The organism is Aurantimonas marina, from assembly GCF_017183135.1.
GTDB classification, from domain to species: domain Bacteria; phylum Pseudomonadota; class Alphaproteobacteria; order Rhizobiales; family Rhizobiaceae; genus Aurantimonas; species Aurantimonas marina.
The window spans coordinates 1-57671 of the sequence record NZ_JADDXW010000001.1; the positions used below are offsets into that span (position 1 = coordinate 1).

Genomic DNA, 57671 nt, shown 5'->3' on the forward strand with positions numbered 1-57671 from the left:
GTCCATTCGGACTCCGACTTCAGTACGCGATCTCGGTCCTCCTGCTCGATAAGGCAAGTCGGAGTCTCATCGTCGGCATTGCCGGTGACATCGGTATCGTTGATTGTCCGGCTGACCTTTTCGGTGAAGCTTTCGCTCACAACACCCAACTCCGAACGGCTCCCCAATTCCATTGAATCTTATCACAGTTATTGAATTTTATCACGTTTGCATTCCCTTTTTGCACCCAGGCGACCTAAGTCTTTCCGAGCTAAAAACTCGGGTCGTTAGCCGTCCCGTCAAATCGCCGCGGCGGCAGCGGCAGCAGGAGGGAACCCGACCGGCGGAGCGGCGTTTCCAAATTCCGAATATCCGGACGATCTCACCTCCGTTTCATGAACAAGCAGCTCGCCCGCCATGCCGAACGGTTCGGCCTCCGCCTCGTCGAGCCGGAGACCTTCGCGGTCGAACGGCGACGGAACGGCAAGGGGTTTCGCATCTGTTTCGCCACAGGGCAAAAGATCACCGACAAGACCCTCAAGCAGAGAGTGAAAGCGCTCGCGATACCGCCGGCCTGGACCGATGTGCGGATCTGTCTCGAGTCGAACGGCCATATCCAGGCGATCGGCCGAGACGAGAAGGGCCGGCTGCAATACCGTTATCACGACGAATGGGTAAAGGTGCGCGACGCGGTGAAGACCGAGCGGCTGTTACGTTTCGGCCGCGCCTTGCCGAAACTCCGGCGGACTGTCGACAAGGACCTGCGCCGCAACAAGGTTGATCAGCGCACGACGTCGGCCGTCGCGACGCGGCTGATCGACGTGACGGCCATGCGTCCCGGCCACGAAAAATATGCCGCTGACGGGGGGCGGGGTGTCGCCTCGTTACGCAAGAAAAACCTTCGGATCGTCAAGAAGGTCGCGGTGCTGAAATTCGTTGGAAAGTCGAACAAGCCGCACCGCATCGAGATCGGTGACGCGCCGCTGGTGCGCTCACTGAAACGAGTGCGAAAGGGCAAGGGGCAGCGGCTTTTTCGGTTTCCGGGCCAGAAGAAGAAGCAGCGCGAGCTGACCGCGAACCTGCTGAACGACTATCTCCACGAGGCGAGCGGCGTCTCGATTTCCGCCAAGGACTTCCGCACCTTTCACGGCTCGGCCGAGGCGCTGCGTTTTCTGGTCGAAGAGGCGGGCCCCACCGCAGACACGCCGGCCAAGCGCAAGCGGGCGGTGGCAGCCGCGATGAAGTCGGTATCGGGGCTGCTGCGCAATACGCCGGCAGTGTCCCGCGCATCCTACGTGCATCCAGCGATCGTCAGCGCATTCGAGCAGCAGTGGCTTACGCAGGACATTTTGAAGGGCCGCAAGCGCGACGGGCTGACTTGCATCGAAACCGGGCTGATGCGATTCCTGGAAAACACCACGGCCTAGAACAATGGATGCGTCAACCGGCCAGCATCCGCGCTGCGGCATCCGCTCCGCTCCTGCCCGGTTCCATCTTCCCGGACAGCAGACGATCGAGCGCGCGTTTCGTTTCCTCCTTGAACGAGGCCGTCTCCTCGAGGATCTGCCGCGTGCGCAGGAAATCGAGTACCCGGTAGGCCAGAACAGGCGGCCGCAGCAGCAGATCGGGTGGGCACATCCGCAATTTGGATTCTGTGATCGACTGCATCATCAGCTGCGAGGCACCGAACATCGCCTCCATCTGCGTCGGCATAGTGTCGCCGCTGCCCACCGGACCGCCATTGACGTCGACCGCGACGACAATGGCGGCCTTGCCCCGCACCCGGTCGAAAGGCAGCGGATTGAAGATGCCGCCGTCGATCAGCACCTTGCCGTCCCTACGAACCGGACGGAACACGGCGGGGATCGCCGCCGAGGCCGCCAAAGCACTGATCAGGCTGCCACTGTGGAGTTCGCACTCGGTGCGGGCATAAAAGTCTGTCGTCATCACACCGAGGGGTATTTGCAGGCGCTCGAAGGTCGGTGGCAGATCGGCAGGCAGGAAGACGGACAACACGCGCTCGGCATCGAAGGGACCGAAGCGTAGCGCTCCGTCGATCATGAAGTCCTGGAAGGGCGTGGGCCGGGTACGCCACAGCCGGGACAACACCAGCCGCTTGCGGGCAAAGCTTTCGAGAGCGAAGGCGCGCAGCTCGGCGCCGCTCATGCCGGCGGCATAACCCGCACCCATGATCGCGCCGATCGAGGAACCGACGATCCGCTTCGGCCGCACGCCGAGTTCATCGAGCGCCTCGATTACATGGATATGGGCGATGCCACGGGCACCGCCTCCCCCAAGCGCCAGCGCGAAGTCGCTCACGCCGTCAGGCCCCGGCTGGACCGACGGTGATGACCGTGGGCTCAACCGAGAGCAGCTTGCGCGCAATCTGTTTCACCTCTTCCATCGTCACGGCGTCGATAATCGCCTCGCGGCGATCGATATAGTCATTGCCGAGATCGTCGAGCTGAATTCCCACGAGCGTCGAGGCGATTGCCAGCGACGAGTCGAGATTGCGGATGGCGTACGAGCCCTTGACATAGGCCTTTGCCTTGGCGAGTTCCTCCTTGCTCGGACCTTCCTCGGACATGCGCTTCAGCTCGTCACGGATGATCTCGATGCTTTCGGCCGCCTTGTCGGAGCGGGTCGCAGTGCTCGCGCCAAGCACCGCGGCATGATCGTAGCTGGCCAACCAGGAGCCAGCGCCATAGGCAAGACCACGCTTCTCGCGAATCTCCGTATAAAGACGCGAGGTGAACGAGCCGCCACCGAGGATGTGATTCATCAGATAGGCCGCGAAGAACTCCTCGTCGTCCCGCATGACGCCGGGAAGCGCGAACTGGATCGCCGTTTGCGGTACATCGAGCTCGACAGCGACGGTCTTGCCGGTCACCGGTTCGGTCTGTGCAATCGGCTTCAGGGTGGCCGTTTTCGGCAAGGCGCCGAAGACCTCGTCGAGGCGTTTGCCGAGCTGTTCGGGACTGATCGCGCCGACGACCCCGACATAAAGGTTGTCCCTGGCGAAATTCTTGTTGCGGAAGGCCCTCAGATCATCCGCCGTCACGGTGTCGAGGCTTTCAACCGTGCCCTCCGTCGGGCGTGAATAGGGGTGCCCGGCGAAGACGGTCTCGCGGAATGCCTTGCCCGCAAGCTCGCCCGGATCATTCTGGTCGGCAACGATACTGGCTTTGATCTGGCCGCGGATGCGCGCCACCGGCTCCTCGTCGAAACGCGGATCGTTGACCGACAGCTTCAGGAGATCGAAGGCATCGTCCTCAAACTCCACGATGGTGCGGAAGTTGCCGGAGAAATTGTCGAGGCTGGCGTCATAGCTCAGCGAGACACCGAGATCGTCGAGACGTGCCTGAAATGCACGACTGTCGATCTCGCCGGCGCCCTCGTCGAGAAGGCCTGACATCAAATTGGCGGTGCCTTCGTTTCCCTCTGGATCTTGGGTCGAGCCGGCGCCCTTGAAGGCAAATTTCATGGCAATCAAGGGATTGGTATAGTCCTCGACGAGCAGGGCCTTGATACCGCCGGGGCTCGTCACTTCCTGGATTTCGACGGCACCGACCGGGCCGAGCGAGGCAAACGAAAGCCCCAGCGACAGGGTCAGGGCGGCGATGGCGCCGGATAATGGCTTGGCGAATGGCTTCAACGGTTTTTTCCTTCCGCGATGCGACAAATCAGGAGCGGGTCTCGGCGCCTGGCTCCGGCAGGAGGTAGCCGGTCACCGAGCGCTTCGGCTGGAGATATTTGCGTGCCGCCGCAGTGACGTCCTCGACGGTGACCGCCTCGATCCGCTCGGGCCAGCCCTCGACATCGGCAATGGTACGGCCGGTCGAGAGCGCCGCCGCGTATCGCCGCGCCATCGAGGTCTGGCTGTCGCGCTGGTAGATGACGTCCTTGCGGACCCGGTTCCTGGCGCGCTCCAGCTCCTCTTCGGTGATGCCCTTTTCGACGATGCGGTCGATTTCGGCGTCGATCGCCGTCTCGATCGCGTCAAGGGTCGCCTCGCCGCGCGGCATGCCGTAGACGACGAATTGCCCCTCTTCCAGCGCCGTTCCGGCGTAATGGGCACCGGCGCTGGCCGCGATCGCCTTGTCGACGACGAGGCTGCGGTACAGCCGGCTAGTGGTGCCGCCGCCGAGGACGTCGGCCAAGACATCGAGCGCTTCGGCCTCACCCGGCTGGGCGGTCGTATCGGAGGGCGCGAGATAGGTCCGTTGCATCGACGGCTGGGTGACGCGCGCGTCGGTCAGCGTCACCGTCCGCGCGGCTAGCGGCTCGGGCTCGACCGGCCGGACGCGCTCTCCCGGCTCGGCGCGGCGCGCGACCTTGCCATAGGTCTTTTCGGCCAGCCGACGGACTTCGGCCTCTGTCACGTCGCCGGCGATCAGCAGGATCGCATTGTTGGGCGTATAATATTTGTCGTAGAAGGCGATAGCGCCGTCCCGCGACAGCGCCTCGATCTCCGAGCGCCAGCCGATCACCGGATCGCCATAGGGGCTGTTCTGAAACAGCGCCGCCTGGACGGCTTCGGAGAGCTGCGAGCCGGGATCGTTGTCGACGCGCGACCGGCGCTCTTCCAGAATAACGTCGCGCTCGGGGGCCACCGTTTCCTCGGAAAGGACGAGGTTCTCCATCCGGTCCGCCTCGAAGGTCATGACCATTTCCAGCGCATCCGCCGGAACCTGCTGATAATAGCCGGTATAGTCCGAGGTGGTGAAGGCGTTCTCCTGGCCGCCGATCTCGGCGACGGCCCGCGAGAAGGTTCCTTCCGGGTTGGTCTTGGTGCCCTTGAACATCAAATGCTCGAAGAAGTGGGCGATGCCGCTTTCGCCGGGCGCCTCGTCCGCCGCGCCGACCTTGTAGTAGAGCATCTGGGTCACGACCGGGGCGCGATGGTCGGGCAGGACCACGACCTGCAGCCCGTTGTCGAGCATGAAGGTCGAAAGCGCGGCGGCCTTCTCCGTCGTGGCCTGCTGCGTCGCGGCCTCGGCCTTCGGTGCGGCCACCGTCTCGGCACGGGCCGCGAGCGGCAAAGCGAATGCGACGGCGAGAGCCGAAAGGCCGATCTGGCGCGGGAAAAGCTTCATCGTTCGGTCTGGTCCTCGTTCGACGGGGCTGGTCAGGAAAGCCCGGACTATGACGGATCGCAGGAATTGGGGCCAATTACGGTTTAGTTAGGTCGCCGGGTTCAAGGATCACAGCTGCGGCGTGGCCAGAAAGCGCAAGACCGTGTCGCCCATGGCGCGTTGCTCTTCCAGCATGAAACCCTCCGGCGTCTCGAACGGGGCCGAGACCGCATCCTCGACCACGGCGAGCGCGCCCTGCTTCAGCCAGCCGCCGTCGCGGGCGGAGACCAGCGCCGCCTCGCCGAGCCGCTTGCCGTAGGGCGGGTCGGCGAACAGGCAGGAGAACGGCTCCATCGTTCCGACGCCGCCGAGCCGCGTCGCGTCGCGCCGGAAGATCTTCGACCGCCCCTGCAGCCCGAAGGCCTCGACATTCTCGCGCACGAGCCCCCGGCCCTCGACGCCCTCCTCGACGAAGAGGCAAAAGCGGGCGCCGCGCGACAAGGCTTCCAGCCCCAGCGCCCCGGTGCCCGCGAACAGATCGAGCACCCGCGCCCCGTCGAGCGTGAAGCCGCGCCGGTGGGCCAGCATGTTGAACAGGGTCTCGCGGTTGCGATCCGTGGTCGGGCGGGTCGCGTCGGTTTTCGGCGTCGCCAGGCGGCGGCCGCGAAATTCACCGCCGACGATGCGCATCGCGGCTCAGCCCTTGCGCGGTGGTCGCGGGCCGCGCGGCCTGTCGCCGCCCTCCCGCCCGGTCGAACCGGCGCCGGCCGACGGCCTGCCCGCGCCTCCCGGCCCCCGGCGCTGCGGCCGATCCTGGGCCGCCAGCCCCTTCTTCGTGCCCTGCGGCCGGGCGCCCGGCGCCATCCAGACATTGGCCGAACGCTTGCCCTCCCCGAACGGCTTCTTGCTCGCCGGCTTGTCGCCGTCGGCAGACGCCGCGCCGCGGTCGCCATAGGGCTTCTTCGGACCGTCAAAGCGCTTGCCGGCATCGCCTCGCTCCGGCCTGTCCGGCCGGTCGCCGCGCTGCGGTCGCGGCGCGCGTGTATCCAGGCGGCCGAGGACATCCTCGCGCTTGGCCTCGCGGGTGCGCTTCTTGTTCGGCGCCGTCTCGCTCGCCGAAATCCAGTCGCCGCGCTTGACGGGCCGCAAATCCTCGGTCGGCTGCTCTGCCTCGACCGGCTTGTTGGAGAAGGGCTTGGCGACCGGCGCGTCGAAATCGGCGCCGGCCTCCTCGATCAGGCGATCGCCGAGCTGGTCGCGCAGCGTCCGGCCCTTGATTTCCTGCACCGAGCCCTCGGGGAGATCACCCAGCTGGAAGGGGCCGAAGGAGAGCCGGATCAGGCGATTCACGTCCAGGCCGAGATGGGCGAGGACGCGCTTGACCTCGCGGTTCTTGCCTTCACGCAGGCCCAGCGTCAGCCAGACATTGGAGCCCTGCTCGCGGTCGAGAGTGGCCTCGATCGCGCCATAGAAGACGCCGTCGATGGCGATGCCCTGACGCAACTCGTCGAGACGCGCCTGGTCGATCGCGCCATGGGCGCGCACCCGGTAGCGGCGCAACCAGCCGGTTGCCGGCAGTTCGAGGATTCGCGCCAGACCTCCGTCATTGGTCAGGAGCAGCAGGCCCTCGGTGGTGATATCGAGCCGGCCGACGGTGAGGACGCGCGGCATATCCTTCGGCAACCGCTCGAAAACAGTCGGACGCCCTTCCGGATCGCGGTTCGTCGTCACCGTTCCGGCCGGCTTGTGGAACAGCCACAACCGCGTGCGCTCGATCGCCGGCAGCGGTGCGCCGTCGATCTCGATCCGGTCGGCTGCGGTCACGTCCAGCGCCGGCGTGTCGAGCAGCTTGCCATTCACCCGCACCCGACCGTCGGCGATCATGCCCTCGGCGTCGCGGCGCGAGGCAATCCCCGCCCGCGCCAGCCGCCGGGCGATCCGCATCTTGCCCGGCATCGCGGCGTCCGCGTCGGCTCGTGCCGGCCGATCCGTCCGCGGCGGCCGCCCGCCTTTGTCCGCGTGCCTTGGCTGGCGCTCGGCGCTTTTGGAATCGTGATCGAGCCGCCCATAGCTGCGAGGCTTCGAGGCCATGCCTTCGCCGCTTCCGCTCCGAGGCCCGCCATGGGAGACCATCCCCCGGCTGCGCGGCGTGAATGGCTTATCTGACGAGGGACGCTCGCCGCGTGGCTGGCCGGCGTCCGGCCGATCCCCGGTCGGGGCCTCAACGCGCGACCGGAAGGGGCGTTTTTCACCGCCGCCGCCACCCTTGCCGCCGCGCGCACCGCTGCCACTACCCGGTTTGCGGCCGCGGCCTTTCCTGTCGTCGCCGTTCGTCGTATCGCTCATGCCATTGCCTTTGCTGCGGCGGACCCTGGCCTGGGGAACCCCTCAGATCGAGAAACGCGCCCTTGTCCGGCATGCCGGATCGGCTAAAAAACCGGTCTCAGGCGCGGCGAGGGGCTCGACGATGCGTCTAGCCGATCCGCGCACCGGCCGTGGATCGCTCTAACAGGTCGTTACCCCCGGAGCGAGAGGAACCCGGCCGTGGCCAATCAGAATTTCATGGACGTCGCGCTCAAGGAAGCCCGCGACGCGGCCGAACGCGGCGAGACGCCGGTCGGCGCAGTCGTCGTACGGGCCGGGAAAATCCTCGCCCGGGCGGGCAACGAAACGCGCGCGCGTAACGATCCGACCGCCCATGCCGAAATCCTCGTTATTCGAGAAACCGCGATGGCACTCGGCTCCGAACGGCTGCCGGACTGCGATCTCTATGTCACGCTCGAGCCCTGTGCCATGTGCGCGGCGGCAATCTCCTTCGCGCGCATCCGGCGGCTTTACTTCGGCGCCGGCGACCCGAAGGGCGGCGCCGTCGAGGCGGGGCCACGGTTCTTCAGCCAGCCGACCTGCCACCATGCACCGGACGTCTACGCGGGGATCGCGGAAAGCGCGAGCGCCTCGATCCTGCGCGAATTCTTTCGCGCCAGACGCTGAGACCGACAGGCCGCAAAACGTCAAGGCCAGATGCGGCTCCAGCGCTTCGCCCAGGCGATCAGAACGGCAACAGGTTGCGGATTTTCGAACCGAGGCCGCCGTCGCTGCCGCGCATTCGCCGCTCCTTGACACTCTCGTCCTCGCCGGGATCGCCGACCGGCGCCGTGGCCGCGGGCTTGCGATAGGCAACCGGCGGCTCGCTCAGATATCTGCGCTGGGTCGCGCTGCCCTGCTGACCTTCGCGAAGACGCTGGCGGACCAGTTCGCCGCGACCTCTCAGTTCTTCGGGGGAAAGCGTGGTGTCGCGGCTGTTACTGTCGAATTTGTGGCCACTACGAGTCGTGCGATCGAGATAGGCTTGGGTCACGCCTTCCTTTCGCGCCGTCGCGATATCGGCGGGCAGCGGCCCATCGCCCTGATAGGCGGCCGCCTGCAGACGCGCCGCGCGCTGCTCCGGCGATTCCGGCCAATTGGGATCGTCAGTCGTATTGCGGGCCGCCTGCGGCGGCGGCAAAATGCTGGTGTTCTCGGGCTTCACCAGTTCCGGGCGCGGCGCATAGGCGATCTCGGCGCCATTATCGCCGCCGCCCCCGAGTGAAACCATGTTGTTGAGGTCGTCGAACAGCGTCTCGCCCTGCGACTTGCCGGTGCCATAGGTCGGCCCCAGACAGCCGGAGAGGGCCAGCGTCACCGCGCCGAGGGCGATCGCGTGAAACGCGAGCCGAACTGTCTTCATCATACGATACGGCCCCCTAGCCGAATTTGCCGCCCTCACGTCAGCGGAGGGGCGGCGTCCGGCATTCGCCGGAAGCGGCCCGCGCATGCCACGAAATTCAGGCGAATTCCGGGCGTATTTTTAAGACTCTCTCCATCACCACGCAACCGCGGTTGGCGGTTTTACCCCGCAATCTTCGATGGAAGGGCCACCGCCGACGCGATTTATGAGCCTATAGCGAACCTTCAGCCTCCTGGAGGACGCGCGCCGTCGTCACGCCCAATTCCCGCAAAGCCGCAGCGTCCCGCGCCGATACGTAAGGGAAATCGGCATCCGAGCCGACATCATCGGTGATCTTCCAGGATCGGGCGCATTTCGTCCCCTGCGCCTTGCGGAAGACGACGGCGATGCCGGGCGTGTCGACCAAGCGAAATGCCTCGACCGGAGCCGGCTCGGCGGAAATGTCGAGGCCGCTGGTGATGGCGATCTCGGCGAAGTCGACGGACGCGGCCAAAGCGCGCAGATCAGCGTCTTCGAGATAAACGACCGGCGCGGCCTCCAGCGACGAGCCGATGGTCTTCGCCCGCCGCTGTTCCTCCAGCGCGCCCATGACGACGCGCCGGACCCGGCGCAACTTCTGCCAGCGGGCGGCGAGCGCGTCGTCGCGCCAAGCCGGATCGACATCGCGGAAGGATTCCAGATGCACCGACCGCGCCTCCGTATAGCGCGACAGCCACGCCTCCTCCATGGTGAAGGGCAGCATCGGCGCGAGCCAGGTCACGAGATGGTCGAACAGCGTGCGCACGACCTGCAGCGCAGCCTTGCGGCGGACCGCCGACGGCGGATCGCAATACAGCGAATCCTTGCGGATGTCGAAGTAGAAGGCCGACAGCTCGACCACGACGAAATCGAGCAGTGCGCGGCTGATCCGCTTGAAGTCGAAGGAATCGTAGCCCTTGCGGACCACCTCATCGAGCTCGGCGAGCCGGTGCAGCATCAGCCGCTCCAACTCCGGCATCTCGGCCAGCGGCACCGTCTCGCCCGTGTCGTGGGCGAGCGTTCCGAGCATCCACCGGAGCGTGTTGCGCAGCTTGCGATAGCTGTCGATGTTGGTCTGCAGGATCGTCTTGCCGATCCGCTGGTCCTCCGTGTAATCGGTCGTGACGACCCACAAGCGCAGAATATCGGCGCCGGACTGCTTGATGATGTCCTGCGGAAAGGTCTGGTTGCCGAGAGACTTCGACATCTTCCGCCCCTCCTCGTCCATGGTAAAGCCATGGGTCACCACCGCGTTATAAGGCGCCCGGCCGCGCGTGGCGCAGGATTCCAGCAGCGAGGAGTGGAACCAGCCGCGATGCTGGTCGGAGCCTTCGAGATAAAGATCGGCCGGCCATTTCAGGTCGGGCCGCTTTTCCAGGCAGAAGGCATGGGTCGAGCCGGAATCGAACCAGACGTCGAGAATGTCGCGGACCATGGTCCATTTCGCCGGATCGTGCTCGTTGCCGAGAAAACGCTCCTTGGCGCCATCGGCGAACCAGGCGTCGGCGCCCTCTTCCGCGAAGGCTTCCAGGATGCGAGCGTTGACCGCTTCGTCCTTGAGGATCGCGCCATTCTCGTCGGCGAAGACGCAGATCGGCACCCCCCAGGCCCTTTGCCGGGAGAGCACCCAGTCCGGCCGGTCGGCGATCATGCCGCGCAGCCGGTTCTGGCCGGAGGCCGGAACGAAGCGGGTGGCGTCGATGGCGGTGAGCGCACGGGACCGCAGAGTGTCCTCGCCGGAAACGCCGGCGGGGCGCCCATAGCCGCCGAGGTCCTTGTCCATATGGACGAACCATTGCGGGGTGTTCCTGAAGATCACCGGCTTCTTCGACCGCCAGCTATGCGGATACTGGTGCTTCAACCGGCCGCGCGCCAGCAGATTGTTCCGCTCGATCAGCGCGGCGATGACGCGCTTGTTGGCGTCGCCCTTCTTGCCCTTGTCGTCGATGACGCGCGCGGGACCGCCTTCGGCGTCCGGACCGAAGCCCGGCGCGTCGCGAGTGTAGAAACCGTCGTCATCGACGGTAAAGGGGATCGCCGTGTCGATGCCGCGCGCTTCGAGATCGCGCCGCGCCTCCATCCAGGCGTCGAAATCCTCGCGGCCGTGGCCGGGCGCGGTGTGGACGAAGCCGGTGCCGGCCTCGTCGGTGACGTGCTCGCCGGCGAGAAGGGGAACGGCGAAGCCATAGCCGCCGGCGAGGCCCTTGAGCGGGTGGTCGCAGGTCAGCACGGCGAGTTCGTCCGCCATGACGTCGGCAACGCGCCGGAATCCCTCCTCTGGAACGCGGCCCTTGGCGAAAACGTCGGCGGCGAGAGCGTCGGCGAGGACGAACTTTTCGCCCTGCATAGCCCAGCGCGGAGTGTCAGCGTCGTCCGGCGCGGTGACCTCGTAAAGGCCATAGGCAATGCGCGGTGAGAAGGCGATCGCCCGGTTGCCGGGAATCGTCCATGGCGTCGTTGTCCAGATGACCACAGAGGCACTCAGAAGCGCATTTCGTTTGGCGGCGGCCGAGTCAAATGCAGCGTCCATCGAGTTCGCAAAGCCGCTTGATTTATCGCTCTGGCCGATAGCCTCCCGCACCGGAAACTTCACCCAGACCGTATCCGACTCGTAATCGTCGTACTCGACCTCGGCCTCGGCCAGCGCGGTCTTTTCCACTACCGACCACATGATCGGCTTGGAGCCGCGATAAAGCTGGCCGGACATGGCGAATTTCAGCAGCTCGCCGGCGATCACCGACTCCGCCCCATAGGCCATGGTCAGATACGGGTCCTTGAAGTCGCCCTCGACGCCGAGGCGGCGGAATTCCTCGCTCTGGACGCTCACCCAATGGGCGGCGAAGTCGCGGCATTCCTTGCGGAACTCGTTGACCGGCACCTCGTCCTTGTTCTTGCCCTTTGCCCGGTACTGTTCCTCGATCTTCCACTCAATCGGCAGGCCGTGGCAATCCCAGCCGGGGACGTAATTGGAATCGTAGCCGCGCATCTGGAACGAGCGGGTGACGACGTCCTTGAGGATCTTGTTGAGCGCGTGGCCGATATGCAGATGCCCGTTGGCATAGGGCGGCCCGTCATGCAGGACGTATTTCGGCCGGCCCGCCGATTCCTTGCGCAAGGTGCCGTAGAGATCCATCGCGTCCCATTTGACGATCCATTCCGGCTCGGCCTTGGGCAGGCCGGCGCGCATCGGAAAGTCGGTCTCGGGCAGGAACAGCGTCTTGGAATAGTCGACGGTGCCGTCGGGGGTCTTGGTGTCGCTCATGATGTCAGCCATGTCGTCCGCCGCGAACAAAGCACGGCACAAAGGAAAAAAGCGGTGGTGGCGCGGCGGCCGGCAAACCCGGACCCTCCCCGGCAGAAGCCGGTCAGAAGGCCGGGCGGCTAATTCGTATGACGAAATGCGCGCGCGGACTGAGCATGGCCCGAGCCTTTAGCAAGTCCGGCCAGCGAAGGAAAGGCGCGCGATGGACACCCTCAAGCGCGGAGACTCGCGCTGGCTCCCAGGCCAAAAGACATAATTTGGACGCCGTACTCCGGCATCACTATCTACAAGCCAGATAGACAGAGGTCGCGATGCCCCATCTCTTTCGCTTTCTCGCCCGCAACGCGCTGATCGGCTTTTGTGCCGCCGCGTTCTTCGTCGCCGTGCTGGCGCTTGCCGATATCGGCGGTTTCGGGACGGTGATCGCCCGCTCGGATTCCGGCTCGCTGGCGATCGGGCTGGTTATCTATTTCCTCGGCCTCACCTTTTCGAGCGTTCAGATCGGCATGGTGATCATGCTCAACGGGCGCTTTCCCGACGATGACGAGGGTCCGAAGGGGGGCAAGCGCAAACGCTTGGCCGGGTGGCTCTCTCCCCCGGCCGCTCGCTCGCCGATCATGGTGCCGGCTCCGGCGCCGAGACCAAGGCGGCCGCTTCGCGGGTAGATCGACCGCAGACGCGCACATTGCAATGCGCTGTTCATCTCAAGCGACCGTCATCGCGAGGTCGAGCGCTCATCATGACCGCTCAACGTATTCAGATGAACGGGGGGATGGTCGGGAAAGGTGACGACCAGATCCAGTTCGCCGCCCATCGCTTCGATATAGCTGCGCAGTGTCGACAGAAGCACGTCCGAACGCTTTTCCAGGCGCGAGATATTATCCTGGGTGACGCCCAAGACCTCCGCAAGGCGGACCTGGGTCATTTCGCGTGCTTTGCGCAGCTCCTGAAGCGTCTTGTATTCGGCGATCAGGTTTTTCGAGCGGGCCTTTGCCTGCTTCCTTTGCTCGGCCGTCATGTGTCTTGCAAAGACATGCTTTGCCGAAACCGTCATGGCGAACCTCCTTTCAATTCATCGAGATGCTGATCAAAGCGCTTATCGGCTATCGTCAGGAGCTTCTTGTAAAAGCGCTTTTCGTTCGATCCGGACTTATCGCCGCCGACGAGCAGAATGGCTTTTCTTTCAGGGTCGAACGCATAGGCGACCCGCCACACACCGTTATCTGCCTTAAAACGAAGCTCCTTCATATTGGCGTGCTTCGATCCGTTCAGCGTATCGGCATGGGGACGACTCAGCGCCGGGCCAAACTCTTCCAGCAGGCCGACCACCGCCGCCAGTTCGATCTTTACCCCATCGGCGAATTCGCCAAACTCGTCCGCAAATTCACCGTGGAAGCTGACGGCCCAAACCATATCGTGGATTATGCACTCAAAGCCATATGCTTTCAAGCACATATATAGCCTGACCGGCCGTCCAACCCGCCAGCGGCGGTGGCGTCATCGGCGGCTTCGTCAGAAGGAAATTGCGTTATCCAGCGCCGACAGCGGCGCCACGCCCGCGAGCAAGGCCCGCGCCTCTGCAGTGTCGCGATCCATCCGGGCGACAAGCGCCTCGGCGCTCTCGAAACGCGCCTCGCCGCGCAAGAAGGCGAAGATCGAGACGTCGACTGCCTCGCCATAAAGATCGCCGGAAAAGTCGAACAGGAAGGTCTCGAACAGCGCCGCACCATTGTCGAAGGTTGGTCGGCGGCCGAAGCTGGCGACGCCGTCATGGAGCGTGCCGTCGGGCCGGCGCAGGCGCACGGCATAGATGCCGTGTTTCAGCATATCGTCCGGTTCAAGCAGCAGATTGGCGGTGGGATAGCCTAGCGTGCGGCCGAGCTTCTGGCCGTGGCGTATCTCGCCGCGGATCGTCCAGCGATAGCCGAACAGGCCGGCGGCCTCAGCGACGCTGCCGGCTTCGAGCAACGCGCGGATGCGGCTCGACGACACTGTCTCACCGCCCTCATCAGTGAAAGCCGGCACCAGCGTCACACCAAAGCCCTGGCGTGGGCCCGCCTCGGCAAGGGTTTGCGGGGTGCCGCCGCGTTTGGCGCCATAATGGAAGTCGAAACCCGCGACCACATGATGGGACTTCAGGCAATCGACGAGAACGGTTTCGACGAAGGCGTCCGGTTCCAGCGCGGCAAAGTCCCGGTCGAAAGGCTGCTCGACCACCGCGTCGAAGCCGAGCGCCCCGAGCAGCCGTGCTTTCATCGGCGCCGGCGTCAATCGTGCCACCGGCATGTCGGGACGGAAGACCGTGCGCGGATGCGGCTCGAAGGTGAGGCAGACGAGCGGCCGGCCCTCGGCCGCGGCCAATTCGCGCGCGACCGCGAGCACCGCCTGGTGGCCGCGATGCACGCCGTCGAAATTGCCGACCGCGACGATGCAGCCGGCAAGGCTCTCGGGGATGTCCGCAATGCCGCCAAGTCGCAGCGCGGCGCCTTTCATCATGCCAGCGCCGCCATGAAATAGCGGGCGTCGAGACCGCGTTCGCGCAAGACCCGCGCAACCGCCTCGGCGTCGGGGCTCGACCCGCCGAACTCGTCGCCGTGGACGCCGTCGGTGATCAGCAGCACGTCGATGCCGAAATCATTGGCGCCCTTGATGTCGGTCATCAGGCCGTCGCCGATGGCGAGAATGCGCGCGCGATCGGACATGCCCGCCACCCGGGTCGCCACGTCGTAGATCGGCCGATGTGGCTTGCCCGCGAGATGGACCGTCGCTCCGAGAGCGGCATAGTCGCGCGCCAGCGCGCCGGCACAGTAAATCAACCGGTCGCCGCGATGCACGACGATGTCGGGATTGGCGCAGATCATCGGCAGACTGCGGGAATGCAGGCGGGACAGCAGATCGCCATAGTCCGCGGGCGTCTCGGCCTCGTCATCGTAAAGACCGGTCGCCACAATCGCCGCCGCGTCCGTCGCGTCGACCCGCTCGACGCCCAGCCCGTCGAACAGCTCGATGTCCCGTGCCGGGCCGAGATGGAAGACCGGCCCGCCGGTTTCCGCGATCAGCGCGCGGGTGGCGTCGCCGGAGGTGACGACCGCATCATAGGCGTCGCGCGAAAACTCCAGCGCATCGAGTTGCCCGACGACGCTGGCCGAAGGGCGCGGCGAATTGGTCAACAGGACCACTTTGGCGCCCGCCGCGCGCGCGGCCTCCAAGGCGGCTTCGGCGGCCGGGTGCTTGCGCTCGCCATTGTGGACGACGCCCCACACATCGCAGAACAGCGCGTCGTAGCCGGTGGAAATTTCGGCCAGAGCCTTTATCTTGCGACTAATGCCGGAAAAACCGGAAGTGGTGCTATGCATCGACGGCCCGCTGTCTTTCAACTCATCGCCCGAGGCGATAGAGGGGGGCCGTCGACGGGTCAAGGCAATGGTCCGGTCAGGCCGGTGGCCCGTGGGAAAGAGTTTTATCCGGCCTGGCCAGACATAAAAAATCCAGTCGTTCCCCGTGCCCGACATCTTGACACCAGGCCGCGCGTCACCCTATCTGCCTCGTCGTTAGCACTCTCCATTGGTGAGTGCCAAATTCTTCGAGCCGGGTCCCGTTCTGGGTCCGGCCGTATTCGTTCAACGAAGGGTTCAACGAACATGGCAGCTGTGAATTTCCGTCCCCTGCACGATCGCGTCGTGGTACGCCGGGTGGAATCCGAAGCGAAGACCGCTGGCGGAATCATCATTCCGGACACGGCCAAGGAAAAGCCCCAGGAAGGCGAGATCATCGCCGTCGGCTCCGGCGCACGTGACGAGTCCGGCAAGGTGGTTCCGCTCGACGTCAAGGCCGGCGACCGCGTGCTGTTCGGCAAATGGTCGGGCACTGAGGTCAAGCTCAACGGCGAAGACCTCCTGATCATGAAGGAATCCGACATCATGGGCGTCGTCGCCTAAGGCCGGCTCTCCGCCCACGAGACGAATTTCCACGAAACTTCAAACGGCGCGGCCTTCGATGGCGCGCCCGGGAGAATTAAGACCATGGCAGCTAAAGAAGTAAAATTCGGCCGCGACGCACGTGAACGCATGCTGCGCGGCGTCGACATCCTCGCCGACGCGGTGAAGGTGACCCTCGGCCCGAAGGGCCGCAACGTCGTCATCGACAAGTCCTTCGGCGCGCCGCGCATCACCAAGGACGGCGTCACCGTCGCCAAGGAGATAGAGCTCGAGGACAAGTTCGAGAACATGGGCGCCCAGATGGTGCGCGAAGTGGCCTCGAAGACCAACGACAAGGCCGGCGACGGCACCACCACGGCGACCGTCCTCGCCCAGGCGATCGTTCGCGAGGGTGGCAAGTCGGTTGCCGCCGGCATGAACCCGATGGACGTCAAGCGCGGCATCGACATGGCCGTTATCAAGGTCGTCGAAGCCCTGCAGTCGTCGGCCCGCAAGATCGAGACCTCGGACGAAGTCGCCCAGGTCGGCACTATCTCGGCCAATGGCGAGAAGGAAATCGGCGAGATGATCGCCGCTGCCATGCAGAAGGTCGGCAACGAGGGTGTCATCACCGTCGAGGAAGCCAAGACCGCCGAGACCGAGCTCGAAGTCGTCGAGGGCATGCAGTTCGACCGCGGCTACCTGTCGCCTTACTTCGTGACCAACCCGGAGAAGATGGTCGCCGAGCTCGAGGATGCCTACATCCTCCTGCACGAGAAGAAGCTCTCCAACCTCCAGGCGCTGCTGCCGGTCCTCGAGTCCGTCGTGCAGTCCTCCAAGCCCTTGGTGATCATCGCCGAGGACGTCGAGGGCGAGGCGCTCGCCACGCTGGTCGTCAACAAGCTGCGTGGCGGCCTGAAGATCGCCGCCGTCAAGGCGCCGGGCTTCGGTGATCGCCGCAAGGCCATGCTCGAGGACATCGCCGTCCTCACCGGTGGCCAGGTCATCTCCGAGGACCTCGGCATCAAGCTCGAGAATGTCACGCTCGACATGCTCGGCCGCGCCAAGAAGGTCTCGATCACCAAGGAAAACACCACCATCGTCGATGGTGCCGGTGAGAAAGAGCAGATCCAGGCCCGTGTCGGCCAGATCAAGGGCCAGATCGAGGAGACCACCTCGGACTACGACAAGGAGAAGCTGCAGGAGCGTCTCGCCAAGCTCGCTGGCGGCGTCGCGGTCATCCGCGTCGGCGGTGCGACCGAGGTCGAGGTCAAGGAAAAGAAGGATCGCGTCGACGACGCGCTCAACGCGACCCGCGCGGCCGTCGAAGAGGGTATCGTCGCCGGTGGTGGCGTCGCTCTCCTGCGCGCCTCCAACGCCCTGACGATCAAGGGCGAGAACCAGGACCAGGAAGCCGGCATCACCATCGTGCGCCGCGCGCTCCAGGCCCCGCTTCGCCAGATCGTCACCAATGCCGGCGCCGAGGGTTCCATCATCGTCGGCAAGATCCTCGACAATTCGTCGGTGACCTACGGCTACAACGCCCAGTCGGGCGAGTATGGCGACATGGTCCAGATGGGCATCGTCGATCCGGTCAAGGTCGTTCGCTCCGCGCTCCAGGATGCGGCTTCGGTCGCCGGCCTGCTGGTCACCACCGAGGCGATGATCTCGGAGGCTCCCAAGAAGGACTCGGCCGGCGGCGGCATGCCTGGTGGTATGCCCGGCGGCATGGGCGGCATGGGCGGCATGGACTTCTAAGAAGCCGTCAGGGCTTCGCGGAAGACCATCAAGCCGCCCAGCACCGAAAAGCACTGTAACGATCTGGAAGGGGCTCGGCATCGCCGGGCCCCTTCCCTTTTGCGCGCCCGGCGAACGAATTCCCGCTCGGCCAAGGGAACGCGACCTAAAAAAATGCGTTTGTTCTCCGAAGCCCGGCGGTTCGCCGGACTATTTTTCTGAAAGGAATGGAATCATGGTCGACAAGAACGAGATCAAGGGTGGCGCCAAGGAAATGGGCGGCAACATTAAGGAAGCGGCTGGAAAGGCGGTTGGCAACGAGCGCATGGAAGCCGAGGGCACGGTCGATCAGGCCGAGGGCAAGACGCAGAAGAACTACGGCAAGGTCAAGGATGCTGCGCGCGACCAGATGAAGTGACCATTGGTCGCACCGGACCGACATCGAGGGCTGCTCCATGGCTGGAGCGGCCCTTTTGTTTCGGCCCCCTCGTCAGCGTCAGTGGGCAACGACTGCCTGCCATCACCGCCGTGATCGCTGTCAGTGGGTTCGCCCACCGGCTGTAGGCGAACACAGAGTTCGTTTTCCCGCCGGACAGCTGCACTTGTCTCGCGCAAGGCCACGGCTAAATTTTAGTGAATTCTAATTTTCGGTCGCATGGGATCTCCGGCCGCTCCCTTTCAGCCAACCGCAAGGAGGCTCGCTTGATCAATTTCACGCTTAACGGCGAAGAGAAGACGTTCGACGGTGATCCCGACACACCGCTGCTGTGGGTGATCCGCGACGCGGAAAAACTGACCGGCACGAAATATGGCTGCGGCATCGCCCAATGCGGCGCCTGTACCGTCCATCTCGACGGCATGACCCGTCGCTCCTGCATTACCCCCATCTCCACGGTCGACGGCTCCACCGTTACCACCATCGAGGGGGCCGAGGGTCGCGAGGCCGAGGCGGTCCAGGCTGCCTGGACGGCGATCGACGTGCCCCAATGCGGCTATTGCCAGTCCGGCCAGATCATGTCGGCTGTCTCACTGCTGCAGTTCAATCCCGAGCCGAGCGACGAGGACATCGACAACGCCATGGCCGGCAACATTTGCCGTTGCGCCACCTATGTCCGCATCCGTCAGGCGATTCACGACGCCGCCGCGAAGCTGGAGGGCTGACCCATGAACATCCAGAGCATCCAACCGACACGGCGCGGCTTCCTCGCTGGCGCCGGGCTGGTGATTGGCGTCACCCTCGCCATGCGCGGCAGAGCCGCCGCTTCCTTGCTACAAGGCGCGCCGGCCGGCGCGGCGGGATCGGTCCGGGAGCTCAATGCGTTCGTGCGCATCGCGCCGGACGGCGTTGTCACTGTGTTGTCGAAGCATATCGAGTTCGGACAGGGTCCCTATACGGGCCTGACCACCCTGGTGGCCGAGGAACTCGACGCCGATTGGAGCCAGATGCGCGTCGCCGCCGCTCCGGCCAATGACGAACTCTACGCCAATCTCGCCTTCGGCATTCAGGGCACCGGCGGCTCGACCGCGATTGCCAATTCCTACGAACAGATGCGCAAGGCCGGCGCCACCGCGCGGGCGATGCTGGTCGCCGCGGCGGCCGAGGAGTGGGACGTTCCGGCCGGAGAGATCACCGTCGCCAAGGGGCGCATCAGGCACGAAGCGTCGGGCAAGGAGGCGGGCTTCGGCGAGCTTGCCGAGAAGGCCGCCACCATGGAGGCGCCGGCCGAGCCGAAGCTGAAACACCCAAAGGATTTCGTGCTGATCGGCACCAACCGGCCAAAACTCGACACCCCCGAGAAGACGAACGGCAAGGCGGTCTTCACGCTCGACGTGCTGGCCGACGACATGCTGATCGCCGTGGTTGCTCACCCCGCGCATTTCGGCGCCACGGTGAAGAGTTTCGACGACACCGAGGCCCGCAAGGTTCCCGGCGTCGTCGACGTCAAGCAGATCACGCAAGGCGTCGCGGTGTTCGCGGAAAACACTTTTGCCGCTCTCAAGGCGCGCGATGCGCTGGAGATCGAGTGGAATCTCAGCGCGGCGGAAACGCGCTCCAGTGAGGCAATCTACGACGATTACCGCAAGCTGCTGTCAGGCGAGGGGCTCGAGGCGACCAACAATGGCGATACCGGAAGCGCCTTGTCCGCCGACGGCATCACCACATTGCGCTCGGAAATCACTTTCCCGTTCCTCGCCCACGCACCGATGGAGCCGCTCGACGCGGTGCTGATCCAGGCCGAGGACGGCTCGATCGACTGCTACAATGGCTCGCAGTTTCCAGGCCAGGACACGGCAGCGATCGCCGATGTTTGCGGCGTCGATCCGGCCAAGGTGCGGGTCAACACCCAGCTTGCCGGCGGCAGCTTCGGCCGGCGCGCGCAGTTCGGGTCTCCCTACATGCGGGAGGCGGCGGAAGCGTTCAAAGCCTCTGGCATGACGCGGCCGATCAAACACATGTGGACCCGCGAGGACGACATTCGCGGCGGCTTCTACCGGCCGATCTACGTGCATTCGCTGGAAGGCGCCATCGATCGGGACGGCAACATCGTCGCCTGGGACCAGCAGATCGTCGGCCAGTCGGTCATGAAGAAGACCGACCTCGACGAGAGCACCGTCGAGGGGGCCGCGGATATGCCCTACGGAATTTCCAATCTGCGGGTGCGGGCCTACAATGTCGAGCTTCCGGTACCGGTGCTGTGGTGGCGCTCGGTGGGCCACAGTCACACCGGCTTTGCCGTCGAGACATTCATCGACGAATTGCTGGAGAAGGCCGGCAAGGACCCCGTCGAGGGTCGCCTAACCCTGCTTGAGAACGATCCTCGTCGCGCCAATGTCCTGCGCAAGGCGGCGGAAATCTCCAATTGGGGATCATCGCCGGTGACCGAGGGTCGCCAGCGCGGCGTCGCCGTGCACAAATCCTTCAATACTTATGTCGCCGAGATCGCCGAAGTTTCGATCGGCGAGAGGGGCGAGCCACGGGTGCATAAGGTCTGGTGTGCCGTCGATTGCGGTGTCGCCGTCAACCCCAACATCATCCGCGCGCAGATGGAAGGCGGCATTGGCTATGGCCTCGGCGCAGTCCTCTTCGACCAGATCACCCTCGGCGAGGGCGGCGAGATCGTCCAGTCCAACTTTCACGACTACCGCTCGCTGCGCATCAACGAGATGCCCGAGGTCGAGGTCGCAATCATCGAATCCAGCGAGGCGCCGACCGGCGTCGGCGAACCGGGTACGCCGCCGATCGGACCGGCGGTCGCCAACGCCTGGCGCCGGCTGACAGGCCAGCCGGTGCGGCAACTGCCGATCGTTGAGGCGCAGACATCGTGAGCAACGGGATATTCAACGTGACCGCATCGAAAATTCTGGCAAACCGTCTGGCCGTCATGGCTCTGGCCGCGAGCCTCATCCTCGGGGCGGGACCCGGTCTGGCGCAGGAAAAGGTGACGGAGACGGCGGATGCCGCCTCCTCGGATGCCTTCGCCGATGCCGACACCGGGTCGCTGCGGCCTGTCGCCGACTTCGACTCCATCGCCGACGAAACCGAGCGCTCGATCGCCATCTTCGAGGAAACTGGCAAGGTGCTTCAGGATCCGCGCTGCGTGAATTGCCACCCGCGCGGCGACTCGCCGCTTCAGGGTGACGACATGGCGTTGCACGACCCCCCGGTGGTTCGGGGCGCCGCCAATTTCGGTGCGCCCGGCATGACCTGCAATACCTGCCATGGGCCGGAAAATGTCGATGTCGTCGCGCAGACGGACGATATCAGGTCGATCCCCGGCAATCCGAACTGGCATCTCGCGCCGGTTGAAATGGCCTGGGAAGGCAAGTCGCTCGGCGAGATCTGCGCACAGATCAAGGACGAGAACCGCAACGGCGGCAAGACCCTGGCCGAACTGGTCGAGCACATGGCGAAGGACGACCTCGTCGGATGGGGCTGGAAGCCCGGCAAGGGCCGCAAGCCGGCCCCCGGAACGCAGGAGCAGTTCGGCCAGCTCTACGAGGCCTGGGTCGCCACTGGGGCGCACTGCCCGGCCACGTAGCCACTCCAAGGCATGCTAGCCTATGGGCGGGTCCTTCGACCCGCCCATCTTCATTCGGCACCACCGCCGGTCGAGCCCCTGCTGTTATCTAAACCGATTTTACGCGACCCCCGCCCCTTCCGATCCACGCGTACGCCGGTTAAGCAAGCCGCAGCGACATGGCAGAGCGACGAGGGCATGAGATGAGCACCCGGACCGAAACCGATTCCATCGGCGCGATCGAGGTCGAGGCCGACCGTTATTGGGGCGCCCAGACCGAGCGCTCGCGCAACAATTTCAGGATCGGCGGCGACCGCCAGCCGATGCCGCTGATCGTTGCGCTGGCGACCGTCAAGAAGGCCGCCGCGCGGGTCAACACCTCGATGGGCCGGCTCGATGGCGAGATATCCGACGCGATCGAGAGCGCGGCCGACGAGATCATCGCCGGCCGGCTCGACGATCACTTCCCGCTCGTCGTCTGGCAGACCGGGTCCGGCACCCAGACCAACATGAACGTCAACGAGGTGATCTCCAACCGGGCGATCGAGATGCTCGGCGGCACGATGGGCTCGAAAAAGCCGGTCCATCCCAACGACCACGTCAACATGAGCCAATCGTCAAACGACGTGTTTCCGACCGCAATGCACGTCGCAACGGTCGTCGAGACGACGGAGCGCCTCATCCCCGCGCTTGACCGGCTCTACGTCTCGCTCGACAACAAGGCGAGGGAATACGCCTCCATCATCAAGATCGGCCGCACCCACACGCAAGACGCGACACCGGTGACGCTCGGCCAGGAGTTCTCCGGCTACGCCGCCGCGCTGGAACTGTCGAAGAAACGGATCGGCGATGCCCTCGACGGCGTCTACGCGCTGGCGCAGGGCGGCACGGCCGTCGGCACCGGCCTCAACGCGCCGGAGGGCTTCGACACGGCGATCGCCGCCGAGATCGCCACGCTCACCGGCGAGCCGTTCCGCACCGCGACAAACAAGTTCGAGGCGCTGGCTTCGCACGGCGCGCTGACCTTCTTCCACGGCGCGCTCAACTCGCTGGCCGCCGATCTGATGAAGATCGCCAACGACATCCGCTTCCTCGGCTCGGGACCGCGTTCAGGCTTGGGCGAACTCAATTTGCCGGCCAACGAGCCCGGCTCGTCGATCATGCCCGGCAAGGTCAATCCGACCCAGGCCGAGGCCATCACCATGGTGGCGACCGAGATCTTCGGTCACGAGACCACCGTAACCGTCGCCGCCAGTCAGGGACATTTCGAGCTCAACGTCTTCAAGCCGGTGATCGCGAACGCGGTTCTCTCCTCGATCCGGCTTTTGGCCGATTCGATGGAGAGCTTCGCCGAACACTGCGTCGACGGCATCGAGGCCAATGAGGACCGGATCAAGAGCCTGATGGAGCAATCACTGATGCTGGTGACGGCGCTGGCGCCGACCATTGGCTACGACAACGCGGCGAAGATCGCCAAGACGGCGCATCAGAACGGCACGACCTTGCGCCAGGAAGCGGTGGCGAGCGGCCTCGTCTCGGAGGCGGATTACGACCGCATTGTCGATCCGGCCGCCATGATCCGTCCCGGTTGAGGCGGCGGCGGATCGATTCGGGCGTCGTCGTCACCTACGCTTTTCAATTGTGTCGCTTTTAGTTGACGTTCCGTCGGTTACGGACCGGCTGTAATCAGCCCCGTCTTCGGTTACGCAGGGACATCGGAACACGGAGAGAGGCGCCTTCGCGTTCACCCATACGGAGCCCTTCGGCATGAATGCCAATCTTATCCTCGTCGGCCGGGTCCTGCTGTCGATCATCTTCATCGTCGCCGGCTTCGGCAAGCTGACCGGCGCAGCCGGATTTGCCGGCTATCTCGGCAGCCTCGGCTTTCCCGCGCCGCTGGTGATGGCCTATCTGACCGGCGCATTCGAGCTGTTCGGCGGCCTGGCGATTCTCGTCGGCTTCCAGACCCGCGTCATCGCGATCGCGCTGGCGGCGTTTTGCGTCGCGACGGGGCTCATCGCCCATCTCGCCGAGCCGAACGTCCTTATGAAGAACATCGCCCTCGCCGGCGGTTTCCTGGTGCTCGCCGGCTCCGGCGCAGGCGCCATGGCCATCGACAAGACCACGCGCCAGAGCCGCTACGCCTGAGAAGCGACAACCATCATGATTGCGGGCGGCCCGGCCCCACGCAGTCAACCTGCCGCACGCAACTCGCCCGCGGCTTCGGGCATGCGCGACCAGATCTTTACCCGGTTGCGACCGTCCTGCTTGGCGTCATAAAGGGCCCGATCGGCCCGCTTCAGCGCGTATTCGATCGCAAGATCGTCGTTGAAACAGGGAGCGACGCCGATGCTGATCGTAAACGGAATCGGACCATGCTCCCCCCAATCGTGCTGAAACCGGGCATTCGCGACGGCCTGGCGCAGTCGCTCGGCGATGACGATCGCCCGCCCCTCGTCAGCCTCGGGCAGCACCACGGCGAATTCCTCGCCGCCGAGCCGCGCGAAGATGTCGGACTGGCGCAGGATGCACGTGCCGGCTGATGCCATGGCCCGCAACACCATGTCGCCGGCCGGATGCCCCCTGGTGTCGTTAATCCGCTTGAAGCGGTCGAGATCGATCATGAGGACGCTGAGCGGCCGGTCATGGCGGCGGGCCAATGCCATCTGATCAGCGGCTTGCTCGTTGAAGGCCCGCCGGTTGGGCAGCCCGGTCAACTGATCGATCAATGCCTGACGCTTTAATTCCTCGATCAGCTTGGCGCGCTCGGAGATGTCGCGGATGAGGGCCGTGAACTCGGTCGCGCCCCCGACCGTGATCTTGGCGATCGAAACCTCGACGGGAAATTGCGTACCGTCCTTGGCCAGGCCGAAGATCTGGCCGTCGCGCTCGAACATCTGCCGCGAGGAAATCGGCGAATTGGAGAAAGTCTCCAAATGCTCGGCGTGGCGGTCATGATATTTTTCGGGGATGAGGGTGTTGAGCGGTCTACCCCTGATCTCCTCGGCGCTATAGCCAAACATCTCCTCGGCCGCAGCGTTGAACAAATGTATGTGCCGCTGCCGATCCACGGTAACGATACCGTCATAGGCCGACTGGATGACCGCGCTGAAGCGGGAGTTCGCCGTCTTCAGTTCGTTTTCCAGCTGGATCTTCTCGGTGATATCGAGGCAGGTGAGCAAAACGCCGCCCGGCTCGCGGGCACCGTTTAGGATCGGTTGCGCCGCCATGCGCCACCAAAACGTTCTGCCTTCAAGATCGATGACCTGCACGATCTCGACCGGTGTCACGGTCCGAACGCATTCCTCGATTTGCACAGCGATATTGCGCCGCGCGTAGCCCGGCAGCAAATCCCTGAGCCGTGCTCCTGCCCCGTCAGGCGCACGGATTCCCAACATGCGACGAAAATGGCAGTTGCAGGCCAGAACCCGATCCGGTTTTCCGCCGTCGAGATCGATCACGGCGATGCTGGCAGCGATCGCGTCGACGACTCCGGGCAGCTCGTCGAGTAGAATTTTCTTGATACTCACTGAGCTTCCCCCACACCAATGACGTCTGGTCTAGGGCAAAACCGTTAACGTGCCCTTGCCGGCACGCTCGGGTCGAAAGGCGGCATCACCGCCCCTTTCCGGCGTGAGCGCACGCGCACTGCGGCCCGTTCCAGCATGTATTTCTCCGCTTCGATCATGTGCGCGCGCATGATCATGCGGCACAGTTCTGGATCGCCCGCCTTGAGCGCCCGCAACAGGCGCACCTGGTAATGCAGGCCGGTCTCGCGCAGGCCGGGATTGGGTTCCTTGTAGATCGCCCGGCAGACCGTCATCTCCCGCAAGAGGCTCAACAAGAACCTGCCGATGAAGGCCAGCAGCGGGTTATCGGAATGGCGCGTCAGCTCCTCGTGGAAATCGAGCTCGGCGAGACGCTGGGCGTATTCCTCTTCCGCGGTCGTCGGTTCGTCCTCATAGAGCCGGATGGTAGACTGCATGGCCTCGAAGCCTTCCGGCGACAGTTTTCCGGCGACGCTCGCGGCAAGTTCCGGCTCGGCCCATTTGCGCAGCGCGTAGATATTCGCGATCGAGGGTTGCTCGAACAGGAACAGATTGTCCAGCAAGCGGATCGCCTGATCCGGACTGACGGCCGATACGAATGTGCCGCCGCCCGGTCCTGTCTTGCTGGTGATCAGCCCCTGAAATTCGAGGATTTGCAGCGCCTCCCGCAAGGTGCCGCGCGAGGCCTTGATGTTCTGGGACTGGAACCACTCCGACGCGATCGGATCGCCCGGCCGCAGGCCATGCGCGACGATCAGTTCGCGAAGCTGGTCGGCAATGATATCCGGCCGCTTGCGGCGTCTGCGGCCCTTGTCTGAAACGCGCCGAGCCGGGCCCATGGGGGATTTTTCGGGCATGGGATCAGCCCGGACCATTGGGATGGTAGCAGGCCACAAGATGGTCCGCGGCGCCGCCGGAAACCGGCTCGAGCGGCGGATGCCGTGACGCACAAAGTTTCGTCGCGTTCGGACAGCGGGCATAGAACGCGCATCCCGGCGGCGGATCGTAGGGATCGGGCAATTCGGTGTTGGCGTCTTCCGGGATCAGGTCATGGCGGCCGGGCGCGGGTGCCGAGTGCATCAACAGATCGGTGTAGGGATGGCGAGGCGCCGCGAAGACACTGCGCGCCGGGCCAAGCTCGGCGATCCGGCCGAAATACATCACCGCAACGCGGTCGCTGACGCTCTCGACCACCGACAGATCGTGGCTGATGAACACGTAGGTCAGGCCGAAGCGGTCCTTCAGATCGTCCAGGAGGTTGAGCACCTGCGCCTGGATCGAGACGTCGAGCGCGGAGACCGGCTCGTCGAGAACGATCAGTTCCGGTCCTGCGGCGAGTGCCCGGGCGATACCGATGCGCTGGGCCTGGCCGCCGGAAAACTCGTGCGGATAGCGCTCGAGGAATTCCGGCGCGAGATTGACGGCGGCCATCAGCTCTTCCAGCCGCGCCGCGCGCGCGTCCCCCGTCAGCCCGGCGAGATGTTTCAGCGGCGCCTCGAGAATCGTCCGGATGGTCTTGCGGGGGTTGAGTGAGGCGACCGGGTCCTGGAACACATACTGAACCTTGCGCGCCAGCGCCCGGCGGTCGCGTTTGGCCTCAGCGACGAGGTCGCGGCCGTCCAGCGTGATCCGCCCGGCGGTCGGCAGATCGAGCCCGACCATCAACCGCGCTAGGGTCGATTTGCCGCAGCCCGATTCCCCGACGATCCCGAGGGTCTCGCTCTTCTTCACGTCGAGCGACAGGCTCTGCACCGCGTGAACAGCGGACCTTTGGGTGCCGAACAGGGTTTGACCGCCGCCAAAGATTTTGCCGACGTCCGTGATCGCGAGGAGCGTCCGGTCAGACATCGGCTTCCCCCAGGGCCAAAGGATGCAGACAGCGCACTGCTCGCCCATCGTCCGCGCCGGTCATTGCGATATCGCCGCTTCGGCAGTCCGCCCGCGCCCGTGGACAGCGCGGCGCAAAGGCGCAACCGTCCGGCAGGCTGTCGACCAGCGGCGGACGGCCCGCGATGGCGTCGAGCCGACGCTCCGGTTCGCCGAGCACCGGCACGCACTGGATCAGCTTCGCCGTATAGGGATGAGCCGGCGCCGACAGGATGGCCTCGGTCGGGCCAGTTTCCACGATCCGGCCAGCATACATCACCGCGACCCGGTCGCAGATCGCCGACACGACGCCGAAATCATGCGTGATGAACAGGATCGCCGTGTCACGCTCGCGGCGCAGCCGGTTCATCAGTGCCAGGATCTGCGACTGCACGGTCACGTCGAGCGCGGTGGTCGGCTCGTCGGCGATCAGCACGCCGGCGTCGTTCGCGAGCGCCATGGCGATGCAGATACGCTGGCGCATGCCGCCGGAGAGTTCGTGCGGGTAGACGTTCAAGCGCGCGGCCGGGTTTGGAATCCGCACCAGATCGAGGAGGTCGATCGCCCGCTTTTTCGCTTGCGAACCGGTCATCGTGTGGTGCGCGCGGATCGCCTCGGTCAGCTGATCGCCGACGGTGAACAGCGGATGCAGCGTCGACAGCGGATCCTGGAAGACATAGGCGACGGCGGCGCCGCGCAGCTGGCGTATCCGCTCGTCGCTGACAGCAAAGAGGTCTTCCGTGCCGAGAAAGGCCACCCCGCCGGCGATCCGGCCCGGCGGCGTCGGGACGAGCCCCATGACCGACATGGCGGTGACGGATTTTCCCGAACCGGATTCGCCGACAAGGCCGAGGCACTCACCTTTTTTCAGCGACAGGTCGATGCCGCCGACAGCCTTGTAGACGGACCCGCCGACGTGGAATTCGGTGCGCAGATCCTGGATGTCGAGCACCGCGCGTTCCGCCGGAATCGGCGCTTCGGCGGGCCCATCGCGCATGATCGCGGTGCGTGCCACAGGGCGCGTCAACGCGCCGGATCGCAGTCGCGGGTCGAGGACATCGCGGATGCCGTCGCCGAGCAGATTGATGCTCATCACCAGCGCGAAGATCATCAGGCCCGGAATGACCGAGACGTGAGGCGAGGTGAACAGGATCTTGCGCCCCTCGCCCAGCATCGAGCCGAGGTCGGCCTGCGGCGGCTGCGCGCCGAGTCCGAGGAACGACAGGCCCGCCGTCTCCAGGATCATCCAGCCGACGGTGGTCGACATGGTGATGACGATGACCGGCAGGACGTTCGGCAGGATTTCCAGGAACAGGATCTGCGCCGGGGTCTTGCCCGACAGGCGCGCGGCATCGACGAATTCGCGGCGCGACAGCCCCAGCGTGATGCCGCGGATGTTGCGGGCGAAGAACGGGATATTGACCAGCGCGATGGCGTAGAGCGCGTTGATCAGCCCCGGCCCCAGCACCGCGACGATGGCCAGCGCCAGAAGAATGTAGGGGAACGCCATCACCATATCGATGCCGCGCATGACGAAACTGTCGGTGCGACCGCCCGCGTAACCCGCGACGAGGCCGAGCAGCGAGCCGAAGAAGGCGGCGATGAACGTGGCCGACAGACCGACCGCGAGGCTGACCCGCGTGCCCCAGATCAGCCGCGACAGGATATCGCGGCCGAGATGGTCGGTGCCGAGCGGGTGTCCGGCGCTGAACACCGGCATCAGGCGGTCGACCGGCGCGGTGACGTCGGGATCGGCCAGCGGCAGGATCGGCGCCGCCAGGGCGATCAGCGCGATCAGGACGAGGACGACGAGGCCCCCGGTGGCCAGCGTGTTGGCGAACAGCAGCGCGGCGCTGCCCGGCCGTCCGCGCCGGGCCCTGGGTTCGGGAGTGGCCAAGGTCGTGTCCGCCATCAGCGCAGCCTCGGGTCGAGCAGGGTCTGCACGACGTCGGCGATGAGGTTGAACAGGACATAGGCGGCCGCGACGACCAGGACGCCGCCCTGCACGAGCAGGAGATCGCGGGTCGAGATCGCCTTGACCAGCATCGAGCCGATGCCCGGCCACTGGAACACGGTCTCGATATAGACCGCGCCGCCGATGACGAAGCCGGCCTGGATGCCGATCACCGGAATCACGCTGACCAGGGCCGATTTGAAGGCGTGGCGGAAGATCACTCGGCGCTCGGTGAGGCCTTTGGCGCGGGCGGTGCGGATATAGTCCTGCCGCAGCACCTCCAGCATGGCTGTGCGCGTCAGCCGCGCGATCACGCCGGTCGCGACGACGGAGAGGGTGAAAGCCGGCAGGGCCAGATGATGCAGGAGGTCGAGGAGATCACCACCGCCATAGATCGCATACATGCCGCTGGCCGGAAACAGCCGCAGATTGACCGCGAAGCCGAGAATCAAGAGCAGGCCGAGCCAGAAGGACGGCGTCGATATGCCGATCAGCACCAGGAGGGTGACGATCTTGTCGGTCCAGCCATATTGCCGGACGGCCGACGCGATGCCGGCGAGAAGGCCGAAGATCGAGCACAGGATCAGCGACGTGCCGGCGAGGATCAATGTCGCCGAAAATCGCTCCAGCACCTCGTCGAGCACCGGCCGGTTCAAGGTGTAGGAGCGGCCGAGATCGCCCTGAAACAGATTGCCGATCCAGATGAAATATTGCTCAGGCAGGCTCTTGTCGAGGCCGAGATCCCGGTTGAGCCGCGCGACGTTTTCCGGCGTCGCGTAGGAGCCGAGGATCGCCGTCGCGGGGTCGCCGGGGATCATCGCCATGATCAGGAATACGATGATCGTCAGCCCGAACAGAACCGGGATCGCCGCAATCAGGCGTTTGGCGATGTAGGCGGCCACGGCGCACGTCCCGGTCGGATGCGAGAACGAGCGCCGGCGGCACGAGGCCGCCGGCGCGATGGACCGACGCTCAGGGCTTCTTGACGTCCTGCAGCATCAGGAAGAAGGACGGCTGCAGCTTGAAGTCCTCGACGGCGGCGGCGGTTACCGCGTTCTGCTTCCAGTTGGCGACGAATACCCAGGGCGCGTCCTCCTTCACGATCTGCTGCATCTCCTTGTAAAGCGTCGCGCGCTCGCCCTGGTCGGTGACCTGACGGGCTTTTTCCAGGAGTTCGTCCACCTTGGGGTTGGAGTAATAGCCGGAGTTGAACCCGCCCTTGTCGGGAAAGGCCTCGGTTCTGAGGGCAAGGAACGGCAGGGTGTCCGGATCATTGGTCATCCAGGCCATTTCGGCCATGTCCGCCTTGCCTTCCAGGCCCGGATTGACGTTGCCGAGGAAGGTGTTCCACTCGTAAGTCTCGATCTTGACGTTCATGCCGACGGCCTGAAGATCGGCCTGGATCGCCGTGCCCATGGCGACCGGATCGAGCATCCCGGAGCCGCCTTCGGTGACGTAGAAGGTAACCTCCTCGCCGTCGTATCCCGCTTCCTTGAGGAGATCCTTGGCCTTTTCCGGATCGTAGGAATAGGGCTCCAGCGTCTCGTCATAGGCCCATGCGAAGGCCGGCGGCGTCGGGCCAGCCGCGACATCGGCGGTTCCTTGCAGGATGTTGTCCACCAGCGCGGTCTTGTTGATCGCGTAGTTCGCCGCCTGGCGCGCCGCCTTGGACGAGAACGGAGCTTCCTTGGTGTTGAGGATCAGGAACCAGAGATGCGGCCCGGCCTGTTCGCGAACCGCGAAGTCGCCGGAGGATTTGAACTGCTGGAGACTGTCCGGCGGCACTTCCACCATGATGTCGAGGCCGCCCGACAGCATTTCGGCGATGCGGGTGTTGGCGTCGGTGATCGGCCGGAAGATGACCGCCTCGAGTTCCGGCGCGCCATCCCAATAGTCTTCGTTCCGGGTCGCCACCATTTTCGCGTTCGGCTCCCATTCGGCGAACTTGTAGGCGCCGGTGCCGGAGGGATTGCGGCCGAAATCCTTGCCGTATTTCTCCACCGCCGCGGGCGAGACGATCAGGCCGGTCGGATAGGCGAGGTTGGACAGGAACGGCGCGTAGGGCGCGTCGAGCTTGAACTCGACCGTGGTCGGATCGACCGCCGTCACTGCCTCGACGGCGGAGAAGAAGAAGGCGAGCGGAAAGGGTCCGGTGTCGGCGAACGGATGGTCTTCCTTCAACATCCGGTCGAAGTTGAACTTGACCGCTTCGGCGTTGAACGGCGTGCCGTCGTGGAATTTCACGCCCTCCCGCAGCTTGAAGGTGTAGGTCTTGCCGTCCTCGGAGATCGTCCAGCTCTCGGCCAGCGACGGCTCGACCTCCAGCGTGCCGTCCTTGTAGCGGACCAGCCCGTCATAGAGATTCACCAGGATGCGGAAATCGTTGACCGCCGTCACCGCCTGCGGGTCGAGCGATTTCGGCTCGGCGATCTGACCGACCACTAGAACATTGGGCGGCGTCTGGGCGACTGCCGCCGGGGCCAGTGCCATCAACGCCGTGGCGATCGCCGCGGTCAGCCATTTTCTCATAACCCGCTCCCCTGTGTGTCAATCCTCGATAATTAATCATGATAAATTGCATGAAGGCAACGTGTAATTCATAATCAATTATATGATGTCTCGGGCAATCTTGCCTCAAATCGCGACAACACTTTGATTGAGAGGCGGAATTCGGATGCCTTCGGCGACGGCGCAAATCGATCTCTCCCGTCTGCAATCGCTACTGGCCGGCGTGAACGGCTTCGGCCGGAACCCGCGGACCGGGGGCTTCAACCGGATCGGTTTCAGCGAGGCAGACATGGCCGTCCGCGACTGGTTCGCCGATAAGATGATCGCCGATGGTCTCGCGGTCCGCCGCGACGGCGCGGCGAATGTCTTCGGCCGGTTCGGCCCCGCCGACGGCCCCTCAATCATCACCGGATCGCATCTCGACACGGTGCCGGAGGGCGGCACCTTCGACGGCGCGCTCGGCGCCTGCGTCGCTCTGGAATGCGTGCGGGCGATGCGCGATGCCGGGCTGAGCCCGACGACGGCCATCGAAGTCGTCGCGACGGCGGAGGAGGAAGGTCGCTTTGGCGGCATGCTCGGTTCCCAGGCGATCGCTGGCCAGGTGACACAAGAATGGATCGATCAGGCACGCGACGCCGACGGCGTCACTTTGGTCGCGGCGATGCGTGCGCATGGCCTCGACCCCTACGAAATCCTGAACGCGGCGCGCGCGCCGAACTCCGTCCGGGCCTTCCTGGAACTGCATATCGAACAAGGTCCGGTACTCGAGGCAGCGGTGATCCCGATCGGCATCGCCCATTCCGTCTCGGGCGTCTGCAACCTTTTCGTGCGGCTCAACGGCACTGCCAATCACTCCGGCACAACACCGATGGACATGCGCGCCGACGCCTTCGCCGGCTTGGCTGAGGTGGCCGGCGCGATCCCGGCGGTTATCGCCGACATCGGCGGCGAGGAATCGCGAATTACCATCGGCAAGGTCGATCTCACTCCGAACGCCCCACATACGATTCCGGGCACAGCGGAGTTCTCCATCATCATTCGGGACATTTCGGAAGAAGTCATGCGGCGGTTGACGGGCCGGCTGCGCAGCCAGATCGCCGCCGTCGCCGCCCGGCACAACCTCACCTTTTCCCTCGAGGACAAAAGCTGGCTGTCGCCGGTTGCGCTCGATCAGGGACTGGCGAGCCTCCTGGCCGGGGAAGCTGCGAAACAGGGAATTCCCGTCCGCGCGATGCCGTCCGGGGCGGGCCACGATGCCCAGACCATGCAGGCGCTCTGCCCCTCGGCGCTGATCTTCGTTCCCAGCAAGGGCGGCATCAGCCACGCACCGGACGAATCGACTGCCTGGCCCGATATCGAAAAGGGCGCCAACCTGCTGCTCGCAGCGCTGGTATCGCTGGCCGTTTGATGTCCGGCTTTCGGCCGCCGCGTCCCTTGCTGACAATCTCCGCAATTTTTCCGCTTACGTAAAGGGAAACCAATTCCGTTTCTCGCGCGACTGCGTTATCGATATCCTCAGATAACGGGAGGTATCGAAAATGCAGAAACCCTGGCTTCAGCACTATCCCGCCGACGTGCCGGCCGAGCTTCCAGATTTTCCCTACCGCTCGCTGGCCGAGTTGCTCGACGAAGCATTCGCCAAACATGGCGACCTCCCGGCGTTCCATTTCATGGGAACGACGATGAGCTATCGCGAACTGGACGAGCAGTCGCGGATCTTCGCCGCCTATCTCCAGTCGCTCGGACTGAAACAGGGCGATCGCGTTGCGCTGATGATGCCGAATGTCTTGCAATATCCGGTCGCGGTGGCCGGAGTGCTGCGGGCCGGCATGGTCGTGGTCAACACCAATCCGCTCTATACGCCCCGCGAACTTTCCCACCAGTTGAAGGATTCCGGCGCGCGGGCGATCGTCATTCTCGAGAACATGGCGAAGACGCTCGAGACCTGCCGTGCCGAGACGCCGGTCGAGCACGTGGTCGTCGCAACCATCGGCGACATGCTGCCGACCGTCAAAGGCTTCATCGTCAACTTCGTGCTTCGCAAGGTCAAGAAGCTGGTGCCGGACTTCGATTTGCCGGACGCGGTTCCCTTCAAGGCGGCGATGGCCAAGGGCCGCGACAGGCAATTCACGCCGGTCGCGTCGGACCGTTCCGACGTCGCCGTCCTGCAATATACCGGCGGAACCACCGGCGTGTCGAAAGGCGCGACACTGACCCATGGCAACATTATCGCCAATGTTCTGCAGTCGGAATTGTGGAACATGCCGGCGATGAAGCACATACCGGCGGGGGAGCAGCAGCTCACGGTTTGTGCGTTGCCGCTCTACCATATCTTCGGCTTTACCGTGAACATGATGCTGTCGATGCGCACTGGCGGCTGCAACATCCTGATCCTGAACCCGCGCGACATCGCGGCGACGCTGAAGGAACTGAAGAAGTACAAGTTCCACTCGTTTCCGGCGGTCAACACGCTGTTCGGCGCGCTCGCCCGGCACAAGGAGGCCGGGGCGGTCGACTGGTCGCATCTCAAACTGTCGCTCGGCGGCGGCATGGCCGTCCAGGCGGCGACGGCGGAGCTGTGGAAGAAGCGGACCGGTTGCTCCATCTGCGAGGGCTACGGCCTCTCCGAGACCGCGCCGTCGGCCTGTTGCAACCCGACCGACGCCACCGAATACAGCGGCACGATCGGCATGCCGATCCCGTCGACCGAGTTGCAGATCATCGACGACGAGGGCGAGGAATTGCCGATGGGCGAGCGGGGCGAAATCGCCATCCGCGGGCCGCAGGTCATGGTCGGATACTGGAACCGGCCCGATGAAACCGCGAAAGTGATGACCAAGGACGGCTTTTTCCGCACCGGCGATATCGGCGTCATGGACGAGCGCGGCCAATTCAAGATCGTCGACCGCAAGAAGGACATGATCAACGTCTCCGGCTTCAACGTTTACCCCAACGAGGTCGAGGAGGTCGTCACCCGGATGCCGGGGATCGTCGAGGCCGCCGCGATCGCCATCCCGGACGAGAATTCCGGCGAGACGGTCAAGCTGTTCGTGGTGGCGAGCGATCCGCAGATCACCGCCGACCAGGTCAAGGCCTTCTGCAAGGACAATCTCACCGGCTACAAGCGGCCGAGCGCGGTCGAGTTCAAGGACGAACTGCCGAAGACCGGTGTCGGCAAGGTGCTGCGGCGGGCGCTGCGGGACTGATGTGGCCGGAACCGCCGCGGGACCGGTTCTCACGCGGAGGATATTGCTGCGCGATCCGGGCGGGCGGCCGTCCGATCCGACTTGATTGTCCGAAAAGCGAGAATGCCCCTTCACATTCAGCGAAGCCTCGCATATATCGCACTCACCGGCGGCGCAGAGCGGCGCACGGCCATGACGCGGGGTGGAGCAGCCCGGTAGCTCGTCAGGCTCATAACCTGAAGGTCAGAGGTTCAAATCCTCTCCCCGCAACCAAATATGAACCCGCCAGATCAAGCGCTTAGCTTTCGTCTGGCGGGTTTTTTTAATGGATTACCTGCACTCACGCCGTCTGCCCTTGATTGCCAACATCTCACAAAGGGTTACGGATTCTACCCATGAGTTTTCGTCTGATGACGGCAGGTCCGTGACACACGGCCGTCTTCAGCTTCATCGAGGGCTGGTACAATCCCGCGCGTCGTCACTCGGCCTTCGGCTACAAATCCCCGATCGCCTACGACAGGAGTGCCCAAGCCGCGTCCCGGACTGTAAGCCTACAACTCTCCGCCGAACCGGGGGGACTCCAACGCCACATTGCGTCTGGTGAGATGATTGGAGATCGCCCCTTCAACCGCCATGTTGCACATGATGGTGTGCAGCGGCCTGACAAACAAGTCGGCTTAACGGGTAGTAAGTGATTGTTTTTCCGGAAGACCAGCGCTCGCAGCAGCGCAATGGTACGCCCAAGGGGAATCGAACCCCTGTTTGCGCCGTGAGAGGGCGCCGTCCTAACCGCTAGACGATGGGCGCTTGTTGCAGGGCCGATATAGCGGCAGCCCGTTTCGGACGCAAGAGGCCTTTGCCGCTTTCGTCGGCGCGAACCGTCAGCCGCCGGAAAGCGCGTAGCTGACGAGGATGCCGCCGTCGGCAAGCGAAACCAGCAGCAGCCGCATCCCCCTCGCCGTCCGAATCCGGATCAGCGCCCGGTCGCCGTCGAGCGACGTCTCGACGACCTCTGCCCCCGCCGGGATCGCGATGGCCATCTCCGCCTTGGGCTGAAGGCGAGCGCCCCCCGAACCACTGGAGACCTTGTAGACAACCGCACCCAGCACCGCCATAACCGCGATCACCATGATCCCGATCGACACTCCCAGCAGCCGCACCAATTTGCGCCGGACCCGTTCGGTCGCCGGGTCGAGCGGCTTTTCGATCTCATTGTCGTCGCTGTGGGTCATGGGCGATCGGGCGGGCTCCATTGGCAATCGTTCCCGCTCCTACAGGCGATAAGGTCATGGATACAAGACGTTTCCTGGTCGAGGCCGCCGCAGCCGGCGAGCGGCTCGACTCCTTTTTGGCGGAAGCCAGCGAGGGAGCCCTCTCCCGCAGCCGGGCCAAAGCCTTGATCGGCGAGGGCCGCGTCCGGATCGGCGGCGCTACCGTGGTGGTCGCCAAGCGCAAGCTTCTTGCCGGCGAGACAATCGATATCGACATGCCACCGCCGACTGACGCCACCCCCGAGCGCGAAGCCATACCGCTACACATCGTGCATGAGGACGCCGATCTCATCGTCATCGACAAGCCGGCGGGGCTCGTCGTCCATCCGGGCCCCGGCAATTGGACTGGAACCCTCGTCAACGCATTGCTCCACCATTGCCGCGACGGCCTGTCCGGTATCGGCGGCGTGCGCCGGCCCGGCATCGTCCATCGCCTGGACAAGGAGACCAGCGGCCTTCTGGTCGTCGCGAAGTCCGATGCGGCCCATCGGGGCCTCTCGGAGCAGTTTGCCATGCATGGCCGCGACGGTCGTCTGTCACGCGCCTATCGGGCTCTTGTCTGGGGCACGCCCTCCAGGCCCCGCGGGATCGTGAACGCGGCCCTCGGGCGCTCGGCCAGCGACCGCGTCAAACGCGCCGTCGTGCCAGAGGGACGAAGCGACGCCCGCCACGCGATCACCCGCTATGCATTGCGCGCTGCCTCGCCGCTCGACGGCGGTCTGGCATCCCTGGTCGAATGCATCCTGGAGACCGGACGCACCCACCAGATCCGGGTTCACATGGCCCACATCGGACACCCGCTCGTCGGCGACGATGTCTATGGCGCCGGATTTCGCACCAAATCGGAGCGCCTCGACCCGGATGCCAAACGCCTCGTCCAGGGCTTTCGCCGCCAGGCTTTGCATGCCCACCGTCTGGGCTTCGTCCACCCGGTCTCGGGAACGCCCCTGTCCTTCCAGTCGGAATTGCCGGCGGATATGGTGGAACTCTGCGTCGCCTTCGGCATTGATCCGGACTAAGAATGGGTCGAGCGGAAGACGCGGATACATCCGGGTCTTATTTCCTGAACGCACCGTTCAAAGGCTCGTTCATGCCACATAGCATGCCAACGTGCCGTGAATTTGGATCAGAAAACCCTATATAAGAAGGTCTGCGCGAACAGGGCATTTGCGGTTCGCGCCTCGGCCGGCTTCCTTCGAGGCGGCCGCTGCAACGATGGAGGGCATCGAATGGCCCAGGCAAATCTTCCCAGCATCGCCTCGGGCGAAGGCGGTCTGAGCCGCTATCTGGAGGAAATCCGCCGGTTCCCTATGCTGGAACCGCAGGAAGAATATATGTTGGCCAAGCGCTATGCGGAACATGACGATCGTGACGCGGCGCACCAACTGGTGACCAGCCATTTGCGGCTCGTCGCGAAGATCGCGATGGGATATCGCGGCTATGGCCTGCCGATCGGCGAAGTCGTTTCGGAAGGCAATGTCGGCCTGATGCAGGCGGTCAAACGTTTCGATCCGGAGCGCGGTTTCCGTCTGGCGACCTACGCCATGTGGTGGATCAAGGCGTCGATCCAGGAATACATCCTGCGGTCGTGGAGCCTCGTGAAGATGGGCACCACCGCGAATCAGAAGCGCCTATTCTTCAACCTTCGCAAGATGAAGAGCCGTATCCAGGCCCTGGAAGAGGGCGATCTGCGGCCGGATCAGGTGGACCAGATCGCGACCCAATTGGGCGTTTCCGCCGAGGAAGTCGTCTCGATGAACCGCCGTCTTTCCGGCGATGCCTCGCTGAACGCGCCATTGCGGGCCACCGAGGGCGAGTCCGGGGAATGGCAGGATTGGCTGGTCGACGACAGCGAGTCCCAGGAGGAAACGCTGGCGCGCTCGGACGAGCTCGACCAGCGCCGCGGCATGTTGCACAACGCTATGGACGTGCTCAACGATCGCGAACGGCGCATTTTCGAGGCACGCCGTCTCTCCGAAGACCCGCTGACGCTCGAAGCGCTCTCCGGCGAGTTCGACATCAGCCGTGAGCGGGTGCGCCAGATCGAGGTCCGTGCCTTCGAGAAGGTCCAGAAGGCCGTCAAGGACACGGCCGAAGCCGCGCATCGCGCTCTGCGCCCCGTCGATCAGGCCAGTACGTGATTGGTATCGCGGCCGACCGGTAAGACACAAAAGGACCGGTTCGCCTTGGAGCGCACCGGTCCTTTCGTTCGAATCGTCGACCGCGCCGGCGGAGGACGAACAATAATACGTCCTCGCTCTCAGTTCGCGACGGGTCCGGACACTGGCCTGTGGGCTCCGGCCCGCCGCCGATAGCCGACAGTACCGTCAGGTTTTTTCTGACCAGGCGTCCAGTGCTTCCTTGAAGACGCGATCGCCTGGAATCCCTTTCTCGATCGACATCAACGCCCGCCGGCCGGTCTCGTAAGCGATCGGAATGTCGATCCACTGTTCGCTTTTCAGCAGCGAAAGGTTACTCTGCATCGCCTGTTCGAGATTGTTCAGCGCGATGATGAAGAAGCCATCGGAGATCTTGCCTGCGACCCCGATCAGCGGCTCGCCACGCGCCTGCTCGGTTGCTTTCAGAGCTAGTCGCTGCACGTTGGCGACGCCGCCGCCGCTGAAATTCGCCGGCGTGTTGAAGAGAAGCTCGATGACGTGGCTTGCCGGCAGCGTGGGATCGGCGTTCCGGCGGATGGTCATCGTCATTTTGAGATTTTCATCCGGAACCTCGGCGACGGCGCGGATCGCTGGCTCCGCAGGCTGCCCCTCGCTCGGCGGCTCGTTGACCACCGACCAGACGACGTTGCCGCCTTCCTGCGTGCCGGACGTCGTTTCCGTCCGCTCCTGATAGAACACCGCCTTTTGCGCGACGGCGGGCGTATCGCCGGTAACCGGATCGACAGCCGCGACTTCGGGGCTAGCGGTTTCGGGGCTCGCGGCTTCTTCACCCGCAACCGGCGTTTCCGTCTCTGCGGGCGCAGCACCGACGATAGCGGGATCCTCCCCGATTTCGCTTGCGACTGTCGGCGTCGCCGATGCTGGCGAATCCGCCGAAACCGGCGATGCCGCGGCAATGTCGGTGCCCTCATCGAATGCGTTGGGCTCGCCCGTTGCCGGCCCCTCGTCGACCTCGGTTCCATCCGGAAGCAGCCGTTGGGTGAATTGCCGGCTCGATTGGCGCTGCGAGGCCTCGGCGCTGGCAACCTCACCCGTGCCGGTTTCCCCCTGCCCGCTCGCATCCGGGCTTTGCGAGACCGACTCGCCGGTGGCCGCCGCCGTTCCGCCATCCACGGTCCCGGGAACAGCCGTCTCCGCCGTCGGCTCTTTGTCCGTGGTCTTGGCGATCTCTTCGAGACCGGAGGGCGCGACCAGCAACGCCTCGATCTGGTCGCGATAGCTCCATCCGACGACCCCAAGCCCCGCCAACAGCAGGATGACGAGCGTCGCGGCGATCAATGAACGGCCCTTGGCCGCGCCTTTCCGCTTCCTGCGCGATGAATAACGTGGGCCCGAGACATCGGCCTCGGGGATGTCCTCGTCCGTGCGGATACCCGCCGGAATTCTTTCGTCGTCGTAGAATCCATCATCATGCGGTCGGTCGGCCTCGCGTCGCTCCGCGCCGGACGTGGTGGGAACGATGAATGGAGCGCCGACGGGAGATGGCCTGGCCGCTTCCTCGGGCTCCTCCGTCGCGATCGGGAAGAACGGTGGCGGCCCGCTCCGTGGTGCCGCGGCGGGTTTCTTCAATCCGGGGAAGACCGAATCTACGATCCCGCCCTCGTTGCGCCCCGTCGCCCTGTCGCCCGCCTTGGGTGCCGCGTTCCCTTGCTCGGCCGGACGCTCTGAAAGCGAAGGCGCCTTTGGCGAGACGGCTTTCGACTGTGACGCAGCCGGTGCGCGGCTTTCGCTCGCCCCGACCCAGGCATCCGGCGCAGGCGCATCCGAAGGATTCCCGGCCTGCTTGTCTCGCGGTTCCGGCGTCTCAGCCGCCAGCAGCGCGGCCAGATCGTCGGCCGGCTCGGCATCCGCCGGCTCGGCATAATGCCGCTCGGTGCGCTCGATCGCGTCTTCGAGCGCGGCGAGACGAGTCTCGACGACATTCGCGGCGAGCGGTGGATTCGCGGCGTCGATCTGCCGTTGAATCGCCGCCCGCGCCTTGTCATAGACCTTCGCGCGCATCTGCGGCGTCGCGCGGGGCAGTCCATCGATCGTTTTACGAAGTACGCCGCTCAAGTCCGCCATGGATCGCAGTCACTCACTTGTCTTGATTTTCTGGTGTCCCGGCGCCCGGACTCTAATCCTGAAACGGATCGCGAACAAGTATTGTGTCGTCGCGCTCCGGCGATGTCGACAGAAGCGTCACCGGCGCCTGCACCAACTCTTCTATGTGCCTGACATATTTGACGGCCTGAGCCGGAAGGTCGTTCCAGCGGCGTGCGCCGGCCGTCGTATCCCTCCAGCCTTCCAAAGTTTCGAAAATCGGCTTGACCCGCTGTTGCTCGGAGAGACTTGCCGGAAGATAGTCGATTTTCTTGCCGTCGAGATTATATCCGACGACAATCTTGATTTCCTCGAGACCATCCAGAACGTCCAACTTGGTCAAAGCGAGTCCGTCGATGCCGTTGAGAGCGACCGCCTGGCGCACCAGCACCGCGTCGAACCACCCGCAACGGCGCTTGCGGCCGGTGACCGTGCCGAACTCGCGGCCCTTCTCGCCAAGGAAGCGGCCGATCTCGTTATCCTGCTCGCTCGGGAACGGCCCCTCGCCGACCCGCGTGGTGTAGGCCTTGGTGATGCCGAGAACGAAACCGATGCTGCCGGGACCGAGACCCGAACCGGCCGACGCCTGCCCGGCCACGGTATTGGAGGAGGTGACAAAAGGGTAGGTGCCGTGGTCGATGTCGAGCAACGTTCCTTGGGCGCCCTCGAACAGGATCCGGTCACCGGCCTTGCGCCGTTCGTCGAGGAGCCGCCACACCCGGTCGATATAGGGGGTGATCTCGTCGGCGATCGAGGTCAGTTCGTTCAGGATCGTCGCCGGGTCGATCTCTTCCTGCCCGAGACCGCGACGAAGGGCGTTGTGATGGGCAAGCAGGCGCTCGATCCGGTCGGGGAGACTGTCCGGGTGCGCCAGATCCATCACCCTGAGCGCCCGGCGGCCGACCTTGTCCTCATAGGCCGGGCCGATGCCGCGGCCTGTCGTGCCGATCTTGGTGCCGACATTGGCATTCTCCCGCGTCGCGTCGAGTTCGCGATGCAGCGAGAGAATCAGCGCCGCGTTGTCGGCGATGCGCAGTGACTGCGGCTCGATCGAAACGCCCTGCGCCTCAAGACGCTTTTTCTCCGCGACGAAAGCATGAGGATCGAAGACCACGCCATTGCCGATCACTGACAGCTTGCCCTTGCGGACCACACCGGACGGCAGTAGCGAGAGCTTGTAGGAGATTCCGTCGACCACCAATGTGTGGCCGGCATTGTGCCCGCCCTGGAACCGCACGACCACGTCCGCCCGCTCCGAGAGCCAGTCGACGATCTTCCCCTTACCCTCGTCTCCCCATTGCGATCCGACGACGACGACGTTGGCCATTAAGAGTCCTCTTGCGAATTTCGCCCGCCCGCCTGGTGCGAGGCGCGCGGACTATAGTCAAGCGCCCCGCCGGAAGCGAGGGCGTGAAGCGACCGAACTTGCGGAAAATGCACGGCCCGACGGCTTTGACCGTTCAGCGCGCGCAAGGCCCTATTTTCCTCAGTCATGCTTATTTTATCGAAGGCCCTATGCGACCCGGCCGCGCCCACGTAAACGCAAAGCCATGACATCTCGTTTCCGGCATCCTTACCTCATCCTGGCAACGGTGGCGCTGTTGTGGGGCGCCAATGCGATCGCGGGAAAACTCGCCGTTGGACACGTCTCGCCGATGCTGCTCACCTTGCTGCGCTGGACTTTCGCGTGCCTGTTCATGGCGCCCTTCGCGCTCCGCGACGTGCGCCGGGAGTGGCCCGCTATCCGGCAAAACCTGCCGTTTCTCTTCGGGCTCGGCGCACTTGGCTTTGCCACCTTCAACGCGATCTTCTATCTGGCGCTGAACTACACGACCGCGATCAATGTGACGATCGAGCAATCGGCGATGCCGTTGATCGTGTTGCTGGCGAACTTCCTGCTCTTCCGCATGCCGGTTTCGCTCTTTCAGATCGTTGGCTTCTCCCTGACGCTGGTCGGCGTCGTTCTGACGGCATCCCATGGCGAACCATCGGCGCTTCTCGCCCTCGATCTCAATCGCGGCGATGCCTTGATGATGATCGCCGTCTTGCTTTACGGCGGCTACACGGTGGCCCTGCGGTTCAAGCCGCAACTCAACTGGCGCTCGACGATCTTCGTGCTGGCCCTTTCCGCCTTCGTGGTCTCGGTGCCCTTCGCGGTGGTGGAGTGGTCCATGGGCGATACGCGCCTGCCCGACGGCCAGGGCCTCTCCGCCGCACTCTACACGGCGATCTTTCCCTCGCTCATCGCCCAGTCGCTCTATATTCGCGGTGTCGAGATGATCGGACCGAACCGGGCCAATCTGTTCATCAATCTGGTCCCGATCTTCGGCGCGATCCTCGCAATATTGGTCATCGGCGAGGCGCTTCGCACCTATCACGTCATCGCGCTCGCCTTCGTCTTGGGCGGCATCATGCTCGCCGAACGCGGCGCTGCGGGACGGAATCGACCGCCGGATACAAAAAGGGCGCCCCGATAACCGCGGGACGCCGTATCGATCAGGACGATCGGGCCTCTCACATCAGCCGGCGACGTCCGCGACGTCGAAGCGCAAAGGTTTGGCGCTGGCGATCTCCTTGTAGGCGCGCACAGCGTCCAGCACCTCGTCAGGCACAGGCGAATCCACGTAAAGCAGCGCGATCGCGTTGCCGCCGGGACGGTCGCGACCGAGCTGAAAGTTGGCGATGTTGACGCCGGCCTTGCCGAACACCGTTCCGAGCAGGCCGATGATACCCGGTGCGTCGTTATTGGTTGTGTAGACCATGTGCCGGCCGACTTCGGCGTCGAGATTGATGCCTTTGATCTGGATGAAGCGGGGCTTGCCATCCGAGAAGACGGTTCCGGCGACCGACCGGGTCTGTTTTTCGGTGACGACCGTCAGCTTGATGTAGCTGTCGAAGACGCCCGACCTGTCGCGCCGCGACTCGGTCAGCTGGATGCCGCGTTCCTTCGCCATGATCGGCGCCGAGACCATGTTGACGTCCGAGACCTGGCTCTTGATCAGCCCGGCCAGCGCCGCACTGGTCAGCGCCCGCGTATTCATCGCCGCCACGCTGCCGTCATAGGTGATTTCCACCGACTTGATCGCCTCCTCGGTGACCTGTCCGGCGAAAGCGCCGAGGCATTCGGCGAGCTGGACGAAGGGCGTCAGGATCGGCGCTTCCTCGGCCGTGATCGACGGCATGTTGATGGCATTCGCGACCGCGCCCCGGATCAGATAGTCCGACATCTGCTCGGCGACCTGGAGCGCGACATTCTCCTGGGCCTCGCAGGTCGATGCGCCCAGATGCGGCGTGCAGACGACGTTCTCGAGACCGAAGAGCGGCGAGTTCGTCGCCGGCTCCACCTCGAACACGTCGACGCCGGCGCCCGCCACCTTGCCGGACTTGATCGCCTCGGCCAGATCCGCCTCGACGATCAGGCCGCCACGTGCGCAATTCACGATCCTGACGTCATCCTTCATGTTGGCTATCGCGGCCTTGTCGATGATGCCCTTGGTCTTGTCGGTCATCGGCGTGTGCAGCGTAATGAAATCGGAGCGCTTGAAGAGATCGTCGAGTTCGACTTTTTCGATGCCGAGATGTGCGGCGCGATCGGCCGACAGGAACGGGTCGAAGGCGACGACCCGCATCTTCAGACCGACGGCGCGGGTCGCGACGATCGCGCCGATATTGCCGCAGCCGATGATGCCGAGCGTCTTGCCGGTGATCTCGACGCCCATGAAGCGGTTCTTCTCCCACTTGCCGGCCTGGGTCGAGGCGTCGGCGGCGGGCAGCTGGCGCGCGACGGCGAACATCAGCGCGATGGCGTGCTCGGCGGTGGTGATCGAATTGCCGAAGGGTGTGTTCATCACGATAATGCCCTTCCGGCTGGCGGCCGGAATGTCGACATTGTCGACGCCGATGCCGGCGCGGCCGACGACCTTCAGCTTTTTCGCGGCCTGGATGAGCTTCTCCGTGACCTTGGTGGCGGAGCGGATGGCGAGACCGTCATACTGGCCGATGACGTCGAGGAGCTTGTCCTTGTCCTTGCCGAGATCGGGCATGTAGTCGACCTCGACGCCGCGATCAGCGAAGATCTGGACGGCGGTCTTGGACAGCTTGTCGGAAACGAGAACGCGGGGTGCCATGGGATGATCCTTGTGACAGGCAGCGACGCGGTCTACGGACTTCGCATCTCTGCATAAGACGGGCGCCGTCCTCTCCAATCGTCATCCTGGTCTCGAGCCGGGACCCATGCAAAGCCGTTCCGGCTTGCACTTCGATCGAGGAGAACGTTCTTCCCGATCCGATCGGTTAGTATTCGGCGATTTGGAATGGATCCCGGCTCAAGGCCGGGATGACGAGGCTCCGGAGTCAGAGCCTCATCAGCGACGCGGGCCGGTCAGGCCGCTTGCGCCAACGATGCCTTCTGGACGTCGTAAGCCCAGCCGATCCAGGGCATCAGCGCTTTGACGTCGGCGGTTTCGACCGTGGCGCCGCACCAGATGCGCAGGCCCGGAGGCGCGTCGCGATAGGCGCCGATGTCGAGGGCGACGCCCTCCTTCTCCAGCAGCGCGGCCACGCCCTTGGCGAAGGCGGCCTGTTCGTCAGGCGTGAGCCGCGCCACCGCCGGATCGGCAAATGTGAGACAGACCGACGTGTTGGAGCGCAAAGCCTTGTCCTTCGCCAAGAACGCCAGCCACGGATTCGCCGCGACATAGGCTTCGATGACGGAAAGATTGGCGTCGGCCCGGGCCTTCAGTGAAGCAAGGCCGCCGATCCGCTTCGACCAGGCAAGGGCGTCGAGATAGTCCTCGACGCAAAGCATGGAGGGGGTGTTGATCGTTTCGCCCCTGAAGATGCCCTCGATGAGCTTGCCGCCCTTGGTCAGGCGGAAGATCTTCGGCAACGGCCAGGCCGGCTTGTAGCTTTCCAGCCGCGCGACCGCGCGCGGGCTCAGGATCAGCATCCCGTGCGCCGCCTCGCCGCCGAGCACCTTCTGCCAGGAGAAGGTGACGACATCCAGCTTGTCGTAGGGCAGATCTTGAGCGAACGCGGCCGAAGTGGCGTCGCAGATGGTCAGGCCCTTGCGGTCCGCCGGAATGGTATCGCCATTCGGCATCCGCACGCCTGACGTCGTGCCGTTCCAGGTGAACACGACGTCGCGGTCGAAATCGACTTTGGCGAAGTCGACGATCTCGCCGTAAGGAGCCTCGAAACTGCGCGCGTCGTCGAGCTTCAGCTGTTTGAGCGCATCGGTTACCCATCCGGCGCCGAAGGATTCCCAGGCTAGGACATCGACGCCGCGCTCGCCGAGCAGCGACCACATGGCCATCTCGACCGCGCCGGTATCGGACGCCGGCACGATGGCGATGCGATAGTCGGCCGGAACGCCGAGAATATCCCGGGTTTCGTCGATCGCCTGTTGCAGTTTGGATTTTCCGACCTTGGCGCGATGCGAGCGACCGAGCGCGGCATCGGCAAGCGCCTCGAACGACCAACCGGGTCGTTTAGCGCAGGGGCCGGAAGAAAAACGGGGATTGGCCGGACGCAGGTCCGGCTTCGCGGTATTTGCCATCTGAGCTACCCTCACAGATAGAAGCGCCTCGTTGGGGAGGCGTGTCCCGCGGATGGCGCTACTCCCCTTTTCCGACTCCGGTCAAGCGGCAATTTGGTGGCGGTGAGCATTCGGCTGCACCCCGCGCCGCGCCCCAAATGACAAACGGCGAAGCCAAGGCTCCGCCGTTTGTCGTTGATGAAGGTGAAAATCCTACCAGAGCGAATAGCGGATGCCGGCCTGAATCGTATGACGATCGAAACCATCGTCGCGAAGCGCGTAATCGACCCCGGTCGCCTTTAGGCCGAAGAGATCGCCCGCCTCGACGTTGAGATAGCGATAGCCAATGTCGAGCGCGACGTTCTGCGTCACGTTGTAGGCGACGCCGGCCATCAGCGAATAGGCGAAGCGCCAATCCTTGGTGTCTCTATAGGACGCGCCTGGAAGGGTGGCGCAATCATTGGTGCCATTCGTGCAACCGATGCCGTAATCCACCTGCACGGCGCCCATGCCGCCACCGAGATAGGGGGTGAATCCGATGAAAGTCCCCAGATCCACATAGGCATTGGCCATCAGTTCCCAGGTCTCGGCGTCACTGGAGAGGACATAGGGATAGGCGGCGGCGGGACCGAAATCGACATCGAACTTGGAATAGCGCGCCGTCACGTCGGTCCGGAAGAAATCCGTGAAACGGTAGCCGAATCCAGCGCCCAGATCGTAGCCGTTCTCGAACTTCATCTCGGCCCGACTGCTGCCTTCTACGGACACGTCGCTGTCGAAGTCATAGGAAACGTCCCCGCGCAGATACCAGCCGTTGCCGATCTCGACCGGCACCAGTTCCGGCACGTCCTGGTAGATCGGTTCCGCGTAGATCGGCGGCAGGTCGGCAGCCTTCGCAGCCGGGATGGCCGCGCCGATCGCGAGTACGCCCGCAATCAAAGTCTTGGTGATCGTCATCGCTCTGCTTCCCACTGCCGTTCCGCCTCATGCCACCCGCCAAAGCGGAGGGCCGTCTGGCAATTACCGTCGCAGCGAAAGCTTAAAGCTCGATTAACCGTGTTCCTTAACCGTAATCGTTCGCCGCGCGGATCCCTTCTTTTGGTTCGAGCGGCTTGCAAAACGCGAAAGACCGCCGCCCTTTGCGCGGGCGGCGGTCTTTCCTGGAAGCGCTGATGTCGACAGATCGGCCTATTTGAAGACCACGTCCTGCGCGTAGACCGGCTCCGGAGCATAGACCGGCGCCTTGCCCTTGCCGAATCCGCCCCCGCCGAATTCGTAGCGAAGGCCGGCGCGGACCGCATGCAAATCGTAGCCGTGATCGTAGCCCTGTACGCCGCTGGCTCCTGCCGCGATATCCTGGGCGTCCCAGCCGAAGGCCTCGCCTTCCGCGATCCGGGTATATTTGTATCCGGCGTCGAATTTCAGGTTCTGCGTGATATCGATGCTGGCGCCCGCCATCAGCGAATAGGCGAAGCGCCACTCGGACATTCCTTCATGCTTGAAGGTCTGGCCGCAGTTGGTAGCCGTGAAGCCGCCACTGCACTCGAACTTGTTGTTCATCGTCCCATAGGAGACGTTGGCGACACCTGCGCCACCGCCGACATAGGGCGTGAACCGGCCGTAGGTGCCGAGATCCACATAGGCGTTGGCCATCACGGTCCAGACATCGGCCTCCGAGCTGTCCGAATAGCGGCAATAGGCACTCGGCACGTCGACACAGTTCGACGAGCCGGTCACGTCCGCGGTGAAGTAGTCCGCGGTCAGGTCCATGCGGGCGAATTCGTTGAAGCGATAGCCGAGGCCACCGCCGACCATGAAGGCGCTGTCGGTTTCGATGTTGTCGTAGTGATAGTACTGGACGAAGTCGCCGCCGCCATATCCGCCGCGCAAATAGCCGTATTTGCCCGAGGTTTCGCTCTCGAAGACGTAGCCGACGTCGCCGCGCAGATACCAGCCGGAGGTCGACACCTCTTCGATGGGAGCCGGCGGCATATACACCGGGGGCTCCTCGATGATATCGGCGGCGTTGGCGGTTGCTGCGAGAAAAGACAGTACACCGACGACGGCGACGGTCGTCATAAGTCTCGAATTCATAGCGATCATCTCCGGTTCAATCGGCCGCCGGGATTGGCAAAGACCGTTACCTTAATGAACACGGTAAATCGCATTGGTTAATGCAGCGTTTACAGGTAAAAATTACCGTAATCTCTACACAAATCGCCTGTTTACGCAGCGGCCTGCTTGAGAGCGCCGACAATGTCGTCGACAACGGACGACACCAGCGCCCGATCGTCGCCTTCGGCCATCACCCGAATCAAAGGCTCGGTTCCCGACGGCCGGATGACCAGCCGCCCGCTGTTGCCCAGGCGCTCGCGACCAGCGCTGATCGCGTCCTGCACGCGGTCTCGCTCCAGAGGCTCGCCGCCAGCGAAGCGCACGTTCTTGAGAATCTGCGGAACCGGATCGAACCGCCGGCAGACTTCCGACACCGTTCCGCCCTTTTGCTTGACGACGGCGAGAACCTGAAGCGCCGAGACGAGCCCGTCACCTGTCGTACCGAAGTCGGACAGGACGATATGGCCGGACTGCTCACCGCCGACATTGTAGCCGTGTTCGCGCATATGTTCGACGACGTAGCGGTCGCCGACCTTGGTGCGCGCGAGTTGCAGATGCCGGGCCTCCAGAAAACGCTCCAGCCCGAGGTTCGACATGATGGTTGCGACGATGCCACCCGCCGCGAGCCGACCATCCTCCGACCAGCTCTCGGCAATCACCGCCATCAGCTGGTCTCCGTCGACGACCGATGCCCGTTCATCCACGATCAGCACCCGGTCGGCATCGCCGTCGAGAGCGATCCCGATGTCCGCCCGAACTTCCTTCACCTTGGCGGCGAGCGTCGCAGGAGCGGTCGAACCGCAATTGTCGTTAATGTTCGTGCCGTCCGGACTGATTCCGATTTTTATGACTTCGGCCCCAAGTTCCCACAGAACCTCGGGCGCCACGCTGTAACCCGCGCCGTTGGCGCAATCGATTGCCACGCGCAGGCCCTCAAGCGAAAGTTCTCGCGGCAGAGTCCGCTTGGCGAACTCAATGTAACGATCATGCACGCCGTCCACGCGCTTGGCACGTCCAAGCCGGCTTCCTGTAGCGAGGCGAGCGCTCAGATCTTCGTCGAGAAGGCCCTCGATGGTCCGTTCGATATCGTCTGAGAGCTTGTAGCCCTCCGGACCGAACAGCTTGATGCCGTTGTCCTCGAACGGATTATGCGATGCGGAGATCATCACGCCGATGTCGGCGCGCAGCGACCGGGTCAACATCGCAACCGCCGGAGTCGGCATCGGACCGAGCAGAAAGACGTCCATGCCCGCCGACGTAAAGCCGGCAACCATCGCGTTTTCGATCATGTAGCTCGACAGGCGGGTGTCCTTGCCGATCACCACGCGGTGTCGGTAGCTGCCCCGCTGGAAGGCAAGCCCTGCGGCCATGCCGACCTTCATGGCAATTTCCGGCGTCATCGGATGACGGTTCGCGGTACCGCGAATACCGTCGGTCCCGAAGTATTTTCTGCCCATCGATGATCCTGTCGTCAGCTGATGGTTACGCCCCACGCCCTTCTTAGCGGACGGCGCGGCCCGCACACAATGTCGCACAAAACGGTTACCGGGACGTCTGCGACGGGCAGCCATGCCCATCGCGTGTCCTGGCGACGAAAAAGAGCGACCATCGGCCGCTCTCTTTCGTCACCGATCGTAAGACCGTATGGTCAAGTCGGCTGCGGTTCGAGACCGTCACCGGCCTTGTCGTCGCGCGGGCTCGCCGGGCGACCGGTCCCGGCCTTCGGCACGGCCGAACCGCGCGAGGGCGGCGTATCGTCACCCATGTCGCGGGCAAGGGGCCGACCAGCCAGGAGATCATGAACCTCGTCGCCCGAAAGCGTCTCGTATTCGAGCAAAGCCTTGGCGATCATATGGAGATCGTCGATATGCTCGTTGAGGATGCGGCGCGCCTTGTTCTCGGCCGTCTCGATGATCTCACGGACTTCCGAGTCGATCAGCCGCGCAGTGTCTTCAGACATGTTCTGCTGATGCGAAACCGAATGACCGAGGAACACCTCGTCCTGATTGTCCTTGTAGCGCAGCCGACCGAGCTTGTCGCTCATGCCATACTCCATGACCATCGCGCGGGCCATGTTGGTCGCCTGCTGGATGTCGTTGGAGGCACCGGTCGTGACATTGTCGAGGCCGTAGATGATCTCCTCGGCGGCACGGCCGCCGAAAATCATCGCCAGCCGGGCTTCCATCTCGTTCTTGCGCATGCCGTAGCGGTCGCGCTCCGGCAAGTTCATGGTAACGCCGAGCGCCCGGCCACGCGGGATGATCGTCACCTTGTGCAACGGATCGTTGAACGGCTCGTATATGCCGACGAGGGCGTGACCGGCCTCGTGATAGGCAGTGAGCTTCTTTTCCTCTTCGGTCATGGCCATGGAGCGCCTCTCGGCGCCCATCATGACCTTGTCCTTGGCGTCCTCGAACTCCAGCATGGTGACGAGCCGCTTGGCACGGCGTGCCGCCATCAGCGCTGCCTCGTTGACCAGGTTGGCAAGATCCGCGCCCGAGAAGCCGGGGGTGCCGCGCGCGATCGTCCTGAGATCGACATTGGGCGCCAGCGGCACGTTGCGGACATGGACCTTGAGGATCTTCTCGCGACCGCCCACGTCCGGATTCGGGACCATTACCTGCCGATCGAAACGACCCGGCCGCAGCAATGCGGGGTCGAGAACGTCCGGCCGGTTGGTTGCCGCGATCAGAATGACACCCTCATTCGCCTCGAAGCCGTCCATCTCGACCAGCAGCTGGTTCAGCGTCTGCTCGCGTTCGTCGTTGCCGCCGCCGAGACCGGCGCCGCGATGCCGCCCGACCGCGTCGATCTCATCAATGAAAATGATGCAAGGGCTGTTCTTCTTGGCCTGCTCGAACATGTCGCGCACACGGCTCGCGCCGACGCCGACAAACATCTCGACGAAGTCGGAGCCGGAAATCGTGAAGAACGGCACATTCGCCTCGCCCGCGACGGAGCGCGCCAGCAACGTCTTACCGGTTCCCGGAGGGCCCACGAGCAAAACGCCGCGGGGAATCTTGCCGCCTAGTCGCTGGAATTTCTGCGGCTCGCGCAGGAATTCGACGATCTCCTCCAGATCCTGCTTTGCCTCGTCAACGCCGGCCACATCCTGAAACGTGACGCGGCCGTGCGCTTCGGTGAGAAGCTTGGCCTTCGACTTGCCGAAGCCCATCGCCTTGCCGCCCGCGCCGCCCTGCATCTGCCGCATCAGGAAGATCCAGACCGCGAGGATCAGGAGGATCGGACCGAACGACAACAGCATCGACCAGATCGGATTGGTGTTGTCGCCCGGAGGAGCGGCATTGATCTGGATGTTCTTCGACTCGAGTCGCCCGACCAACGCCGGGTCTTCCGGCGCGTAGGTCTGGAACGGCGCGGCGCCGTCGGAATACTTTCCGCTGATCCGCGGTCCCTGGATGACAACCGATTGCACCCGGCCCGAATCGACGTCGGACAGGAACTGCGAATAGGGAATCTCGCGAGTGCCAGCAGTCTGGGAGCCATTCGAAAACAGCTGGAACAGAGCGATCAAAAGCAGGGCGATGATCGCCCAGAGGGCGAAGTTTCGAAAATTCTGGTTCATCAGTCATCCTGGGATGGCCGCCCGAGACCGCTCAGACGATTTCATCGAAGATAGGTGGCGAGCCCCTCCTTGCCAACATCATCGGGCGCTTTTGCGGCAAAATGCATGGAGGTCTCTGGCCCTTTGGTTACCGCACTCCCCTCGCGGTTGCCGCCTCGCACCGCGAATCCGGCAGATTCCGCATCAAGCGCCACGTGATCAGCGGGGCGGTTTCGAGCCGGGCGACGCCGGCGCCGGCCTTTCGCGTCAGCGCCGCCGGCACCGCGATCAACGTGGTCCCGACCGTCAGGACGGGCAAAGTTCGTTCGATCGGATTACCCCGCCCTAGCGATCCGAAGGCAACGATTTGGGCATCTCGGTCAAGGTGATCGCGCGCCGGACGGACATCGAAGCGACCGTCGAAAACCACTTGGCTCGCGAGATTGGCGGGCGCGATTCCCGCGATTCCGGAGCGGCCGAATTCGCGCGCGAACGTGACACGGGATTGTGCGTCGATCAGCGCGCCGCCAAGCGACGCCGCGATCCGGCCCCGCCCTCCCAACAGCGCCTCGACGAGGCGCGTCACGGAACGGCCGCCGGGAGCATAGTCGCCGCCCGCGACAGCGGCGATAGCGCGCTGCATCAGCAAAAACGCCGTCGGCCCTTCGATCGCGGCCAACGCCGCGCGGTCGAAGGCTAGTGTACCGTCGGTGTCAGCGGTAAATTCGCCGGTCGCTGCCATGCCGGCGATCACTACCGCCAACCTGGCCTCCTCCGCGTCGCGGCGCGCGGCGTGGAAGGCGATGTCCGCTTGGAGCCGAGGGCGTCGTGCGCCCTCGGCGGCCAAGTGCAGGCGCAGCCGGATGCGGTGGGAGGTCGCGTCGGCATTGCTGGGATCGTCGACGGCCGGGAGGCCCTGAGCGGCCACCGTCGCTTTCAGCCGGCCGCCCGGCACATCCAGAAATGGACGAACAAGGGCCACCCCGGGCGCGATGTCGCGAATCCGGCGCATGCCGGCCAAGCCGGTGTCGCCCGCCCCCCGCGCCTGCGCCAGAAGATGCGTCTCCAGCTGGTCGTCCTGATGATGTGCGGTCAGGATGACGGTTGCACCGAGCTGGCGGGCCGCATCGAGCAGAAGGCCATAGCGGGCGTGGCGCGCGGCTGCGGGAATGTTGCCGGTTTGAGCCGGTTCGACCCAGCGCATCGCCCTGTGCGGCAGAGCGAGTTTCCGCGCCATATCGGCGACGAAACTGGCCTCGACGGCCGATTGTGGGCGCAATCCGTGATCGACGGTCACGACGTCGAATTGGATGTCGGAAAGAAATGCGGTTTTTCGCGCTTCGTTCGCTGCCAGGAGCAGCGTCAGCGAGTCCGGTCCGCCGGACACCGCGAGCACCGCCCGTTGCGGTCGGCCGATGCGGATGGCGGCTTGTGCGATCGCGGTGGCGAGGCAATTGCAAAGATCGCGCGGCGAAAGCGGTTGGGCGCCCGGCGGAACCTCCGGAATGCGGATGCTTGCTGTAGTGGCTGTTTCCGTGGTCAGCAGTTTGCCGCCTTCGCCTCGCTTGCCAGCTTGCTCTTTACGCTGGCGCTCATGTCCGGATAGCGCCGTGTCACTTCCTTGAAGGTTACGCAGGCCGTTTCGCGGTTGTCGAGCTTGGCCAGCGACATCCCGAGCTTCAGCATCATGTCAGGCGCCTTGCTGCTCTTCGGGTAATTCTTCTGGGCGTCGAGAAAGGTCTCCGCCGCATCGGCGTATTTCTGCTGCTGGAACAGGCTCTCGCCCAGCCAATATTCCGCGTCCGGTGTATCCTTCGCGTTCGGATAGGTCTGCGCATATTGGCGGAATGACTGCTCGGCAAGTTGGTAGTCGCCGGCCAGAAGGTAATTGTAGGCGAGGGCGTACAGATCCCCCGCCCCTTGCGGCGTTACTGCGGCGACCGTGGCCGATGAACCTGGCGTGGTCGCGTCCGAAGCGCCTCCCGTCGGCGCGGCCGACGATCCCATATCAAGGCCGCCATCGAGAATGCGGCCGATGCCGCCGTCACCGGATGGATCTTTCGCCGGGTCACCGCGTGCGGGTGCGGAAGGAGCCGCGCGCGGCGCATCCTGGCGAGCGGCCGTGCGAACCGGGTCCGTGTCCGCGGCGGGAGCGGCATCGCCGCGCCGTTCACCGGCCGAACCGGAGCCGCCCCCCTTTTCGAGTTCCTGGAAACGGAACTCGTTATCCTCCTGCCGCTTGCGCATGTCTTCCTGCGCCTGGAGCAACTGGAAGCTGAGTTCCTCCACCCTGCCGTTGAGCCGGCGGATTTCCTCCTCAAGATGATTGAGCCGAACGATCGCGTCGCCGGCCTGCGCCAGACGCACCGGCTGTGTGCTGTCGGGCGTGACCGTTTGCCCCTGTCGAACAGTCGGGCCTGCGTTGCCGGCCCAGCCGGACAAAGAACCGACAGCCGGTTCGTACGCCGAGGCTCCGGTCGACACGCCCATCAGCAGGGCCAGGGAGGACGCGGCAAAAAGTGTCTGTCGGCAGGTCATGGACAATGGTTCTCTCGAAAGTATGAGGCTGACACAGGACCGCCGCGGCCCGTCTGCGACCCGCATGATGGCCTTGTTGATGGTTGCTCAATTCTAACATGGAACGAGCGAGTTCGGCCAAAGTTTGACCGCGTCGGAGCTTTACTCTCAGCCGCATGACGCTCAACGCAGGACGGCCCCGAAGGGCCGCCGCATGGAATGTCTGTCGTGGACGGCCGGATCAGCTTCCGGCGCCGCCCAGAACCGTAACGGCGCGCCGGTTCTGCGACCAGCAGGAGATGTCGTCGCAGACCGCCACCGGGCGTTCCTTGCCGTAGGAAAGAGTCCGGATGCGGTTGGCCGCCACGCCCCGCTGGGCGAGATAGTCGCGTGTGGCTGACGCACGACGGGCGCCCAGCGCGAGGTTGTACTCCCGGGTGCCGCGCTCGTCCGCATGACCTTCGATCACGATCGAATATTGCGGATACTGGTTCAGCCACTGCGCCTGACGGGCGAGGGTCTGCTGGGCGTCTGCGCGGATCGACGAGGAATCGGTATCGAAGAACACGCGATCACCGACATTAACGGTGAAGTCCTGGCTCGTGCCCGGCGCTGCAGTTCCCCCGGCACCACCGGCGCCAAGGCCGAGCCCCGCGGCGTTATCCGGCAGCCCGTCCTTCTTGCTGGCGCAGCCAGCGACCGCCAGGCCGGCGACGAGTACGAGCGCAATGCGGCTCTTAACCCCAAAAATGGTCCGGCGCATGGCCAGCTCCTTCAAATCAGATGAGTCCCTGTTACCCGATATTTACTCTGCCGATGTTTAACGCGTCGTAAAAAACGGTTGGCTTTCGGCAATATCGTGAAGCGCCGATCCCATTGATTTTTCGCGTGGATACGGCGAGTTGGCGAGGAATAGGCAGGCCCTCGCCGACTGGCGCATGCCGGTGACACACGGCCGACCATGCGCCGCAAAGCTTGCCCCGAACTGGCTGCCCGGGCACGCCGGACCATGAGAACGGTCTCGCGATGAGTTCGATGTCGAACCACCCCAACGCCGTACCTCGTAGGTCCGGCGGCGGCCTATTCGAGTGAGGGCGACCAGGCCGGATCCGACGCATAGCCCGGAGTGGGAACCTTCTGCTCGTTATAGCCTGTGAGGTCGATCGAATAGAGCTGCGGGCCACCGCCGCCCTTGGCGTCGCGGAAGAACATCAAAACACGGCCGTTCGGCGCCCAGGTCGGCCCCTCATTGTGGAAGCCGGAGGTCAGAATGCGCTCGCCCGAGCCATCGGGGCGCATGACGCCAATTTGGAACTGGCCACCGCTCTGCTTGGTGAAGGCGACGAGATCGCCGCGCGGCGACCATACGGGCGTCGAATAAGAGCCGTCGCCGAAGGAAATGCGTTGCTGGCTGGAGCCGTCGGCGTTCATCACGTAAAGTTGCTGCCGGCCGCCCCGATCGGATTCGAACACGATGCGCTGGCCATCCGGCGAGTAGGACGGCGAGGTGTCGATCGCCGCCGTCGAGGTCAGCCGGGTGGTCGCGCGCGAGCGCAAGTCCATGGCGTAGATATTGGCGTTGCCATCCTGCTGCAGGCTCATGATGACCTTCTGGCCGTCCGGCGAGAAACGCGGCGAGAAGGTCATGCCGGGGAAGTTCCCGACGATTTCGCGCTGGCCGGTCTCCAACTGCAGAAGATAGACCCGCGGCTCGCCGTCGCCGAACGACATGTAGGTGACTTCCTGCCGGCTGGGCGAAAAGCGCGGCGTCAGAACGAGATCGTTGCCCTGGGTGAGGAAGCGCACATTGGCGCCGTCCTGATCCATGATCGCCAGCCGCTTGACCCGCTTGTCCTTGGTGCCGCTCTCGGAAACGAAGACGATACGGGTATCGAAATAGCCCTTCTCTCCCGTCAGGCGCTGATAGATCGCATCGGCGATGATGTGCGCGACCCGACGCCAGTTCTCGGGATTGGTATAGAATTGCTGGCCGTCGAGCTGCTGGCCGGCAAACGTGTCCCAGAGCCGAAATTCGACCCGCAGGCGCCCGTCGGCTTCCGGCGTGACTCGACCGACGACGATTGCCTGGGCGTTGATGACCGTCCAGTCGGTAAAGGTCGGACTTGTGTCGACGGTCAGTCCCTTCTGAATGAAGGCGGACCTGTCAATGGGCGCGAACAGGCCCGAGCGCTTCAGATCGGCCTGAACCACGCTGGAAATCTGCTGACCGATCCCGTCCTGCGACTGGAAGTCGGTGATCGCGATCGGTAGCGGCTCGACATTGCCTTGCGTGATGTCGATCTCGACCACCGCCAAGGCTGGCGCCGCGAATAGGATGGCACCGGCGATCGCCGCGATGGCTACAAGAACGCCTTTGATGCTCGTTTTCATTCCACGATCTTCCATTGAGTTCGAAGGCTGCAAGGCCGTTGACCGGCTACGCCTCATTGTTTGAATTGCCACCCGCTCGCCCCCCGTGACGTGCGTCGAGCATGATCCGACGCGGTCATCGCGGAGTGGGCTCGCGTTGCCCGACGGCACCGTCTCGGTCGTCCTAACACGCAATCAGGAGATTGTATGACGCCGCCAGACGCTTCGCCGCCCGGCTGATACCTCGCGTTTCGCATCAGAACATCTGGCTCGGATCGAAGTTGACCACGACATCGGCCCAAGTGTCGTATTTCTCGGCTGGCAGGTTGTACGGTGCGCAGCGCTGTACGGCGCGCAACGCGGCTTCGCCGGCGATCCGCTCGATCATCGAGCTGCCGCCGCCGTCGACGATTTCCGGGCGGGATTCAAGTTGACCGGTCGAATCCAGCCGCATCTGGATCGAAATCCTCAAGGAGCCCGCCTCGGACACGCCGGATGGCGGCGACCAGCAACGCTGGATCTGCCCGCGCAACGCGTCGAGTTCGCTCTGGGAAAGCTTGGCGCCGGTCTGGCGCTCAGTCCCGAGTGAAGCCTGCTCCTCAGAGCGCTTCGCGCCACCGCCGGCCGATTGCTCCTTGTTGAGCAGCGCGGCGATCTTATCGGCGTCGAACTGGCTCTCCTCCGGCGTCCGGGCCTCGGTGGCCCTGGTCTCTTTCGCCGGCTCCGGTTTTTTCGGCTCGGGCTTGTTTTCCGCCACCGCCGGCGCCGGCGGTTTGGGCTTCGTCGAGGGCACCGGCACGTTCTGCGGCAACGGAGGTTCGGCCGGAGCCGCCTCGGCGGACGCGATGGCCTGCTCGACCGCGTCGACCGGCGGCGGAGTTTCCGTCGGCGTTTCGGCCGTCACCGGATCCGGCGGCGGAGGCGGCGTATCGGCCGGAGGGGGCGGCGCCGGTTCTGGTTCGGGTTGCGGCTCGGGGGCCGGAGCTTCCGCAGGCTTTGCCGCCGCAGCCTGTTCGCTCGCCTTCGGTCGGTCGACGGGCGTCGGCGGCGTCTCCAGATCAGCCTCGTTGTTGCCGACATTCTCGGCCGGCATCGGCAGCGTCTGCGGCTTTTCCGTCGGCTTGGGCGCGGGCGTCTCGGTCATCGGCGCATCCTTGGCGCCGACGACAGACTGCGACAGCGACTCGATCGGCACGATCTCGACCGGGAAGGACTCGATGTTCGCGACCTCCAACGGATC

Annotated in this window: 48 protein-coding genes and 2 tRNA genes (1 of these 50 running past the window's edge); 17 read left to right on the forward strand and 33 right to left on the reverse strand. The window is 64.3% G+C overall.

What is annotated here, in order from left to right; translation table 11 throughout:
- On the reverse strand, positions 1 to 173 hold a 173-nt coding region (locus ING15_RS19895), incomplete at its 3' end, for an HVA1 family protein (protein ID WP_408628663.1).
- Positions 174 to 374: 201 nt separating this feature from the next.
- Here ING15_RS19895 and ING15_RS00005 point away from each other — a divergent pair.
- Positions 375 to 1406, forward strand: coding sequence for a DNA topoisomerase IB (locus ING15_RS00005; protein WP_206452726.1), 1032 nt, complete (start codon positions 375 to 377; stop codon positions 1404 to 1406).
- 13 nt (positions 1407 to 1419) lie between these two features.
- Here ING15_RS00005 and ING15_RS00010 read toward each other — a convergent pair whose 3' ends face one another.
- From ING15_RS00010 to ING15_RS00030, 5 genes are all read right to left on the reverse strand, one after another.
- The gene (locus tag ING15_RS00010; RefSeq protein WP_206452727.1) at positions 1420 to 2298 is read right to left on the reverse strand and encodes a patatin-like phospholipase family protein; all 879 of its coding nucleotides are present in this window, start codon (positions 2296 to 2298) and stop codon (positions 1420 to 1422) included.
- Between the two features lie 4 nt (positions 2299 to 2302).
- Positions 2303 to 3634, reverse strand: a complete 1332-nt coding sequence (locus ING15_RS00015; protein WP_232845468.1) for a M16 family metallopeptidase — start codon at positions 3632 to 3634, stop codon at positions 2303 to 2305.
- A 28-nt stretch (positions 3635 to 3662) separates the two neighbouring features.
- On the reverse strand, positions 3663 to 5075 hold the full coding sequence (locus ING15_RS00020) for a M16 family metallopeptidase (RefSeq protein ID WP_206452728.1): 1413 nt from the start codon (positions 5073 to 5075) through the stop codon (positions 3663 to 3665).
- A gap of 108 nt (positions 5076 to 5183) precedes the next feature.
- On the reverse strand, positions 5184 to 5744 hold the full coding sequence (gene rsmD, locus ING15_RS00025) for a 16S rRNA (guanine(966)-N(2))-methyltransferase RsmD (protein ID WP_206452729.1): 561 nt from the start codon (positions 5742 to 5744) through the stop codon (positions 5184 to 5186).
- 6 nt (positions 5745 to 5750) lie between these two features.
- The gene (locus ING15_RS00030; RefSeq protein WP_206452730.1) at positions 5751 to 7400 is read right to left on the reverse strand and encodes a pseudouridine synthase; all 1650 of its coding nucleotides are present in this window, start codon (positions 7398 to 7400) and stop codon (positions 5751 to 5753) included.
- A gap of 216 nt (positions 7401 to 7616) precedes the next feature.
- On the opposite strand from ING15_RS00030, the gene ING15_RS00035 reads away from it, so the two are divergent.
- Complete coding sequence (locus tag ING15_RS00035) at positions 7617 to 8045, forward strand: nucleoside deaminase (RefSeq protein ID WP_206453210.1); 429 nt, start codon at positions 7617 to 7619, stop codon at positions 8043 to 8045.
- 58 nt (positions 8046 to 8103) lie between these two features.
- Here the strand turns inward: ING15_RS00035 and ING15_RS00040 are convergent, their stop codons facing one another.
- Together ING15_RS00040 and ileS are read right to left on the reverse strand one after the other, a co-directional pair.
- Positions 8104 to 8784: a hypothetical protein gene (locus ING15_RS00040; RefSeq protein WP_206452731.1), complete on the reverse strand. Its 681-nt coding sequence runs from the start codon at positions 8782 to 8784 to the stop codon at positions 8104 to 8106.
- 208 nt (positions 8785 to 8992) lie between these two features.
- Complete coding sequence (ileS, locus tag ING15_RS00045; protein WP_408628656.1) at positions 8993 to 12073, reverse strand: isoleucine--tRNA ligase; 3081 nt, start codon at positions 12071 to 12073, stop codon at positions 8993 to 8995.
- A gap of 299 nt (positions 12074 to 12372) precedes the next feature.
- Here ileS and ING15_RS00050 point away from each other — a divergent pair, with 299 nt between their 5' ends.
- Entirely contained in the window at positions 12373 to 12726 is a 354-nt protein-coding gene (locus tag ING15_RS00050) for a hypothetical protein (protein ID WP_206452732.1), read from the forward strand.
- Positions 12727 to 12776: 50 nt separating this feature from the next.
- On the opposite strand, the gene ING15_RS00055 is transcribed toward ING15_RS00050, so the two are convergent.
- The 4 genes from ING15_RS00055 to ING15_RS00070 form a co-directional block, all read right to left on the reverse strand.
- Positions 12777 to 13115 carry a helix-turn-helix domain-containing protein gene (locus ING15_RS00055; protein WP_206452733.1) on the reverse strand — a complete coding sequence of 113 codons (339 nt, stop codon included), beginning with the start codon at positions 13113 to 13115 and terminating at the stop codon, positions 12777 to 12779.
- Positions 13112 to 13510: a type II toxin-antitoxin system RelE/ParE family toxin gene (locus ING15_RS00060; RefSeq protein ID WP_456298347.1), complete on the reverse strand. Its 399-nt coding sequence runs from the start codon at positions 13508 to 13510 to the stop codon at positions 13112 to 13114. The genes ING15_RS00055 and ING15_RS00060 overlap by 4 nt, the downstream gene beginning before the upstream one ends.
- A gap of 63 nt (positions 13511 to 13573) precedes the next feature.
- Positions 13574 to 14554 carry a bifunctional riboflavin kinase/FAD synthetase gene (locus ING15_RS00065; RefSeq protein WP_408628664.1) on the reverse strand — a complete coding sequence of 327 codons (981 nt, stop codon included), beginning with the start codon at positions 14552 to 14554 and terminating at the stop codon, positions 13574 to 13576.
- Entirely contained in the window at positions 14554 to 15387 is an 834-nt protein-coding gene (locus ING15_RS00070) for a TIGR01459 family HAD-type hydrolase (RefSeq protein WP_408628665.1), read from the reverse strand. Before ING15_RS00070 ends, ING15_RS00065 begins: the two co-directional genes overlap by 1 nt.
- A 315-nt stretch (positions 15388 to 15702) precedes the next feature.
- Between ING15_RS00070 and groES the strand changes: the two genes are divergently transcribed.
- From groES to ING15_RS00110, 8 genes are all read left to right on the forward strand, one after another.
- Complete coding sequence (groES, locus tag ING15_RS00075) at positions 15703 to 15999, forward strand: co-chaperone GroES (RefSeq protein WP_009208297.1); 297 nt, start codon at positions 15703 to 15705, stop codon at positions 15997 to 15999.
- Between the two features lie 84 nt (positions 16000 to 16083).
- On the forward strand, positions 16084 to 17736 hold the full coding sequence (groL, locus tag ING15_RS00080) for a chaperonin GroEL (RefSeq protein ID WP_206452736.1): 1653 nt from the start codon (positions 16084 to 16086) through the stop codon (positions 17734 to 17736).
- 214 nt (positions 17737 to 17950) lie between these two features.
- Entirely contained in the window at positions 17951 to 18133 is a 183-nt protein-coding gene (locus tag ING15_RS00085; protein WP_206452737.1) for a CsbD family protein, read from the forward strand.
- 284 nt (positions 18134 to 18417) lie between these two features.
- Complete coding sequence (locus ING15_RS00090; protein ID WP_206452738.1) at positions 18418 to 18876, forward strand: (2Fe-2S)-binding protein; 459 nt, start codon at positions 18418 to 18420, stop codon at positions 18874 to 18876.
- Positions 18877 to 18879: 3 nt separating this feature from the next.
- Positions 18880 to 21042 (forward strand): xanthine dehydrogenase family protein molybdopterin-binding subunit, encoded by a 2163-nt coding sequence (locus tag ING15_RS00095; RefSeq protein WP_206452739.1) that lies wholly within the window; start codon positions 18880 to 18882, stop codon positions 21040 to 21042.
- Positions 21043 to 21098: 56 nt separating this feature from the next.
- A complete protein-coding gene (locus ING15_RS00100; RefSeq protein ID WP_206453213.1) occupies positions 21099 to 21755 on the forward strand; it encodes an Isoquinoline 1-oxidoreductase subunit in 657 nt (218 codons plus the stop codon).
- A 182-nt stretch (positions 21756 to 21937) separates the two neighbouring features.
- The gene (fumC, locus tag ING15_RS00105) at positions 21938 to 23326 is read left to right on the forward strand and encodes a class II fumarate hydratase (protein ID WP_206452740.1); all 1389 of its coding nucleotides are present in this window, start codon (positions 21938 to 21940) and stop codon (positions 23324 to 23326) included.
- 175 nt (positions 23327 to 23501) lie between these two features.
- Complete coding sequence (locus ING15_RS00110) at positions 23502 to 23882, forward strand: DoxX family protein (RefSeq protein WP_206452741.1); 381 nt, start codon at positions 23502 to 23504, stop codon at positions 23880 to 23882.
- Between the two features lie 44 nt (positions 23883 to 23926).
- Here ING15_RS00110 and ING15_RS00115 read toward each other — a convergent pair whose 3' ends face one another.
- The 6 genes from ING15_RS00115 to ING15_RS00140 form a co-directional block, all read right to left on the reverse strand.
- The gene (locus tag ING15_RS00115) at positions 23927 to 25264 is read right to left on the reverse strand and encodes a sensor domain-containing diguanylate cyclase (protein ID WP_206452742.1); all 1338 of its coding nucleotides are present in this window, start codon (positions 25262 to 25264) and stop codon (positions 23927 to 23929) included.
- 44 nt (positions 25265 to 25308) lie between these two features.
- Complete coding sequence (locus ING15_RS00120; RefSeq protein WP_206452743.1) at positions 25309 to 26139, reverse strand: FadR/GntR family transcriptional regulator; 831 nt, start codon at positions 26137 to 26139, stop codon at positions 25309 to 25311.
- Between the two features lie 4 nt (positions 26140 to 26143).
- Positions 26144 to 27130, reverse strand: a complete 987-nt coding sequence (locus tag ING15_RS00125) for an ABC transporter ATP-binding protein (RefSeq protein WP_206452744.1) — start codon at positions 27128 to 27130, stop codon at positions 26144 to 26146.
- Positions 27123 to 29060: a dipeptide/oligopeptide/nickel ABC transporter permease/ATP-binding protein gene (locus ING15_RS00130; RefSeq protein WP_206452745.1), complete on the reverse strand. Its 1938-nt coding sequence runs from the start codon at positions 29058 to 29060 to the stop codon at positions 27123 to 27125. The genes ING15_RS00125 and ING15_RS00130 overlap by 8 nt, the downstream gene beginning before the upstream one ends.
- Positions 29060 to 30004 (reverse strand): ABC transporter permease, encoded by a 945-nt coding sequence (locus tag ING15_RS00135; RefSeq protein ID WP_206452746.1) that lies wholly within the window; start codon positions 30002 to 30004, stop codon positions 29060 to 29062. Before ING15_RS00135 ends, ING15_RS00130 begins: the two co-directional genes overlap by 1 nt.
- Before the next feature lie 70 nt (positions 30005 to 30074).
- Positions 30075 to 31631: an ABC transporter substrate-binding protein gene (locus tag ING15_RS00140; protein ID WP_206452747.1), complete on the reverse strand. Its 1557-nt coding sequence runs from the start codon at positions 31629 to 31631 to the stop codon at positions 30075 to 30077.
- A gap of 145 nt (positions 31632 to 31776) precedes the next feature.
- Here ING15_RS00140 and ING15_RS00145 point away from each other — a divergent pair, with 145 nt between their 5' ends.
- The 3 genes from ING15_RS00145 to ING15_RS00155 all read left to right on the forward strand — a co-directional run bounded on the left by ING15_RS00145 (position 31777) and on the right by ING15_RS00155 (position 35068).
- A complete protein-coding gene (locus tag ING15_RS00145) occupies positions 31777 to 33018 on the forward strand; it encodes a Zn-dependent hydrolase (RefSeq protein WP_206452748.1) in 1242 nt (413 codons plus the stop codon).
- A gap of 130 nt (positions 33019 to 33148) precedes the next feature.
- Positions 33149 to 34816 carry a long-chain-fatty-acid--CoA ligase gene (locus tag ING15_RS00150; protein ID WP_206452749.1) on the forward strand — a complete coding sequence of 556 codons (1668 nt, stop codon included), beginning with the start codon at positions 33149 to 33151 and terminating at the stop codon, positions 34814 to 34816.
- 175 nt (positions 34817 to 34991) lie between these two features.
- Positions 34992 to 35068: transfer RNA gene (locus tag ING15_RS00155), tRNA-Met, on the forward strand.
- Positions 35069 to 35527: 459 nt separating this feature from the next.
- On the opposite strand, the gene ING15_RS00160 is transcribed toward ING15_RS00155, so the two are convergent.
- Both ING15_RS00160 and ING15_RS00165 read right to left on the reverse strand, forming a co-directional pair.
- Positions 35528 to 35602 (reverse strand) — tRNA-Glu (locus ING15_RS00160).
- A gap of 74 nt (positions 35603 to 35676) precedes the next feature.
- Positions 35677 to 36027 carry a fimbrial protein gene (locus tag ING15_RS00165; RefSeq protein WP_206452750.1) on the reverse strand — a complete coding sequence of 117 codons (351 nt, stop codon included), beginning with the start codon at positions 36025 to 36027 and terminating at the stop codon, positions 35677 to 35679.
- 56 nt (positions 36028 to 36083) lie between these two features.
- On the opposite strand from ING15_RS00165, the gene ING15_RS00170 reads away from it, so the two are divergent.
- Both ING15_RS00170 and rpoH read left to right on the forward strand, forming a co-directional pair.
- On the forward strand, positions 36084 to 37085 hold the full coding sequence (locus tag ING15_RS00170; protein WP_206452751.1) for an RluA family pseudouridine synthase: 1002 nt from the start codon (positions 36084 to 36086) through the stop codon (positions 37083 to 37085).
- Positions 37086 to 37295: 210 nt separating this feature from the next.
- A complete protein-coding gene (rpoH, locus tag ING15_RS00175; protein WP_206452752.1) occupies positions 37296 to 38207 on the forward strand; it encodes an RNA polymerase sigma factor RpoH in 912 nt (303 codons plus the stop codon).
- A 186-nt stretch (positions 38208 to 38393) separates the two neighbouring features.
- Here rpoH and ING15_RS00180 read toward each other — a convergent pair whose 3' ends face one another.
- Both ING15_RS00180 and ING15_RS00185 read right to left on the reverse strand, forming a co-directional pair.
- Positions 38394 to 40310, reverse strand: coding sequence for a hypothetical protein (locus ING15_RS00180; protein ID WP_206452753.1), 1917 nt, complete (start codon positions 40308 to 40310; stop codon positions 38394 to 38396).
- Positions 40311 to 40362: 52 nt separating this feature from the next.
- Entirely contained in the window at positions 40363 to 41655 is a 1293-nt protein-coding gene (locus ING15_RS00185; protein ID WP_206452754.1) for an adenylosuccinate synthase, read from the reverse strand.
- Positions 41656 to 41878: 223 nt separating this feature from the next.
- On the opposite strand from ING15_RS00185, the gene ING15_RS00190 reads away from it, so the two are divergent.
- A complete protein-coding gene (locus ING15_RS00190) occupies positions 41879 to 42805 on the forward strand; it encodes a DMT family transporter (RefSeq protein ID WP_206452755.1) in 927 nt (308 codons plus the stop codon).
- 42 nt (positions 42806 to 42847) lie between these two features.
- Here the strand turns inward: ING15_RS00190 and serA are convergent, their stop codons facing one another.
- From serA to ING15_RS00245, 11 genes are all read right to left on the reverse strand, one after another.
- Positions 42848 to 44455 (reverse strand): phosphoglycerate dehydrogenase, encoded by a 1608-nt coding sequence (gene serA, locus ING15_RS00195; protein WP_206452756.1) that lies wholly within the window; start codon positions 44453 to 44455, stop codon positions 42848 to 42850.
- A gap of 254 nt (positions 44456 to 44709) precedes the next feature.
- Positions 44710 to 45885 (reverse strand): phosphoserine transaminase, encoded by a 1176-nt coding sequence (locus tag ING15_RS00200; protein ID WP_206452757.1) that lies wholly within the window; start codon positions 45883 to 45885, stop codon positions 44710 to 44712.
- Positions 45886 to 46077: 192 nt separating this feature from the next.
- Positions 46078 to 46821 (reverse strand): outer membrane protein, encoded by a 744-nt coding sequence (locus ING15_RS00205; protein ID WP_206452758.1) that lies wholly within the window; start codon positions 46819 to 46821, stop codon positions 46078 to 46080.
- 231 nt (positions 46822 to 47052) lie between these two features.
- The gene (locus tag ING15_RS00210) at positions 47053 to 47958 is read right to left on the reverse strand and encodes an outer membrane protein (protein WP_232845469.1); all 906 of its coding nucleotides are present in this window, start codon (positions 47956 to 47958) and stop codon (positions 47053 to 47055) included.
- Between the two features lie 131 nt (positions 47959 to 48089).
- The gene (gene glmM / locus ING15_RS00215; protein WP_206452760.1) at positions 48090 to 49436 is read right to left on the reverse strand and encodes a phosphoglucosamine mutase; all 1347 of its coding nucleotides are present in this window, start codon (positions 49434 to 49436) and stop codon (positions 48090 to 48092) included.
- 191 nt (positions 49437 to 49627) lie between these two features.
- A complete protein-coding gene (ftsH, locus tag ING15_RS00220) occupies positions 49628 to 51565 on the reverse strand; it encodes an ATP-dependent zinc metalloprotease FtsH (protein ID WP_206452761.1) in 1938 nt (645 codons plus the stop codon).
- Between the two features lie 127 nt (positions 51566 to 51692).
- The gene (gene tilS, locus ING15_RS00225) at positions 51693 to 52931 is read right to left on the reverse strand and encodes a tRNA lysidine(34) synthetase TilS (RefSeq protein WP_206452762.1); all 1239 of its coding nucleotides are present in this window, start codon (positions 52929 to 52931) and stop codon (positions 51693 to 51695) included.
- A gap of 152 nt (positions 52932 to 53083) precedes the next feature.
- Positions 53084 to 54082: a tol-pal system protein YbgF gene (ybgF, locus tag ING15_RS00230; RefSeq protein WP_206452763.1), complete on the reverse strand. Its 999-nt coding sequence runs from the start codon at positions 54080 to 54082 to the stop codon at positions 53084 to 53086.
- A 220-nt stretch (positions 54083 to 54302) separates the two neighbouring features.
- Positions 54303 to 54824 carry a peptidoglycan-associated lipoprotein Pal gene (gene pal, locus ING15_RS00235; protein ID WP_206452764.1) on the reverse strand — a complete coding sequence of 174 codons (522 nt, stop codon included), beginning with the start codon at positions 54822 to 54824 and terminating at the stop codon, positions 54303 to 54305.
- Positions 54825 to 55141: 317 nt separating this feature from the next.
- A complete protein-coding gene (gene tolB / locus ING15_RS00240; RefSeq protein ID WP_206452765.1) occupies positions 55142 to 56452 on the reverse strand; it encodes a Tol-Pal system beta propeller repeat protein TolB in 1311 nt (436 codons plus the stop codon).
- Positions 56453 to 56687: 235 nt separating this feature from the next.
- Positions 56688 to 57671, reverse strand: the 3' portion of a protein-coding gene (locus tag ING15_RS00245; RefSeq protein ID WP_206452766.1) for a cell envelope integrity protein TolA. 78 nt of this gene lie beyond the right edge of the window; the window shows 984 of its 1062 coding nt (coding positions 79–1062); its start codon lies off the right edge, out of view — the gene reads right to left on this strand; its stop codon occupies positions 56688 to 56690.

Excerpts from the sequence above, each read along its gene's own strand:
- ING15_RS00190 (WP_206452755.1), top strand. The coding sequence starts at position 41,879 with ATGACATCTCGTTTCCGGCATCCTTACCTCATCCTGGCAACGGTGGCG.
- ING15_RS00200 (WP_206452757.1), bottom strand. The coding sequence starts at position 45,885 with ATGGCAAATACCGCGAAGCCGGACCTGCGTCCGGCCAATCCCCGTTTT.
- ING15_RS00035 (WP_206453210.1), top strand. The coding sequence starts at position 7,617 with ATGGACGTCGCGCTCAAGGAAGCCCGCGACGCGGCCGAACGCGGCGAG.
- ileS (WP_408628656.1), bottom strand. The coding sequence starts at position 12,073 with ATGGCTGACATCATGAGCGACACCAAGACCCCCGACGGCACCGTCGAC.
- ING15_RS00055 (WP_206452733.1), bottom strand. The coding sequence starts at position 13,115 with ATGACGGTTTCGGCAAAGCATGTCTTTGCAAGACACATGACGGCCGAG.
- serA (WP_206452756.1), bottom strand. The coding sequence starts at position 44,455 with ATGGCACCCCGCGTTCTCGTTTCCGACAAGCTGTCCAAGACCGCCGTC.
- rsmD (WP_206452729.1), bottom strand. The coding sequence starts at position 5,744 with ATGCGCATCGTCGGCGGTGAATTTCGCGGCCGCCGCCTGGCGACGCCG.
- ING15_RS00130 (WP_206452745.1), bottom strand. The coding sequence starts at position 29,060 with ATGGCGGACACGACCTTGGCCACTCCCGAACCCAGGGCCCGGCGCGGA.
- ING15_RS00150 (WP_206452749.1), top strand. The coding sequence starts at position 33,149 with ATGCAGAAACCCTGGCTTCAGCACTATCCCGCCGACGTGCCGGCCGAG.
- ING15_RS00120 (WP_206452743.1), bottom strand. The coding sequence starts at position 26,139 with ATGCCCGAAAAATCCCCCATGGGCCCGGCTCGGCGCGTTTCAGACAAG.
- ING15_RS00180 (WP_206452753.1), bottom strand. The coding sequence starts at position 40,310 with ATGGCGGACTTGAGCGGCGTACTTCGTAAAACGATCGATGGACTGCCC.
- ING15_RS00050 (WP_206452732.1), top strand. The coding sequence starts at position 12,373 with ATGCCCCATCTCTTTCGCTTTCTCGCCCGCAACGCGCTGATCGGCTTT.
- ING15_RS00040 (WP_206452731.1), bottom strand. The coding sequence starts at position 8,784 with ATGATGAAGACAGTTCGGCTCGCGTTTCACGCGATCGCCCTCGGCGCG.
- ING15_RS00030 (WP_206452730.1), bottom strand. The coding sequence starts at position 7,400 with ATGAGCGATACGACGAACGGCGACGACAGGAAAGGCCGCGGCCGCAAA.
- groL (WP_206452736.1), top strand. The coding sequence starts at position 16,084 with ATGGCAGCTAAAGAAGTAAAATTCGGCCGCGACGCACGTGAACGCATG.
- ING15_RS00065 (WP_408628664.1), bottom strand. The coding sequence starts at position 14,554 with ATGAAAGGCGCCGCGCTGCGACTTGGCGGCATTGCGGACATCCCCGAG.
- ING15_RS00210 (WP_232845469.1), bottom strand. The coding sequence starts at position 47,958 with ATGAATTCGAGACTTATGACGACCGTCGCCGTCGTCGGTGTACTGTCT.
- pal (WP_206452764.1), bottom strand. The coding sequence starts at position 54,824 with ATGCGCCGGACCATTTTTGGGGTTAAGAGCCGCATTGCGCTCGTACTC.
- ING15_RS00085 (WP_206452737.1), top strand. The coding sequence starts at position 17,951 with ATGGTCGACAAGAACGAGATCAAGGGTGGCGCCAAGGAAATGGGCGGC.
- ING15_RS00100 (WP_206453213.1), top strand. The coding sequence starts at position 21,099 with ATGGCTCTGGCCGCGAGCCTCATCCTCGGGGCGGGACCCGGTCTGGCG.
- ING15_RS00095 (WP_206452739.1), top strand. The coding sequence starts at position 18,880 with ATGAACATCCAGAGCATCCAACCGACACGGCGCGGCTTCCTCGCTGGC.
- ftsH (WP_206452761.1), bottom strand. The coding sequence starts at position 51,565 with ATGAACCAGAATTTTCGAAACTTCGCCCTCTGGGCGATCATCGCCCTG.
- glmM (WP_206452760.1), bottom strand. The coding sequence starts at position 49,436 with ATGGGCAGAAAATACTTCGGGACCGACGGTATTCGCGGTACCGCGAAC.
- tolB (WP_206452765.1), bottom strand. The coding sequence starts at position 56,452 with ATGAAAACGAGCATCAAAGGCGTTCTTGTAGCCATCGCGGCGATCGCC.
- ING15_RS00005 (WP_206452726.1), top strand. The coding sequence starts at position 375 with ATGAACAAGCAGCTCGCCCGCCATGCCGAACGGTTCGGCCTCCGCCTC.
- ING15_RS00185 (WP_206452754.1), bottom strand. The coding sequence starts at position 41,655 with ATGGCCAACGTCGTCGTCGTCGGATCGCAATGGGGAGACGAGGGTAAG.
- ybgF (WP_206452763.1), bottom strand. The coding sequence starts at position 54,082 with ATGACCTGCCGACAGACACTTTTTGCCGCGTCCTCCCTGGCCCTGCTG.
- ING15_RS00205 (WP_206452758.1), bottom strand. The coding sequence starts at position 46,821 with ATGACGATCACCAAGACTTTGATTGCGGGCGTACTCGCGATCGGCGCG.
- ING15_RS00020 (WP_206452728.1), bottom strand. The coding sequence starts at position 5,075 with ATGAAGCTTTTCCCGCGCCAGATCGGCCTTTCGGCTCTCGCCGTCGCA.
- ING15_RS00140 (WP_206452747.1), bottom strand. The coding sequence starts at position 31,631 with ATGAGAAAATGGCTGACCGCGGCGATCGCCACGGCGTTGATGGCACTG.
- rpoH (WP_206452752.1), top strand. The coding sequence starts at position 37,296 with ATGGCCCAGGCAAATCTTCCCAGCATCGCCTCGGGCGAAGGCGGTCTG.
- ING15_RS00110 (WP_206452741.1), top strand. The coding sequence starts at position 23,502 with ATGAATGCCAATCTTATCCTCGTCGGCCGGGTCCTGCTGTCGATCATC.
- ING15_RS00170 (WP_206452751.1), top strand. The coding sequence starts at position 36,084 with ATGGATACAAGACGTTTCCTGGTCGAGGCCGCCGCAGCCGGCGAGCGG.
- ING15_RS00125 (WP_206452744.1), bottom strand. The coding sequence starts at position 27,130 with ATGTCTGACCGGACGCTCCTCGCGATCACGGACGTCGGCAAAATCTTT.
- fumC (WP_206452740.1), top strand. The coding sequence starts at position 21,938 with ATGAGCACCCGGACCGAAACCGATTCCATCGGCGCGATCGAGGTCGAG.
- ING15_RS00165 (WP_206452750.1), bottom strand. The coding sequence starts at position 36,027 with ATGACCCACAGCGACGACAATGAGATCGAAAAGCCGCTCGACCCGGCG.
- ING15_RS00145 (WP_206452748.1), top strand. The coding sequence starts at position 31,777 with ATGCCTTCGGCGACGGCGCAAATCGATCTCTCCCGTCTGCAATCGCTA.
- groES (WP_009208297.1), top strand. The coding sequence starts at position 15,703 with ATGGCAGCTGTGAATTTCCGTCCCCTGCACGATCGCGTCGTGGTACGC.